A 40,794-nucleotide genomic window follows, 5' to 3' on the forward strand; every position below is an offset into this window, starting at 1 on the left:
CCGACGGCCAGCAGCCGGTGTCCGAGCAGGGCCGCCTCCAGCTGAGCGGCGGCGCCCGGGAGGGCGTCTCCCATCTGCTCCTCTCCGTCGGCGGCGAACTCGTGGGCTACGCCCAGCTGGAGGACACCGACCCGGTGGAGGCACCGGCCGCGGAGCTGGTCGTGCACCCGGCCCACCGGGGCCACGGCCACGGGCGCGCGCTGGGCGCCGCCCTGCTGGCCGCGTCCGGCAAGCGGCTGCGGGTGTGGGCGCACGGTGGCCACTCGGCGGCCCGCCACCTCGCGCAGGTCCTCGGCCTCACCCTGTTCCGGGAACTGCGCCAGATGCGCCGCCCGTTGACGGACCTGGACCTGCCGGACCCGAAGCTGCCCGAGGGCGTCACCGTCCGCACCTTCGTCCCCGGCCGGGACGACGCGGCCTGGCTCGCCGTCAACGCCGCCGCCTTCGCCCACCATCCGGAACAGGGCTCGCTCACCCAGCGCGACCTGGACGACCGCATGGCCCAGCCCTGGTTCGACCCGGCCGGCTTCTTCCTCGCGGAGCGCGGCGGCGAACTCCTCGGCTTCCACTGGACGAAGGTCCACGACGCGGAACGCCTCGGCGAGGTCTACGTCCTCGGCGTCTCCCCCGCCGCCCAGGGCGGCGGCCTCGGCAAGTCCCTCACGACCGTCGGGCTGCGGTACCTGTCCGGCCTCGGCCTGCCGACGGCGATGCTGTACGTCGACGCGGACAACACGGCGGCGGTCGCGGTCTACGAGCGACTGGGCTTCGTGACGCACGAGACGGACCTGATGTACCGGACGGAGACCTGAGGGGATCCCGAAGCGGATCCCGAAGCGGATCCCGAAGCGGATCCCGAAGCGGATCTCAAGACCGGACCCTGAGGGTCTCTCACCGGTTCGGCGGCCGCCTGCGGCTGATCAGGTAGGCGGACCTGCCGAGCACGGCGACGGCGACCGCCGCCGCGAGCACCTTGACCAGGGGCCCGGCGCCGCCGGCCAGGGTGGCCGCGGCGAGGAGGAGGACGACGGCGGCCGAGAGCCAGGGCATCGCCTTTTCGGCCGGTCCTCCGTCGCGGAAGGGGTTGTCCACGCCCGTCTCCTCGCCCGCCCCTGCACCTGTCGGCTCCATGATGCCCGGGTCAGCCGGTCAGGCAGTCGTCCGACCCCTTCGGCACCCGCACGCCGAGCAGGCGGGCCGCCTCGGCCGTGGTCGTGTGCGGTGAGACCAGCTGCTGCCAGTGGGCCTTCACCCGGGCCGCCACCGTGTCGTGCGGCTCGCGGAACAGCTCCCGTACGACCTCGGTCTGCTGGGCCGAGACGGACATGCTGCCGCCGTCCGGGGTGAGGACCGACGCCGAGCCCGCGAGGCTGTCGTCGATGCGGAGGTGGCGGAAGGTGTCCTCGGGGGTGGGGTCGGTGGCCAGGGCGAGCCACATCGTGGTGACCGGGCGGGCGTCGCACATCTCGACGGAGGCCCGCTCGTTGCCCGCCACCAGGACCCGGGCGACCCCGACCGCGAACTCGGGGACCCGGTTGCCGCCCCACTGGGTGCCGACGGTGACCGTGCCCGGGGTGGCGCTCGTCGGGAGGGTCGCGTCCGTGGTGAGGTCGGTGATCTCCTGGATGCGCTGGCGGACGGTGAGGCGGGTGCCGGCCTGCGCGCCGCCCGCCTCGGACTGGACACGGTGGACGACCCCGGCCCAGTCGACCGTCCAGCCCTTCCAGTCCGGGTACGCGCAGTAACGGGAGCCGGCCCGCTCGACGCACGTCTGGAACTTCGCCGGGTGGTCCGCCTGTGCCTTCCGCTCGGCCTGCAGCCCCGTGGAGTCCCCCGGTGCCTGCCCGGCCACACCGGCCACCACCGCCGCCAGGGCCACGGCCGCCGCCGCCTTCAGGAGCCGCGTCCGGCCGCCGGCCACCAGCATCGCCGCGCACACCGACAGCGCCGTGAGCCCCAGCAGGTACAGCGCGTGCCAGCCCGCCGGGCGGCCCAGCAGTTCGCCGGGGACCGGGGTGCCGCCGTTCTGCAGCACCGCCGGCCACAGCCAGTCCACGCCGTGCGTGCCCGAGCCGCCGGGCAGCAGGCTGGTGACGAACCCGATCGCGAGCAGGAAGAGCAGCGGGGCCGCCGGGTGCGGCAGGACCCGGGCCAGCAGCACGCCGACCGCACCGGCGAGCAGGACGGTCAGCGGGGCCACCGCCAGTTCGAAGACCGAGCCGTGCCCGACCGCGCCCGGCCGCAGCGCCGCCCGGGCGAACTGGACGTCGACCACCAGGGCCACGCCGACCGCGAAGGGCACCACGGACAGGGCGTGGGCGAGCGTGCGGCGCGCGGGCGGCATCGCCAGCACCCGGAACTGCTCGTCCAGGCCGCGCCGCCGGTCGAGCAGCGCCGCCCGGTGCACGCACACCAGCAGGGCGACGGCGAACAGCTCCGGGCCGCCCTGGGTGGAGCGGTCCACGTCGTGCAGGACGGGATAGGCGTCCATACCCTCGTGGTGGCCGAACAGGCCGTAGCCGACGTAGGCGAGATACAGCAGGCCGAAGACCAGCAGCGGGATCTGGAGGAGGAGCTGGCGGGCCTCGAACACGGCCAGGGCGAAGACGGACGCGGACGCGGTGTCGCGTTCGTGGTGCCCGTGCCCGGCGGCCGCCGGCCCCGGCTCCTTCACGAGTACGGTCGTCATGCCGCCGCCACCTCCGGGCCCGCCGTGCCGGCCGGGTTGTCGGCGTCGAGGACCAGCAGGTAGCCGTCCTCCAGGGTCGGTTCGAGCAGCTCGGCGCCGGTGGGCGGGTCGCCGACGTTGCGGAAGGTGCCGGTGCCGGTGCGCCAGCCCGCCCGTGCGCCGGGGGCGCGTTCCGTGCTGCTCCACACGCGTCCGGCCGCGCGGGCCGTCAGTCCGGCCGGCGTGCCGTCGAAGCGGACCCGGCCCTCGGCGAGCACGATCACCCGGTTGCAGAGCATCGCCACGTCCTCGGTCTGGTGGGTGGACAGCAGCACCGTGCGGTCCTCGCCGGCCTCCGCGATCAGCTCCCGGAACCGCATGCGCTGTTCGGGGTCGAGTCCGACCGTCGGCTCGTCCAGGACCAGGAACCGGGGGTCGCCGACGAGCGCGGCGGCCAGCGCGACCCGCTGCCGCATGCCGCCGGAGAGCCGCTTGATCCGCCTGCCGCGCACGTCGGCCAGGCCGACCTGGTCCAGGACGCGCCGAACCTCGCGATGGCGGCCGCCGCGGTCGGTGAGCTCCTTGAGGATGGCGACGTAGTCGACGAACTCGAAGGCCGTGAAGTCCGGGTGGAAGCCGGGGGTCTGCGGGAGGTAGCCGAGCGTGCGGCGGACCGCGAGCCGGCCGGCCGGGGTGGCCGGGTCCTCGCCGTGCACCGTGAAGGCGCCGCCGTCCGGCGGTACCGCGGTGGCGAGGACCTTCAACAGGGTCGTCTTCCCGGCGCCGTTGGGGCCGAGCAGGCCCGTGACGCCGTCCGCCAGGGACAGGGTGACGCCGTCGAGCGCCGGGGTGCCGCCGTAGCGCACGGTGAGGCCGGCGGCGGAGACAGTGGTGTTCACGTAGGGCTCCAGCGATGAGTTCAGTGGGGCTCAGTAGGGCTTGGCGTCGAAGCGGTCCCGCACCTGGTGCAGCAGGAGCGTCGCCAGGGCGGCGAGCGCGGCGGCCACCGACTGCCCGGCCGCGGTGAAGACGGCCGGCGTGTGCGCCGGGTGCATCGCCGCCACCGCCATCAGGGTGGTCCACGCCCCGCCGACCAGTCCGGGCCCCAGCAGCGGACCCAGCCGGGCGGAGAGGGCGAGGCCGGCCGCGGTGAGCGCGAGGGCGGGCAGCAGCCAGCCGAAGGCGAGCAGGCCGTAGCCGGGCAGGGCGAGCGCGGCCAGGCAGTTGAGGCCGAGCGAGGCGGTCAGCGCGGCCACGGTGCGGATCATCAGCAGCCGGAAGCCGTGCGTCGGGGCGACCGCGGCGATCTCGTACGTCGGGTCGAGGACCGGCCCGTACGACAGGGCCACCGCGGCGAGCGGGAGCAGCGGGGCGAGGGCCAGGAACAGGGCCGGGGCGTCCACCGCCTGGACCACCAGGACCGTCGCCGCCAGCACGAACGCCACCGAGACCAGCCAGGAGCGGCGCAGCACCGGGGTCGCGGTGAGCAGTTGCGCGGTGTGGTCGGCGACCCCGAGGCGGACCAGGAGCCGGTGGCCCGGCCCGGGGCTCGGCGCGTCCAGTTCGGCGTCCAGGCGCTCCCAGCCGGCGTCCAGCGCGACCGGGTCCGACACCGACGCCAGTACCGCCCGGCACTCGGCGCAGGAGCCGACGTGGGTGTCGGCCGACCACAGCAGCGGCGGCGCCAACTCGCCGTGCGCGTAAGCCCGTAGATCCTCTTGAGACACGTGCCAGGTCATGCCAGCTCCTCCCGCAGCTGCTTGCGCGCCCGCATGGCGCGGGTCTTGACCGTCCCCGGCGGGATGCCGAGCAGGACCGCGGCCTCCCGGGTGGTCAGTCCGTCGATCACCGTCGCCTGGAGCACCGCCCGCAGTTCGGGCGAGAGCCGGACCAGGGCCCCGGCGAGGTCCCCGTGCTCCACCCCCGCGAGCACGCGTTCCTCCGCCGAGGCCTCGTCCCGGTGCCGCAGCCGGGCCAGTGCCTGCCGCAGCCGGCCCCGGGCCCCGTCGCCGCGCAGCGCGTCGACCAGCCGCCGCGACCCGATCCGCCACAACCACCCGGCGGCGTCACCTTCTTCGTGGTAGCGAGCGGTCCCCCGCCACACCGCGAGGAACGTCTCCTGCACGACGTCCTCGACGACCGCCGGATCCGCGCACCGGCCGCGCAGCCGCGCGGTCAGCCACGGCGCGTACCGCCGGTACAGCTCCTCGAAGGCGCGCCGGTCCGAGTCCGCGGCTATGGCCCGCAGCAGCTCACCGTCGCTTCTCGTTCCGCTCACGTCTCCTCATCGCACGAGCCCCGCCGATCGGTTCACCGATCCCGGGTTGACTTTCGGGCGGCACTTCCATCACCCTTTCACTACTCAATTAGTGAAAGGGTGATTGTACGGGTGGTCGAGTACCGCATCGACCGGCGCTCCGGCGTCGCCACCTACGTCCAGATCGTCCAGCAGACCAAGCAGGCCCTGCGCCTCGGGCACCTCCAGCCGGGAGACAGGCTGCCCACCGCCCGCGAGGTGGTCGAGGCCACCGCCATCAACCCCAACACCGTCCTGAAGGCCTACCGGGAGCTGGAGCGCGAGGGCCTGGTCGAGGCCCAGCGCGGCCTCGGCACCTTCGTGAAGCGCTCGCTCGGCACCGCACCGGCCGCCGAGTCCCCCCTGCACGGGGAGCTGGCGGACTGGGCGGCCCGGGCCCGCGCGGCCGGCCTGGACCGCGACGACGTGGCCGCGCTCTTCACCGCCGTACTCGAATCGCACTTCGAGAGCGGCGACTTCGGGAGCGGCGACATCGAGAAGCACCCCGAGAAGCACTCCAGGAAACACACCGAGAAGCACCTCCAAGGAGAGAGTTCATGACCGACACCGCGATAGCGGCGTCCGCGCTCGGCAAACGGTTCGGGCGGCGCGGGGGCTGGGCGCTGCGCGACTGCGCCTTCCGGCTCCCCGCCGGGCGGGTCTGCGCCGTCGTCGGCCCCAACGGGGCGGGCAAGTCCACGCTCCTCGCCCTCGCCGCCGGTCTGCTCGGCGCCACCGAGGGCGAGTTGACCGTCCTCGGCACCACCCCGGCCGAGGCCCGCGGCCGGGTCGGTTACGTCGCCCAGGACAAGCCGCTGTATCCGCAGCTCACGATCGCCGAGACGCTCCGGATGGGCGCCGACCTCAACCCGGAGCGCTGGGACGCGGCCGCCGCCGAACACGTCGTGGCCGGCGGCGACCTGGACCCGAAGTCCCGGGTCCGCGCCCTCTCCGGCGGCCAGCGCACCCGGGTCGCGCTCGCCCTCGCCCTCGGCAAGCGGCCCGAACTGCTCCTCCTCGACGAGCCGATGGCCGACCTCGACCCACTGGCCCGGCACGAGCTGATGGGCCTGCTCATGGTGGAGGCCGCCCGGCACGGCACCACCATCGCGATGTCCTCGCACGTGGTCGCCGAACTGGAGGACTCCTGCGACCACCTGCTGCTGATCGGCGGCGGCCGGGTCCGGCTGGCCGGCGAGATCGACGACCTGCTGGCCGCCCACGCCCGGGTCGCTGCCCCCGCCGGCACCGACCTCGCCCCGCACACCGTCGTGGACTGCCGGACCACCGGCCGGCAGCTCAGCGCCCTGGTCCGCCCGGCGGGCCCGCTGCCCGCCGACTGGCGCACCGACGCCCCCTCCCTTGAAGAGCTGGTCCTCGCCCACCTCCGCAACCCCGAGGCCCCGGCCCTGACCGCGGTGGAGGCCACCGTATGACCACCCTGACCGCGCCCGTGCCCGCGCCGGCCGCCCGCCGGGCCCACCTCACCCGCTGGCTGCTGCGCCTGCACCGCCCCGCGCTCTACGTCTGGGCGGGCCTGCTCCTCGCCCTCACCGCCCTGCTGCTCGTCCTGCACGGCCCGCTGACCGACGCCGCGGCCGACGCCTGGCGCCAGTACGACGCCTGCACGGACTGGGAACGGTGCAAGTACAACCAGAACGCGATCCTGCGCTACAAGGACTGGTACAACTACGCGACCCTGGCCGTGGCCGCGGTGCCCTTCCTGGTGGCCGCCTGGGCGGGCGGCGTGTTCGGCAAGGAGCTGGAGTCCGGCACCGCCCGGCTGGCCTGGACCCAGTCCGTCACCCCCGTGCGCTGGCTGACCGCCCGGCTCGCGGTGCCGGCCGCGGCCGTCGCCGCCGGGACCGCGCTGCTGGTCTGGCTGCACCACCTGGCCTGGGCCGCGGGCAACGGCCGTATCGACACCGCCAAGCAGTGGTACGACGTCTGGACCCTCCACACCAACGGCCCCACCCTCGTCGCCCTGGCCCTGTGCGGCCTGGCCGCGGGCGCGCTGACCGGGCTGCTGTCCCGCCGCACCCTGCCCGCCCTGGGTCTCGGCCTGCTCCTCACCGGCGCGGTCTGGACCGGCCTCCAGCTGCTGCTGCCCCGCCTGTGGCCGACCCGGACCAGTTCCGGCGACTCCTTCTTCGCCCTCCCCAACAGCTCCTGGGTATGGCGGTCGGGCAAGAACGCCGACGACGTCCAGTACGGCGACTACCACCCCGCCTCGCACAACTGGCCGCTCCAGCTGACCGGCACCGCCGTGCTCCTCGCCGTGACGGCCCTGCTGACCCTGGGCTGCTTCCTGGCGCTGCGCCGCCTGACCGGAAGGACGACCGCGTGACGACCGCCCCGCCGACCGCCCCCGGCTCCGCCTCCGCGGCCGCCTACCGCTCGTTGCGCCGGCTGCACCGCCCCGCGCTGCTCGTCTGGGCCGCGTTCGCGCTGCTCGTGACCGGCTGGCTGCTCTGGCTGCACCTCTCAAAGGTGCCCGCCGAACGGGACTGCCGGGGCTTCTTCCGCTACTCCCCCATGGCCGCCGACTCCCTCCCCGGCTGCGGTTACTCGGCCTTCACGGACGCCAACAACGTCTTCAACTTCCTCGGCGAGGCGATCAGTTACTCCTGTGTCGCCGTCGCCGCCTGGGCGGGCGGGGCGCTGATCGGCCGTGAGCTGGAGTCCGGCACCGCCCGGCTCGCCTGGACCCAGTCCGTGTCGCCGGCCCGCTGGCTGGCCGGCCGGCTGACCGCGGCCGCCCTGCCGCTGGTCGCCGGGGGCGGGCTGCTCGCGCTGGTCTTCGGCTGGGCCTGGAGCTCCGACCAGGACTGGCTGGTCAGCAACTGGACCTACGACCGGGTCTTCGTCGCGCGCGGCCCGCTGCTGCCGGCCCTGCTCCTGCTCGGCCTCGCCGTCGGCGCCCTCGCCGGGATCGCGCTGCGCCGCACCCTCCCCGCGCTCGGCGCGGCCGCCGCCGTGACCCTGCTGACAAGGCTGTATCTGCGCGAGGCGTGGCTGCCGCTGCACGGCCCGCTGCACGGCTTCTGGGCCGTGCAGCTCAGCGCCACCGCGATGGTGCTCGTACTGGCCGCCGCGGCCGCGTTCGGCGCATTCTGGGTCTTGCGCCGCCGGACCCGCTGAGGGACCGTCGGTCCCGCGCGTACCCCGGACGGGGGAAGGGCGTGCGGGACCGGTGGGAAGGTCGTACGGGATCGTCACTTTCGTGATCCCCAAGACCTCCTCAGGCTGATCACAGACGTCCGCGAGCCTCCCTCCGCTATCCCATACGCCATGTCTTCGTAACCATTGGTTCAGACGGACTTGCGACGCTCAGCCAATGAAGCCCGCCGTGCCAGAGCCTTCGCCACCCCCCGAGGGGTTCGCGGGAAACGGGGTCGTCCAGCTCCCACCCGCGCGTTCCGACGCGCCCGTCACGGCCCGGGCGCGGAAGAATGGGGTCATGAGTCAGCAGAACGCCCAGGCAGCCGAGGTTCAGCACACCCAGCCCTCCGTGGGCTCCATAGCCGCACACCGCCCGCACACCGTGGCCGCCGTGGTCTCCGACCTGGAGCCCGACCTCGACGCAGACCTCGACACGTACGAGGAGTCGCAGGTCGACGGGGTGCAGCTGCCCCAGGGACGCTTCCTCGACCGGGAGCGCAGCTGGCTCGCGTTCAACGAGCGGGTTCTCGAACTGGCCGAGGACCCGAACACGCCGCTGCTGGAGCGGGCGAACTTCCTGGCGATCTTCGCGAGCAACCTGGACGAGTTCTTCATGGTCCGGGTGGCAGGCCTGAAGCGCCGGATCGCCACCGGCGTGGCCACCCGCTCCGCCTCCGGGCTGCAGCCCCGCGAGGTGCTGGAGATGATCTGGGCCCGCTCCCGCGAGCTGATGGCCCGGCACTCCGCCTGCTACCACGAGGACGTCGCCCCCGCGCTCGCGGAGGAGGGCATCCACCTGGTCCGCTGGGCCGAGCTGACCGAGAAGGAGCAGGCGCGGCTCTTCACGCTCTTCCGGCACCAGATCTTCCCGGTCCTGACCCCGCTGGCGGTCGACCCGGCGCACCCGTTCCCGTACATCTCCGGCCTGTCCATGAACCTGGCCGTGGTCGTCCGCAACCCGGTCAGCGGCCACAAGCACTTCGCCCGCGTGAAGGTGCCGCAGTCGCTGTCCCGCTTCCTGGAGAGCTCCCCGGGCCGGTACGTCCCCATCGAGGACGTCATCGCCGCCCACCTGGAGGAGCTGTTCCCGGGCATGGAGGTCGTGGAGCACCACGCCTTCCGGCTCACCCGGAACGAGGACCTGGAGGTCGAGGAGGACGACGCCGAGAACCTGCTCCAGGCCCTGGAGAAGGAGCTCATGCGGCGCCGCTTCGGGCCGCCGGTGCGCCTGGAGGTCGAGGAGTCCATCGACCGCGAGGTCCTCGACCTGCTGGTGCGCGAGCTGAAGATCTCCGAGGCGGAGGTCTACCCGCTGCCCGGCCCGCTGGACCTGACCGGCCTCTTCCGCATCTCCGGCATCGACCGGCCGGAGCTGAAGTACCGCAAGTTCATCGCGGGCACCCACCGCGACCTCGCCGAGGTCGAGTCGGCGTCCGCGCCCGACATCTTCGCCGCCCTGCGCGAGCGGGACGTGCTGCTGCACCACCCGTACGACAGCTTCTCCACCTCCGTCCAGGCCTTCGTCGAGCAGGCCGCCGAGGACCCGGACGTCCTGGCGATCAAGCAGACCCTGTACCGGACCTCCGGCGACTCCCCGATCGTCAACGCGCTCATCGACGCCGCCGAGGCCGGCAAGCAGGTCCTCGTCCTGGTCGAGATCAAGGCCCGCTTCGACGAGCACGCCAACATCAAGTGGGCCAAGCGCCTGGAAGAGGCCGGCTGCCATGTGGTGTACGGCCTGGTCGGCCTGAAGACCCACTGCAAGCTGTCCCTGGTGGTCCGCCAGGAGGGCGAGACGCTCCGCCGCTACAGCCATGTGGGCACCGGCAACTACCACCCGAAGACCGCGCGCCTGTACGAGGACCTCGGCCTGCTCACCGCCGACCCGCAGGTCGGCGCGGACCTGTCCGACCTGTTCAACCGGCTCTCCGGCTACTCCCGCCGGGAGACCTACCGCCGCCTGCTGGTGGCCCCCAAGTCGCTGCGCGACGGACTGATCGCGCGCATCGAGAAGGAAATACAGCACCACCGGGCCGGCCGCCCCGCGTTCATCCGCATCAAGGTCAACTCGATGGTGGACGAGGCGATCATCGACGCCCTGTACCGCGCGTCCATGGCGGGCGTGCCGGTCGACATCTGGGTGCGCGGCATCTGCGCGATCCGCCCGGGTGTCGCGGGCCTGTCGGAGACCGTCCGGGTCCGCTCGATCCTCGGCCGCTTCCTGGAGCACTCCCGGGTCTTCGCCTTCGGCAACGGCGGCGAGCCCGAGGTGTGGATAGGCAGCGCCGACATGATGCACCGCAACCTCGACCGCCGGATAGAGGCGCTGGTCCGGGTCACCGACCCGGCTCACCGGGCCGCGCTCAACCGGTTCCTCGAATCCGGCATGTCCGAATCCACCTCCTCCTGGCACCTGGGCCCGGACGGCGAGTGGACCCGGCACGCGACCGACGCGGACGGCCAGCCCCTGCGCAACATCCAGGAGATGCTCATAGACGCCCGGAGGCGCCGGCGTGGCACAGCAACACCTTGAACCGACGGACCCGACGGCCCGGGTGACGACCGGGGACGCCCTCGCGGGCTACCTGCGCGCCCAGGCCACGGAGTTCCTCCGCGCGCTGCGCCTGCACCGGGAGACCGGGACGGTGAGCGCGACGGAGGAGTCCGTCGACGCGGCCCGCGCCCTGCGCCGCTCGGCCCGGCGCATCAGCGGCAGCCTGCACACCTTCCGACCGCTCCTGGAGACCGACTGGTCCGAGGAGATCCGTCCCGAACTCGCCTGGCTGTCGGGCACGTTGGGCCTTGAGCACGCCTACGAGGCCCGGCTGGAGCGCCTGTTGCTGGCGCTGCACCGCCTCTCCGGCTCGACGAGCCTGCCGGGCCAGGCCACTTCGGAGGCGGCGACCGAGCGCGGCAACCTCACGGTGGGCGCGGCCAAGGCGGGCGCCCTCCTCGACCGCCAGCTCACCCTCGCCCGCACCCGGGCCCACTCCACGGCCCTCCAGGCGCTCGGCTCCTCCCGCTTCCACGCGGTCGCCGACAAGGTCGCGGTGCTGGCCAGCGAGGTCCCGCTGACGGCCGCGGCGCCCTCGACCGACCTGCGCCCGCTGGCGTCGGCGGCGGAGGAGCGCCTCACCGACGCCATCGCGGCCCTGCCCCTGGTCACCGCGGGCCACCCCTACAACGCGGAGGCCCTGGTCCACGGCCTGTCCCCGGACCCGGCCCCGCACCCCCAGGACGGCCCCTGGCACCAGGTCCGCCTCCTGCTGCGCCTGCACCGCTACGCCCGCGAGGTGCTGCTGCGCGGCGTGGAGGCGCCCGTGGACGTACGGCTGCTCGCGGCCGGCCAGGCCCTGAACCGGCACCGGGACGCCTCGGAAGCCGCGGCCGCGGCCGCCTCGGCGGCCCGCACCCCGCGCATCGCCCCCGCGACGGCCTACGCCCTCGGTGTCCTCCACGCCGACCAGCGGCACGAGGTGGAGGCGGCCAGGTTCGCGTTCCAGCAGGCGTGGCAGAAGCAGCGGGTGGAGGCCGTGTGACCGACACCCCGGTGCTGGCGGCGGGCTGCGTCCTGTGGCGCCGCTCGCCGGTCGGCGGCGACCTGGAGGTCTGCCTCGTCCACCGCCCCAAGTACGACGACTGGTCGCACCCGAAGGGCAAGCTCAAGCGCGGCGAGGACCCGGTCGCGGGCGCGTTGCGCGAGGTGGCGGAGGAGACCGGCTACACGGCCGCGATCGGCAGCGAGCTCTCCACCGCCCACTACTACGCCAACGGCCGCCGCAAGGAGGTCCGTTACTGGGCCGGTGAGGCGGGCGAGGGTCACTTCACCCCGAACCACGAGGTGGACAGGATCCTGTGGCTCCGCCCGCCGGAGGCCCGGCAGCGCCTGACCCAGCCGCGGGACGCCGAGCTGGTGGACGAACTGCTGGCCTCGCTGCACAACACGCAGTAGGGAAGCTCCCCCACCGGCCCGCAGCCACCGGACGGCCGAACTCACCCTTCGGTCATGTGGCCTTGCGCATCGGTACGCGCAAGGCTTCTCGCTCTCCTTGCCGGTCCCCGCCACCCGCACGTGCACCGGGCGAAGCAGAACCGCCCCTGCTCAACCGTGCTCGCGTTGTGTTCCGTCTCCTGCAGGGCCCGCTCGGAACCGTCCTCCTGCGCCACTCCGACAACGTTACCCACCCTCGGTAAAGCACTGGTATGCGTGACGGCCCCACCCACCCCTCGTTAAGCGGAACGACGCGGGACCCGTGACGGACGTACCGGCTGGGGGTAGGCAGGCAATGGAACGGCGGCAGCACTGGCGCGCTGGGAAGACGGCCGTCACCGTAGGGCTCGTGGTCGGCCTCGGCGCCTGCGCCACCGGCTGCGGCGGCGCCACGGCCGAGGGCGCCGGCGGCTCCCCCGGCGACAGCCCGGTCACCCTCCTGAAGCGCGCGGCGGACACCCTGCGCGCCACCCGCACCTCCCGGGCGACGACCTCCATGGAGATGGCCACCGGCGGCACCCGGGTCACCATCCGCGGCAAGGGCGTCTACGACTACGACCGGCAGCTCGGCAGGCTCACGGTCGTCCTCCCGCAGGACCCCGCCGGCGCCTCCGAGCACCGCCCGATCACCGAACTCCTCGCCCCGGGCGCGCTGTTCATGAAGAACCGGGGCGCCGGGGTACCCGCCGACAAATGGGTCCGGGTGGAGACCGCGACCCTCTCCGACGGCAACCTGGTCACCGGCGGCGCGACCGACCCGTTCGCGGCGGCCGAGCTGCTGCGCGGCACCCGCACGGCGACGTACGTGGGAAAAACCGAGCTCGCCGGGACCGAGGTCCGGCACTACCGGGGCACCGCCGACCTCGCGGCCGCCGCCCGCTCGGCGTCCGCCGGCGTCAAGGCCGCCCTGGCGGCCGCGGCGAAAGGGTTCGCCACCCCCGAGGTCCCGTTCGACGTGTACCTCGACGACCAGGGCCGGATCCGGAAACTGCGGCAGCGGTTCAGCTTCGTCAACGACAGCGGCAAGGGTACGGTGGCGGTCGCCTCGACGACCCTGTTGTACGGTTTCGGCACTCCGGTGGACGTGAAGCTGCCACGCTCCGAGGACATCTACGCGGGCCGGATCGCCGAAAACCAGCCGACGCACTAGTCAGGGAACGGCTCTGTACAACCTGTGAACTAGCCCGTCCGTGCCATGCGCGTTGTGTAGACCGCTGCCTACTCTAGAGAGTCGGTGACGGCAGAGAAGAGGTGATGCACGTGGCTCCGGTCGGCGGTACGGCAGTTCAGGACCACGTGGCCCTCGCCGAGATCGAACTGTGCGGAGAGCTGATCATCGCGGCGTCGGCCGCCGAGGACCGGCTCAGCCTGGAGAGCATCGACGAGGTGCTGCGCGTGGCCGAGGAGCGCGAGGCCTACTGATTCAGGCCAGGAGCCGGTCGGGACGATCCCGCCGCCCGGTCCGCCCGCGTCCTCCCGGTCCGCGCAGCTCCGCCCAGGTCCGCCCAGGTCCGCTCAGGTCCGCAGCAGGCGGGCGATGGCCTGGGTGGCCTCCTCCACCTTCGCGTCGATCTCCGACCCGCCCTTGACGGCCGCGTCGGCGACGCAGTGCCGCAGGTGCTCCTCCAGCAGCTGCAGGGCGAACGACTGGAGCGCCTTGGTCGAGGCGGAGACCTGGGTGAGTATGTCGATGCAGTAGGTGTCCTCGTCGACCATCCGCTGCAGGCCCCGGATCTGGCCCTCGATCCGGCGCAGCCGTTTGAGATGCTCGTCCTTCTGCTTGTGGTAGCCGTGCGTGGTCGCCGGGGCTCCGCTTCCGGAGGGCGTCGTGGCGCCGGCCTCGGTGGTCGTCATCGCGTCCTCCGCATCGTCGATTCATATACCCCTGGTGGGTATATGGTAACGAACTTTGCTGGGTATAGGGCCCTCGGGACGCCCCCGTCATGATCACCAAGCCCCATGGGCGAAACTGGAGGGCGGCCCATTAGCCGTGGCCGGATGATGCGCTTAGCATCAGCCTGACCGAAACCCATGCATACCGAGGACCCCAAGTGCGCTTTCGTCTGACCCCCAGGGAGACGAGCTTCTACGACATGTTCGCCGCGTCCGCGGACAACATCGTCACGGGCTCGAAACTCCTGATGGAACTGCTCGGGGCGGACGCGTCTGCCCGGGCCGAGATCGCAGAGCGTATGCGGGCAGCGGAACACGCAGGTGACGACGCCACGCACGCGATCTTCCACCAGCTGAACTCCTCGTTCATCACGCCCTTCGACCGCGAGGACATCTACTCCCTCGCGTCGTCCCTCGACGACATCATGGACTTCATGGAGGAGGCCGTCGACCTGGTCGTCCTCTACAACATCGAGGAACTGCCCAAGGGCGTCGAGCAGCAGATCGAGGTGCTGGCCCGCGCCGCCGACCTGACGGCCGAGGCCATGCCCCACCTGCGCACGCTGGAGAACCTCACCGAGTACTGGATCGAGGTGAACCGCCTGGAGAACCAGGCGGACCAGATCCACCGCAAGCTCCTCGCCCACCTCTTCAACGGCAAGTACGACGCGATCGAGGTGCTGAAGCTCAAGCAGATCGTGGACGTCCTGGAAGAGGCGGCGGACGCGTTCGAGCACGTGGCGAACACGGTGGAGACCATCGCCGTCAAGGAGTCCTGAGCCGTCGATGGACACCCTCGCGCTCATCGTGACCATCCTGGTCGCGCTCTTCTTCACGTACACGAACGGTTTCCACGACTCGGCGAACGCGATCGCGACCTCGGTCTCCACGCGGGCGCTGACGCCGCGCGCGGCTCTCGCGATGGCGGCCGTGATGAACCTCGCGGGCGCCTTCCTGGGCTCCGGGGTCGCCAAGACGGTCAGCGAGGGCCTGATCGAGACGCCCAAGGGCTCCACGGGCATGGGCATCCTCTTCGCGGCGCTGGTCGGCGCGATCGTCTGGAACCTGGTCACCTGGTACTTCGGCCTGCCCTCGTCCTCCTCGCACGCGCTCTTCGGCGGCCTGGTGGGCGCGGCACTGGCCGGCGGCACGACCGTCCTCTGGAACGGCGTCGTGGACAAGGTCATCATCCCGATGTTCCTGTCCCCGCTCGTCGGCCTGCTCCTCGGCTACCTGGTCATGACGGCCATCATGTGGCTGTTCCGCCGCTCGAACCCGCACAAGGCGAAGCGGGGCTTCCGGATAGCGCAGACCGTCTCCGCGGCCGGCATGGCCCTCGGCCACGGCCTCCAGGACGCCCAGAAGACGATGGGCGTCGTCGTCATGGCACTGGTGATTTCCGGCCACGAGACGTCCGGCGACCCGATCCCGGTCTGGGTCAAGATCGTCTGTGCCGTGATGCTGTCCCTCGGCACCTACGCGGGCGGCTGGCGCATCATGCGCACCCTCGGCCGCAAGATCATCGAACTCGACCCCCCGCAGGGTTTCGCGGCCGAGGCGACCGGTGCGTCGATCATGTTCACCACCGCGTACCTCTTCAAGGCACCCATCTCCACGACCCATGTCATCACCTCGGCCATCATGGGCGTCGGCGCGACGAAGCGCGTGAACGCGGTCCGCTGGGGCGTCGCCAAGAACATCGTCCTGGGCTGGTTCATCACGATGCCGGCCGCGGCCCTGGTGGCAGCGGCGGCCTTCGGCGTGGTGGACCTGACGTTCCTGTAACCCCTCTGGCCCACCCGCCCACCCGACTCGCTTCGTAGAGAGGCGAGGTCGAACGGCTCCGCGAGGGTGCAGGACGGCACCTGCCGCACGGCTGACAAGCCCCGCAAGGACCGCCGGGGACACCGGCAAGGACCACGCGACCAGCCACAACGCGCCCACAACGACCGCGCCCCCTACGGCCGCCCAGCCGCCCCGCCAGGACACGCAGAGACCCACCACCACTACCCGCGGCCGCCGGACGACAGCGGCCACCCCACCCCCTCGGCTACCCCCACCCCGCCACCCGCCCAGGCACGCGGAGAACCCCACCACTACCCGCAGCCGCCGGACGACAGCCCCACCCACCACTCCCCACCACTGCCGGCAGCCGCCGGACGGCAGCCCCACCCGCCCCAGACCTCGCCTCCCGGCGAACCGAGTCGGGTGGGCGGGTGGGGAAAAAGCAGGTAGCAAAAAAGGCGGGCCCGCCCCCGGGAGCCAGGGGCGGGCCCTTTTGCGTCCTCGCGGTGGCACCGCCATGCAGCACCGCGAGGGGTCAGGTACGGCTCAGCCGAAGCGCCCGGAGATGTAGTCCTCCGTGGCCTGGACCGACGGGTTGGAGAAGATGCGCTCCGTGTCGTCGATCTCGATCAGCTTGCCGGGCTGGCCGACAGCGGCCAGGTTGAAGAACGCCGTACGGTCGGAGACCCGCGCCGCCTGCTGCATGTTGTGCGTCACGATGACGATCGTGAAGCGCTCCTTCAGCTCACCGATCAGGTCCTCGATGGCGAGGGTGGAGATCGGGTCGAGGGCGGAGCAGGGCTCGTCCATGAGCAGCACCTTCGGCTCGACCGCGATCGCGCGGGCGATGCACAGACGCTGCTGCTGACCACCGGAGAGACCGGAGCCCGGCTTGTTCAGCCGGTCCTTGACCTCGTTCCAGAGGTTCGCGCCCTTGAGCGACTTCTCGACGACGTCGGAGAGCTCGCTCTTCTTGAAGTTGCCGTTCAGCCGCAGCCCCGCCGCCACGTTGTCGAAGATCGACATCGTGGGGAAGGGGTTGGGCCGCTGGAACACCATGCCGACCTCGCGGCGCACCGCCACCGGGTCGATGCTGGCGCCGTACAGGTTCTCGTCGTCGAGGAGGACCTTGCCCTCGACGCGGCCGCCGGGGGTGACCTCGTGCATGCGGTTGAGCGTGCGCAGGAACGTCGACTTGCCGCAGCCGGAGGGGCCGATGAACGCCGTGACGGTGCGCGGCTCGATGTTCATCGAGATGTCTTCGATGGCCTTGTGGGAGCCGTAGTAGGCGGTGAGCCCGCTTACGTCGATTCGCTTGGACATTACTTCTTCACTTCCAGGGAGTCGGTCGCTGCAGGCCGGTCAGCGACCGGTCTTGGGGGCCTTCCAGCGGGCGATGCCGCGGGCCACCAGGTTCAGGATCATCACGAAGGCGATCAGCGTGAGCGAGGCCGCCCAGGCGCGGTCGTAGCCCGCGTCGGAACCGGCGCTGTTCGCGTACTGCTGGTAGATGAACAGCGGCAGCGACGCCTGCGCACCCTCGAAGGGGTTGTTGTTGATGAACGGGTTGCCGAACACCAGCAGCAGCACCGGCGCGGTCTCACCCGCGATACGGGCGATGGCCAGCATGACACCGGTCGTGATGCCGCCGATGGAGGTCGGCAGGACCACCTTCAGGATGGTGCGCCACTTGGGCACGCCGAGCGCCAGGGACGCCTCGCGCAGCTCGTTCGGGACGAGCTTGAGCATCTCCTCGGTGGAGCGCACGACCACCGGCATCATCAGGATGGCCAGGGCCAGCGATCCGGCGAAGCCGAAGGGCTGCATGTCGAAGATCAGCATGAGGCTGAGGATGAACAGACCCGCGACGATCGACGGGATACCGGTCATCACGTCCACGAAGAAGGTGACGGCCTTCGCGAGGCGGCCGCGCCCGTACTCCACGAGGTAGACCGCGGTGAGGATGCCGATCGGGGCACCGATCAGGGTGGCGAGGCCGACCTGCTCCAGCGAGCCGATGATGGCCGCGTAGGCGCCACCGCCCGGCTGGGAGTCGCCGACGACGCCCATGGAGTGGGAGAGGAAGTAGGGGTCCAGGACCTTCACGCCGCGGGAGATGGTCACCCAGATCAGGGAGACCAGCGGGACCACGGCGACGACGAAGGCGACCCAGACCAGGGAGGTCGCGACCCGGTCCTTGGCCTGTCGGCGGCCCTCGACGCGGGCGGCGATGACATAGGTGCCGAGGACGTAGAGGAGGCCGGCGATCAGGCCCCACTGGACCTTGCTGTCCAGGCCGCCGACGAGGCCGATGAGCACACCGAGGACGATGGACCCGCCGATGATGGCGTAGGGGGACCACTTGGGGAGGCTGGCACCGCGCAGGGTGCTCGCGCGCCTGTCGACTGCTGCGGTGCTCATGCGTTGGCCCCCGAGTACTCTGCGCGGCGCTGGATGATGATGCGGGCCGCGCCGTTGACCAGCAGGGTGATGACGAAGAGGACCAGACCGGAGGCGATGAGCGCGTCACGGCCGTCCGAGGTGGCCTCGCCGAACTTGCTGGCGATGTTCTGGGCGAAGGTGCCGCCGCCCGGGTTGAGCAGGCTGGCGTGGATGTCGAAGTCCGGGGAGAGCACGGTGGCGACGGCCATCGTCTCGCCGAGCGCGCGGCCGAGGCCGAGCATCGAGGCGGAGATCACGCCGGAGCGCCCGAAGGGCAGCACCGACATGCGGATGACCTCCCAGCGGGTGGCACCGAGGGCCAGCGCGGCCTCTTCGTGCATCTGCGGGACCTGACGGAAGACCTCACGGCTCACGTTGGTGATGATCGGCAGGATCATGATCGCGAGCAGGATCGAGACGGTCAGGATCGAGCGCGGGGCACCGCCGTCCCAGGAGAAGATCCCGGTCCAGCCGAAGTAGTTGTTCAGCCAGCCGAACAGACCGGTCATGTGCGGTACGAGGATCAGCGCGCCCCACAGGCCGTACACGATGGACGGCACGGCGGCGAGCAGGTCGATCACGTAGGCGACCGGGCCGGCCAGGCGGCGCGGCGCGTAGTGCGTGATGAACAGCGCGATCGCGACCGCGACCGGGACCGCGATGGCCATGGCGATGATCGAGGAGACGACCGTGCCGAAGGCGAGCACCGCGATGCCGAAGGTCGGCGGGATGAGGTTGGTGTTCCACTCGAAGGTGGTGAGGAAGTTGCTGTGGTCGCGGTTGATCGCGAGGGCGGCCCGGTAGGTGAGGAAGACCGCGATCGCGGCCATGATCACCAGGAGCAGGACGCCGGAACCGCGGGAGAGACCGAGGAAGACTCGGTCACCGACCCGGGTGGCGCCGCGCGCGTTGCGCTTCTGCCGGGCGGCGGAGTGCTGTGGGGGCGTCGGGGGAGATGCGTCTGCTGTCTGCGTGGATATGTCCATCGGGTTCTCCGGTCTGCGGAGTCGCCTGGGGGGCGGCTCGGAGGAGCCGTACGTCCCACGGGTAGGGGCGTACGGCTCCGGGCGGCGGTGCACCGGACGGTGCGGCCGGGTTCCTTCCGGAACTCGGCCGCACTCTCGGATCTTTAGCTCAGGCCCGCGATGGTGGTGCGGACCTTGGCGATGATGTCGTCGGGGACGGGGGCGTAGTCGATCGTGGAGAGCAGCTTCTGGCCGTCCTCGGAGGCGATGTAGTTCAGGAACGCCTTGGTCGCCGGGAGGGTGTCGGCCTTGTTGCCCTTGTCGCAGACGATCTCGTAGGTCACCAGGGTCATCGGGTACGCACCCTCGGCCTTGGTGTTGTAGTCGAGCTGCAGCGCCAGGTCCTTGCCGGTGCCGACGATCTTGGCAGCCGCGATGTCGGCGGTGGCGGACTCGGTGGACGGGGCGACCGGCGCGCTGGCACCCGTGTCGATCGAGACGGCCTTGACGCCGTCCGAGACGTAGGAGAGCTCGAAGTAGCCGATGGCGCCGGAGGTCTGCTTGACCTGCTGGGCCACACCCGCGGACTGCGGAGCGGACTGGCCGCCCTTGGCCTGCCAGGCCTTGCCGCCGGAGTACTTCCAGTTGGACGGGGTGGCGGCGATCAGGTACTTGGTGAAGTTGTCCGTCGTGCCCGACTCGTCAGAGCGGTGGAACGCCTGGATCTTCAGGTCCGGGAGCTTGGCGGACGGGTTCAGCTTCTTGATCGCCGCGTCGTTCCACTTGGTGATCTTGCTGTCGAAGATCTTGGCGATCGTCGGCGCGTCCAGAACCAGGTTGTCGACACCCGGGACGTTGTAGCCGAGGGCGATCGGGCCGCCGACCATCGGGAGGTCGATGCCCTGGCCGCCGGAGCAGACCTTCTTGGAGGCGGTGACCTCTTCCGGCTTGAGCGCGGAGTCGGAACCGGCGAAGGCGACCTGGCCCTGCGTGAAGGCGGTCACACCGGCGCCGGAGCCGGAGCCCTTGTAGTTGATCTGAACACCACAGGCCTGGGAGAAGTTCTTCACCCAGGCGTCGATCGCGTTCTTCTGCGCGGAGGAGCCGTCAGCGAGGAGCTGACCCTTGGCGTCGTCGCACTTGATGGAGCTGGCGTTCGCGGAGGCCGAGGAGGTGCTCGAACCGCTGCCGCCACCGTTGTCGTCCGAGCCGCACGCCGTCAGGGCCAGGGCGCCGGAGACAGCGACAGCACCGAGAGACAGGGCGCGCAGCCGGTTCTTGCGCTGAAGCTTCACTTTCGGGAGTTCCTTCCAGAGGCGCCACCTTCGGCGGCGTGCGAAGTAGGTGGTGGGTGAGGGCCTCCTGACTGGGCATTTACGACCGCTCACCGCACCCGGTAAGGCCGAAATTAGGCAGAACAGGTGAAGCGGCCGATGGCCATAGGTAAACGGAGGGTGAACCCCTGCCGTCGACCCGGTTAGGTCACGGAACGCTTACGGTGAGGGCACATGCCGGTTCCAACGGGCGGGTTACACGAACATTTCTTCGCTGTTCGCCATCGCAGTCGTTACGACGTCACAGCGTTCGTTACACCACACGGGAACCCGTGTGCGACCGACGCCGTCTCGTCCCACGAAAGCCGACGCGAAAGGCACGGGCATGGAACGGCGTACCTTCATATCTGGCGGGGCGGCCGCCCTCGCGGCGACCGCACTTACGGGGTGCAGCTCCGGCGGCACTACCGCGTCCCACGCGACCGGTACGCCACTCGCGACCACATCCTCTCGTACGGCGCTGAAGACCACCAGCGCAGCGGCCGCGGCCAACTGGACGGCCCTCGCGCACGCCCTGGACGGCACTCTGGTCCGCCCCGGCGAGGCCTCCTGGGCCACCGCCCACCAGCTCTACAACACCCGCTTCGACGGCCTGAAGCCGGCGGCGGTCGCCTACGTGGCCCACGCCGACGACATCCGCACCACGCTGTCGTACGCCCAGGCCCATGCCCTGAAGGTCTCGATCCGCAACGGCGGCCACTCCTACGCGGGCTACTCCTCCGGCGACGGCCGCCTGATACTCGACGTCTCCAAGCTGAACCGCATCCGCGTCAGCGGCGGTACGGCGGTCGTCGGCGCCGGCTCCAAGCTGATCGACGTGTACCGGGCCCTCGCGGCCAAGGGCGTGACCATACCGGCGGGCTCCTGCCCCACGGTCGGCGTCTCCGGCCTGGTCCTCGGCGGCGGTCACGGGGTCGCGTCCCGCGCGTACGGCCTGACCTGCGACAGCCTCACCCAGGCGACGCTGATCACGGCGGACGGCACGCAGGTCGTGGCCAACGCGACGACGAACAAGGACCTCTTCTGGGCGCTGCGCGGCGCCGGCAACGGCAACTTCGGCGTCGTCACGGAACTGCAGTTCCGGACCCACCCGACCCCGCAGGGCGTGACGGCGTACCTGACCTGGCCCTGGGCGAAGGCCGCGCAGGTCTTCAAGGCCTGGCAGGAGTGGGGCCCGTCCCAGCCGGACGAGATCTGGTCCTCCCTGCACCTGGAGAACTCGGGCAGCGGCCCGCGCGTCTCCGTCGCCTGCTTCTCGATGGGCACCTACGGCGAACTCCAGAACGCGGTGGACGCCCTCGCCCACAAGGCCGGCGCCAACGCCTCCTCCGTCTCCCTGCGCCGCCACGGCTACGAGGAGGCGATGGAGATCTACGCCGGCTGCTCCTCCTTCTCCACCGAGCCGCAGTGCCACCTGCCCGGCTCCACCCCCGGCCGCTCCCCCCAGGGCAGGCTCGGCCGCGAGACGTACACGGCCCGCTCCGACTTCTTCGACCGCTCCCTGTCGGCGGCCGGCATCCAGACCGCCCTGCGGCAGATCTCCGCCGTCCGGGGCGGCGCGGGCAGCATCGCGTTCACCGCGCTCGGCGGAGCGGTGAACCGGGTCTCGCCGACGGCGACGGCGTTCGTGCACCGCCGGTCGCGGATGCTGGCGCAGTACATCGTGTCGTGGGGCGCGGGGGCCTCCGGCAGCACGGGCCAGTCCTGGCTGAACGCGGCGCACACGGCCATGAAGCCGTACGCCTCCGGCGCGGCCTACCAGAACTACACGGACCCGACGCTCACCGGCTGGAAGAAGGCGTACTACGGCGACGCCGTCACGAAGCTGGGGACGGTGAAGAAGCAGTACGACCCGAACCGGTTCTTCTCTTCGCCGCAGGGGTTGTAAGGAGGGGTGGCTCGGCAGGTTGCGTACCTGCGGGCGCGTGGGGGCTGATCGCGCAGTTCCCCGCGCCCCTGAAGGGGCGCTGCGGTCACGCCAGCCACATAGCCGCGGACAGCAACAGCTACTCAGCTGCGGGCAGGCGTGCCGCAGGGCGGCACGGGTGGGCGCAGCCGCACCCTGCAAGCGCCGGTAAGCGACACCCCCCGCCCCGGCCCCGGCTACGCCGCCAGGTCACGCTCCTCCGACTCCACCGCCGTACGCCCCCCCGGCACCACACCCACCGTCGCCGACCGGCCCCGCACGATCCACCCCACCCGCGCCGACCCCTCGACCGCCTTCATCACCGGCGTCAGCAGCGCGGTCGCCAGCGGGGACAGGAGAAGCACGACGGCCGTGCCCAGCGCGAACCCCCCGACGACGTCCGTCGGGTAGTGCACCCCCATGTACACCCTGCAGAACCCCTCCACCAGCGCCAGCCCTATCCCCGCCACCCCGAACCTCCGGTTGGCGACGAACAGGCCGACCCCCAGCGCCATGGTGATGGTCGCGTGGTCGCTCACGAAGGAGTAGTCGGTCTTCCCGGAGACGAGGACGTCGATCCCCTGGTGGGTGAGGAACGGCCGGGGCCGCTCGACGAAGCCGCGGATGGGAACGTTCACGAGGACGGCGATCGCGGCGGCGAGCGGCGCCCACACCAGCGCGGCCATGGTGGACGGCACGTCCTCGTCCCCCCGGCGCCGCACGGACCACCAGCACCACACCACCAGCAGCACCATCGCGACCAGCAGCCCGTACTCCCCGACGAACTCCATGGCCCGGTCGAACCAGTGCGGCGCGTCCTTGGCCAGGCCGTTGATGTCGTAGAGCAGGTCGACGTCAGGGTTCGACCCGGATTCGGCGATTACAGCCATCGCGCTGCGGCCCCTTCGTCGTCGTTCCGGGACGCACCTGGTGTGCGTCGCTCGCTGCCACCCCCGTGGTCGGCTACGTCAACAGGAACGCACGGCCCACACCACTACGTTCCAGGTTCCACCGAATGATCACGCAGACGTTATCGAAGAGAAACACAAACCCCCAGCTCAGGGGGTGGGTTATACGCTCCGTTCACACCGTGGTGGGGAGTGCTTTCGCGCCGTCCTCGGTGACCCGGGTGGCCCCGAAGTAGTCGGCCGAGTCGATGGGGTCGAACCGGATCACGGCTCCGGTGTAGGGCGCGTCGATCATGTATCCGCCGCCGACGTAGATCCCCACGTGGTGGATGGCGCGGGAGTTCGAGAGGTCGGTGGAGAAGAAGACGAGGTCCCCGGGGAGCAGCTCGTTCCGGGAGGGATGCGGGCCCGCGTTGTACTGGTCGTTGGCGACCCGCGGCAGCGTGATCCCGACACTGGCGTACGCCGCCTTGGTCAGCCCGGAGCAGTCGAAGCGGCCGTTGTCCGCGGCGGTGCCGTTGCCGCCCCAGAGGTAGGGGGTGCCGAGCCGCTTCTGGGCGTACCCGATGGCCCCGGCGGCCTGCTTGGTCGGCGAGAGCCGGCTGACCGGCGCGGCGAAGCTCTGCTCCAGGGTGGTGATGGTCTTGACGTAGTTCTGGGTCTCCTTGTACGGCGGCACACCCTTGTACTTGATGACCGCGTACGCCCCCGCGTTGTAGGCGGCGAGCATGTTGTCGGAGATGTTGCCGGGCACGTCCTTCACGTAGGACGCCAGCTGGCAGTCGTAGGAGGCGGCCGACGGGATCGCGTCGTTCGGGTCCCAGACGTCGCGGTCGCCGTCGCCGTCGCCGTCGATGCCGTGGGTGGCCCAGGTGCCCGGGATGAACTGAGCTATCCCCTGCGCGGCCGCCGCGCTCTGCGCGTGCGGGTTGAACCCGCTCTCCTGGTAGAGCTGCGCGGCGAGCAGGGCGGGGTTGATGGCGGAGCAGAGGTTGCCCCACTTCTGCACGAGGGTGGAGTACGCGGCCGGCACGGCTCCCTTGGCCAGGGTCTTGGAGGCACCGCCGACCCCGTTGAGAAGGTTCCCGGCGACGACGTACACACCGATGACGAGCAGCATGACGAAGCTCACGCCGAGCGCCGTCACCGCGCCACCGATCACCCATACTTTCCGCACGCCCCAACCCTCCCCCATGTCAGGGCTGTTCAACGCCATTTCGGCCGAGAGTGGCGCTATTTCACAGGAAGACGGCGCACATGACGCCTTCTCAGCCGGCCGGCTCAGTCACCCGTGGCGTCCTTGTACAGCTCGGCGGCCTCCCGGCCGAGCACCACGCTGTACGAGACGTCGGCGGTCGACCCGCCCTGCTCGTGCCCGCCGAGGACCCCGACCACCTCGTGGTCCCCGTTCACCCACGGGCTCCCGCTGGTGCCGCCCGTGAACTCGGGGCAGTCGATGCGCTGTTGGGTGGCGCTGTGCGGGACGGGCTTGTTGGTGCAGCTGACGGGCACCTCGCGGGAGTCGGGGTATCCGGTGACGGTGACGGCGGTGGCGCCGGTGGCCACCCCGGCGGCGAACCGGTTGCTCCCGGTCACGTCCTCGACCCGCTTCCCGCCCACCTCCTCCACGACGGCGAAGGCGACGTCGCTGTCCTCGCTCTGGCCGTGGGCCCACCCGTCGGGCAGGTACCGCTTCCCGATCTTCCACACCCCGTACGGCGCCTGCCCGTCCCGGTACCCGGGCACGAACACCAGCCCGGTGGCATCGCCCTCCCCGTCGACGCAGTGCGCGGCGGTGACGATGAGGTCCCGCTGCGGGCTGTGCACGACGGAGGCGGTGCAGAAGTGGTTGCCGGACAGGCTCCCGGCCTTGTCGCCGCCGAACAGCGCCCCGACTCTCGCGCTGTCCGCGGTGGCCCCGGCCACCGCCGTCACTCCGAACGGCCCCGCCGCCTCGTCGGCGGCCGCGACGGAGGCCGAGGTGGCGGCCAGCACGACGACGGCGCAGAGCGCGACGCGGCGCGAGGTGGCAGAGATGCGTGAGGTGCGCTTCATCAGCGCCCACTGTCTCCCACGAAGGTGAGAAACGGTTCCCGACTTCACTGAGTTTTTTCTGTGAACCGCCCTTGCGGCCGACCGTGCCGGGGCCGGCTAGTCCCGGATCCCCAGGTCCGCCCTCATCAGGGTCCGCATCGCCACCAGCCGGGGCTCCGCCCGCTTGACCTCGACGAGCAGGTGCTCGACGCTCTTCCCGTCGCGCGAAAGGCCGCGGTCGACGCGCTTGGCCGCCGCGTCCACCCCCGCGAGGACCTTGTTGAGTTCCCGCGACGCCTCCATGATCCGCAGCGGGACGATCATCTGGGCGGCCGCGTAGTGGTCGCGATAGTCCCTGCGGGAGTTTTCGAGACCGGTGCGGTCCTCCTCGGTGTAGACGCCGTCGCGCATGCGGTGCAGGGCGTCCTTGAGGAGCGTGTGGAACTGCTCGGAGGCCCGGTTCATCGCCGTGTACGCCTCCCGGCGCTCCTCGAACGACCGTCTGCGGTCGGCGAGTTCGGCCTCCGCGGCGCGTTCGCGGGCGTTGAGGCGCTGCGGGAGCACCGCGCCGAGGAGGGCCCCGCCGAGGCCCGCGGCCGCGGTGATCGCAGTCGCTATCGCGTCCGACATGCGCGGACCCTATCGTGATCCGCACGGCTCACCACCAGCGCGCGGCGCCCCGCCCCGCGCTCAGAACGTCGTCGTCATCCCGCCGTCCACCGCGATCGTCTGCCCCGTGATGAAGGACGCCGCGTCGCTCGCCAGGAAGACGACGATGCCCGCGATCTCGGCCGGGCGGCCCCATCGCCCCAGTGCCGTCCGGGTCCGCAGCCACCTGCCCCACTCCGGGTCCTCGGCCAGCTCCGCGTTGACGTCCGTGGCGAAGGTGCCCGGGGCCACCGAGTTGACCGTGGTGCCGCTGGGGCCCAGGTCGGCCGCCAGTGCCCGGGTGAGGCCGTCGAGGCCCGCCTTCGCCGTGGCGTAGGCGACGTCGCCGATGCGGCCGAGCTGGCCGACGACGGACGAGACGTTGATGATGCGGCCCGGGGTGTCCCGGGCGGCGAGCCCCCGGGCGACCGTCTGGCTCAGTGCGTACGCCGACGTGAGGTGGACGTCGAGCAGCGCGGACAGCTCCTCCGGCGCCATCTCCTCGACGCCCCTGCGGTCCCGTTGGCCCACGTTGTTGACAAGGATGTCGAGCGCGCCGAGGGCGGTCACCGCCTCCTCGGCCGCCTCGCGGTCGGTGACGTCGAAGGCGGCGGCCGTGACGTCCAGGCCGTCGTCCTCGCGCAGGGCCGCCGCCACCTCCTCAAGCGTGGCCGCGTCCCGGCCGTTGAGGACCACGCGCGCGCCGGCGCCCGCCAGCCCCCGCGCCATCTCCAGGCCCAGGCCCCGCACGGAGCCGGTCACCAGGGCCGTCCGCCCGTCGAGCGTGAAGTCCACGGCGCCGCCGCTCACCCGGCCACCTCCCGGAGAACCGTCCTACCCGTTGTACCCGTCGTGTCCGCTCACCGTATCCGGGTACCGCGACGGGCCCGCCGGGCGTCCAGAAACTGGGCGGTCACCCGGTCACCCGGTCACCTGGTCACCCGGTCACCTGGTCACCCGGTCGGTCCGGCGGTCCGGCGGTCAGGCGGTCCGGCGGTCAGGCGGCCTCGACGCCGAGCGGCCACCGCGCCCCCGTCAGCTCCTCCGACAGCGTCCACAGCCTGCGGGCCGCCGCCGGGTCGCTCGCCGCCGCGCTGCGGCCGACCAGGGCCGGCGCTCCCCGCATCTCGCCGAGGCCGTCCGGGCCGACATAGCTCGCGCCCGGCAGGTCCTGGGTCGCCGCGTACAGCGTGGGGAGGGTGCCCGCGCGGTCGTCCTGGGCGAAGAGGCGGTTGCCGAGCCGCATGCCCAGGCGGGCCAGCGGGTTGGCGGTGTGGCTCTGCAGGTTGGTGGCCGCGTAGCCGGGGTGGGCGGCGAGGGCGCGGACGCGGGAGCCGGCCTCCGCGAGCCGGCGCTGGAGTTCCAGCACGAACAGCAGGTTCGCCAGCTTGGACTGGGCGTAGGCGCGGGTCGGGCTGTAGGCGCCCCTCAGGTTCACGTCCTCGAAGTGGATCACTCCGTCGCCGCCCCGGTGCAGGCCCGAGGAGACCGTGACCACCCGGTCCGTGATGTACGGGAGCAGCAGGTTCGTCAGCGCGAAGTGGCCCAGATGGTTCGTGCCGAACTGCATCTCGAAGCCGTCCTTGGTGCGCAGCTCCGGGAGCATCATCACGCCCGCGTTGTTGATCAGGAGGTCCAGCGGCCGGTCCCAGCCCGCGGCGAACTCGCGTACCGAGGACAGGTCGGCCAGGTCCAGGCGGCGGACCTCGGTGCTGCCGTTCACCCGCGCCGCGGCCGCCCGCCCGCGCTCCGGGTCCCGTACCGCCAGCACCACATGCGCACCCGCCCGGGCCAGCGCGTCGGCGGCCGTGAGGCCGAGGCCGCTGTTGGCGCCGGTGACCACGGCCGTACGGCCGGAGAGCCCGGGGAGGTCGGAAGCGTTCCATTTGCGATTCTTCTCAGCCATGGCCGTCAATGTAGGCGTCGACAACAATGATGTCAATGACAACAAAGATGGCATCGACAACAAAGCTGACGCCGACTACAAAGCTGGCAGCGACTACATCGGGTTACGATGGCCCCCATGCCGCAAAGCCGCCCCTACCACCACGGAGACCTGCGCGCCGTCCTGCTCACGAGCGCCGAGCGCACCCTGCGCGAGAAGGGCACCGCCGCGCTGTCCCTGCGCGAACTGGCCCGCGACATCGGGGTGAGCCACGCCGCCCCCGGCCGGCACTTCAAGGACAAGCAGGCCCTGCTGGACGCGCTCGCGCTCAGCGGGTTCGAGCGGCTGAACCAGGCCCTGGACTCGGCGGACCTCCCGGACGCCGCCCTCGAACCGCGCATCACCGCACTCGCCCGCGCCTACGTCACCTTCACCGTCGGCAACCCCGAGCTGCTGGAGCTGATGTACTCCCGCAAGCACGACCCGGACGTCGACACCGAACTGGCCGCCGCCGCGGAACACTCGCTGGGCTGCTTCGTCCAGCTGGTCGCCGACGCCCAGCGGCGCGGGGAGATCGTCCAGGGCGACCCGGAGGCCGTCACGCTCGCGGCCGCCGCCGCCATCCACGGCCTGGCCGCACTGGCCTCCAACGGCACCCTCCGGCCGGAGGTGGTACTGGCCGGTCTGGACCAGCACGTCCACCTCCTCCTGTACGGCCTCAAGCCCCGCTGATCCAGGCCCGGTTCAGGCCGCGCGACGGCTCGGTACGCCCCGATCAACGCGCATTGAGCCCCGCCCGCACCGCACTTCAGGTCAACCGGACCCCAACTTCCGGCCATCCGGGTCCCAATGATCAGTAAGCCCTTCCCGCCCTTCAGTAACGCGGAAGTCAGGATTCCGAAACCCACCTTGTTGTCGCGTACTCAACAAGGAGATGGTTCGTCGCGGGCCGCCGCCCCCACCGGCCACCACACCGGTGGTCCCCCACCCGCAGGCCTCTGTCCCGACCTCTTCCAGGAGGCTGTACGTTGCGTACGACCACCCCCAACTCCCCCCACATACGCGGAAGATGGCGCCAGCTCGGCTCCGCGGCCGCCGCCACCGCCGCGCTCCTCGTGGCCGGCTTCGGCACCGCGGCCCACGCCAGCGCGGCCACCGCGACCCACAAGGTCAGCGCCAAGGCCATCGCCGCCCAGGTCGCCAAGGCCCACGTCCAGTACGAGAAGGCCGGCTGCGGCGCCACCCCGAAGGCGGGGTACGCCGCCTGCAACGCCCTGCGGGTCACCGGCGGCACCACCGCCTTCATGGAGAAGCAGGCCGCCCTCAGGGGCGCCACGCCGAAGACCGTCAAGCCGCACGCCGCCTCCGACTCCCCCACCGGATACGGCCCGAGCGACATCCAGTCCGCCTACGGCCTGACGGACGCGGCCGCCTCCGACGGCTCGGGCGAGACCGTCGCCATCGTCGACGCCTACGACGACCCGAACGCCGAGGAAGACCTCGCGACCTACCGGTCGTACTACGGCCTGTCGGACTGCACGACCGACAACGGCTGCTTCAAGAAGGTCTCCCAGACCGGCTCCACCACCTCGCTCCCCTCCGCCGACAGCGGCTGGGCCGGCGAGGAGTCGCTCGACCTCGACATGGTCAGCGCCACCTGCCCGAACTGCAACATCCTGCTCGTCGAGGCGAAGTCGGCCTCCGACGCCAACCTGGGCACCGCGGTGAACGAGGCCGTCAAGCTGGGCGCCAAGTTCGTGTCGAACAGCTACGGCGGCTCCGAGTCGTCCTCGGACACGTCGTACGACACCTCGTACTACAAGCACGCGGGCGTGGCCATCACCGCGAGCGCCGGTGACGAGGGCTACGGCGCCGAGTACCCGGCCGCCTCCCGGTACGTGACCGCCGTCGGCGGCACCGCCCTGAAGACCTCCTCCAACAGCCGCGGCTGGACCGAGTCGGTCTGGAAGACGTCGAGCACCGAGGGCACCGGCTCCGGCTGCTCCGCCTACGACGCCAAGCCCTCCTGGCAGACCGACGCGAGCTGCTCGAAGCGCATGATCGCCGACGTCTCCGCGGTCGCCGACCCGGCCACCGGCGTCTCCGTCTACGACAGCTACGGCTCCGACGGCACCGGCTGGAACACCTACGGCGGCACCAGCGCCTCCTCGCCGCTCATCGCCTCGGTCTACGCCCTGGCCGGCACCCCGGGCAGCAGCGACTACCCGGCCGAGTACCCCTACGCCGCGGCCGGCACCTCCGCCCTCAACGACGTGACGAGCGGCAACAACGGCACCTGCTCCACCTCGTACTACTGCACCGCCAAGTCGGGCTACGACGGCCCGACCGGCTGGGGCACCCCCGAGGGGCTCGACGCCTTCACCGGCTGAGCCCGTCACCGATTGACCTCCCCGTCGGGTCACGGGGAGCCGCCACCGTGAGGGGGACGTGGGGTCCCCTCGGCGGCAGGGAAAGAGAGACGGGCCACGGCATCCGGCCGTGGCCCGTTTTTCATGTCCCCGACGACTACGGTTCCGTCTCCCCGCCGGATCCGTTTCATGTCCTTTGCAACTCCGGTGGAATTCCTGTGAGTTGAGTCAAACACCCGCCACCCGCAATCCAACGGGCCGCCATCGAACGGTCACGCGAAGGCCTCGTTCGGCAATGCGGAAGTCAGGATTCCAGCAGCCTCTTGTTGTCGCGTACTCAACAAAGGATTCTCTTCGCGGGCCGCCGCCCTGCCGCCGGGGAACCCGTACCGACGGCAAAAGCACCAGATCGCACCCGCACCGCCCCTGTTCCCACCCCAGTTCCGGAACTCAGGAGGCTGCACGCATGCGTTCCACTCCCCCCAACAGACCGTCCGCACGCGGAGGCTGGCGCCGCGTCGGCGCCGCCGCAGTGGCCACGGCCGCGCTGGTCTTCACCGGCCTCGGCACCGCCGTCCAGGCCGACGCGGCCGCCACCGCGTCCACCAAGGTGACCTACGTCTCGACCCCCTGTGCCACCCCCAAGCACACGGGCGACCTCACCTGCAAGTCCTACCGCGTCACCGGCGGTCTCACCGCCTTCCAGAAGATGCAGGCCGCGAAGACCGGCATCACCCCGAAGGCGGCCGACGCGTCGACCCCCTCCGGCTACAGCCCGACCAACCTCCGGTCGGCCTACGGCCTGACCTCGGCCGCCGCCTCCAACGGCTCGGGCGAGACCATCGCGATCGTCGACGCGTACAACGACCCGAACGCCGAGGCGGACCTCGCCACCTACCGCTCGTACTACGGCCTCTCGGCCTGCACGACGGCCAACGGCTGCTTCAAGAAGGTCAGCCAGACCGGCTCGACGACCTCGCTGCCCTCCTCCGACGCCGGCTGGTCCGAGGAGATCTCCCTCGACCTCGACATGGCCTCCGCGATCTGCCCGCTGTGCAACATCACCCTCGTCGAGGCCACCAGCGCCAGCTACGCCAACCTCGGCACCGCGGAGAACGAGGCCGTCGCCCTCGGCGCCAAGTTCGTCTCCAACAGCTACGGCGGCTCCGAGTCCTCCTCGCAGACGTCGTACGACACCTCGTACTACAACCACGCGGGCGTGGCCATCACCGTCTCCTCCGGTGACAGCGCCTACGGCGCCGAGTACCCGGCGACCTCCCGGTACGTCACCGCCGTCGGCGGCACCAAGCTCTCCACCTCCTCCACCACCCGCGGCTGGACCGAGACCGTCTGGAAGACGTCCAGCACCGAGGGCACCGGCTCCGGCTGCTCCTCCTACGACGCCAAGCCCAGCTGGCAGACCGACACCGGCTGCACCAAGCGCATGGAGTCCGACGTCTCCGCGGTCGCCGACCCGGCCACCGGCGTCTCCGTCTACGACTCCTACGGCGTCACCGCCGGCTGGTACACCTTCGGCGGCACCAGCGTCTCCGCGCCGATCATCGCCGGTGTCTACGCCCTCGCCGGCACCCCGGCCAGCGGCACCTACCCCGCCCAGTACCCGTACGACTACGCGGGCACCTCGTCCCTCAACGACGTGACGAGCGGCAACAACGGCTCCTGCTCCACCTCGTACTTCTGCACCGCGGGCACCGGCTACGACGGCCCGACCGGCTGGGGCACCCCCGAGGGCATCACCGCCTTCGCCAACTAGCACCGGCCACCCACCCCGACGGGTCGCGGCAACCAGCCGCGGCCCGTTCGTCATGAGAACATCGGGACGGTGCCGTTCACCCGACTGGCCGTCAAAAACCCCGCCAGGTCGTAAAAGGGGTCAACGACGGAACTACACCACAGGTTCCGCCCAGGCCTCATTGCCCGGCGTGACCTGCCGTGATACACAGAGTGACCGTACGATCCCTTCGTACGAAACCCGCCAATCAATGACGTCAAGTCGACATACTCCGGCGACGTTGTCGGCGAGAATGATGCGTGACCTCTGCACCGGGCAGGGGCGGACAGAACTACCCACCAGGGGCGGTGACTTACATGTTCCTTGCAGCCGACAAGGGTGACATCAACACCATCATCGGCGGAATCGCTCCGGACTGGGGCCCCTTCGGCAGCCTGGGCAACGAAGCGAAGACGATGATCCAGGTGGTCATGGCCGTCGCCATCCTGCTCTGCCTCGGCATCGCCGTCTGGGGTGCCGCCAAACAGCGCATCGGCGCCACGGCCCTCCGCGACACCTTCAGTGCCGAACAGGGCAAGGGCCTCATCATCGCCGGACTGACCGGAGTCTTCATCATCGGCTCACTCGGCACCCTGTTCACCATCGTGTACGGCATGGCCGTCTAGCTGCCTGGACCTCACCCCTCCCCGCTCCGAGGTTGCGTCTCCCTGATGTCGAGTCACCACACCGCGCCCGCGCGGGAACCAGCACGGCTACCGTCGTACTGCTACGCGTTCCGGTACGACGTGGAGGGGGAGTACCCGGCATGAGCCTCGGAGACGAGCCCGGCTACCCGGAGACCGGCCACACCCGCACCCGCCTGCCCGAGGGCGACCCGTACGGCGGCGCCTCCCGCCGCGGCGGCCGGTCCTCCTCCCGGAGCCTGGTCACGGTCGTCGGCGTGGTCGTCCTCCTCATCGCGGCGATCGCCTTCGCGAACAGAGGCGGGAACGACAACTCCTCGGACAGCAGCGGCACCGGCAGCACCGGCAACGGCAGCCGGCCCGAGACCTCGTCGACGGCGGCCAGCGGGACCAAGCCGGTCGAGACGAAGAGCGACGGGATCCCGACCGGATACGCGCACACCCAGCAGGGCGCGCAGAGCGCGGCGGCCAACTACTCGACGGCACTGGGCTCCGACGGCATGTTCATCACGGCCACCCGGCACTCGATCGTGCAGACCGTCGCCGACCCCGGCGTCATGAACAGCATGCAGTCCGGCTTCGACGCCGACTACTCGGCCGACTTCCTGAAGAAGGCCGGCCTCAACGCCGACGGCACGGCCCCCCAGGGCAGCACCTTCGTCAACCGCACGCTGCCCGCCGGCACCAAGGTCACGTCGTACAGCGACACCGCCGCCACCGTCGAGGTCTGGTGCAACGGTTTGTTCGGCATGGCCGGTGAGAAGTCCACCACCCCCGTCACCAGCAACTGGTTCACCATCACCATGAAGCTGAGCTGGAACGGCGGCGACTGGAAGGTCCTGGAGTCCGGTCAGACGACCGGCCCCACCCCGGTCACCGGAGACAACTCCGTCTCCGGGACCGACGAGATCAGCAAGGCGGTCCAGGAATTCGGAGGGTTCACCTATGCCCGCTAGCCAGCACCGCGTGCTCAAGCTGACCGGCCTGGTGGCCTCCGTACAGGCCTCCGCCGTCCTCCTGGCCGCCCGCGCCTTCGCGGCCCCGACGCCGACGCCGACCGGCACCCCTTCCGTGACCCCCTCGGCCACGCCGAGCAACGGCAACTGCACCGGACTCACCGGTCCGTCCCTGAATCTCTGCGACACCAGCTCCGGCGGCAGCAGCGGCTCCACCACCGACCCCCTCAGCTCCACCCTCGACCCCCTCACCTCCCTCGCCCAGGGCTGCGCCAAGGCCGCCTCCTGGACCGTCGACAAGCTCAGCGGCGCCGTCAAGGAGACCGCCAACGTCGACTTCACCAACGAGAAGTTCCTCCAGCAGTACGCCGTCGTCTTCGCCGCGTCGACGATCCTCACCCTGCTCCTGTGGCTGCTGGCCGTGGCCAAGCGCGCGGTACGAGGCGTCCCCCTCTCCACCGCCATCTCCGAAGCCATCGGCTTCCTCTGGCTCACCGTGCTGGCCTCCGCCTTCACCCCCCTGATCCTCTACACGGTCGTCTCGGCCACCGACGGCGTCACCGACGTCCTCGCCAAGACCACCGGCGACCAGACCGACACGTTCTTCGGCACCTTCTCCGGCGCCCTCAACAAGGGCACCGACATAGGGGGCGGCCCGATCATGCTGATCGTCGTCTCCCTCGTCAGCATCCTCGCCGCCGGCGTGCTCTGGCTGGAGCTCGTCATCAGGGCCGCCCTGCTCTACGTCGGCGCCCTGCTCGGCACCGTCGTCTACGCCGGACTCGTCGACAAGAACCTCTGGGGCCACGTCCGCCGCTGGGCCGGCATCATGATCGCGGTCATCCTCGTCAAGCCGGTCATCGTCATAGTGCTCGGCCTCGCCGGCGCCCTGTCCTCCGACGGCGGCCCCGACTCCTTCTCCGCCGTCGTCTCCGGCCTCGCCATCATCCTGCTCGCCATCTTCGCCAGCGCGATGATCTACCGCTTCGTGCCCGGCTTCGGCGACGAGATCGCGGCCGGCCGCAGCAACCGCATCATGTCGGGCGCCGAGGGCAAGGCCGCCGCCGTCATCAGCAGCCCCGCCAACCTGGTCGCCCAGGGCATCAGAACGCACAGCGCCCGAGCCGACAACAACGGCGGCGGGGGCGGCGGTTCCGGCGCCTCCGGTGCCCGCCCGGCCAACCCCGTCTCGGGCGGCGTCGCCGCGCACAGCACACGCACCCCGAACGGTGGTGGCGGCGGAACTGTCCCCTCCGCCGCACCCGCACCCCGGGCGCCCAGCCCGGCGAACACCCCGCACGCCAGCAACACCCGCAACAACAGCTCGGGAGGTGAAGGGCGTTGACGACAGAGTCCCACCTGTCCCATCCGATCACGCCCCGCCGTACGTATCTCATCGGCCGGGCCCGGCCGAACGCGATCATCGGCAGGAACCGTGAGTCCGGCGAGATCGTGCTCATCATCGCGGGCGCGTTCCTCGGCATGATGTGCGGGCTCCTCGTCCCGGTGCTCTCCCTGCGGATCGTGCTCCTGATGGGCTTCCCGCTGATCGCGCTGGCCGCGGTCTACGTGCCGTACAAGCGCCGCACCTTCTACAAGTGGTTCGAGATCAACCGCAGTTACAAGCGCAGCCTGCGCCAGGGCACGGCCTACCGCTCCACCGCCGCCGAGGCCGGCACCCGCCTCGACGGCCGCGAGGTCGAGATCGGCCCGCCGCCCGGCATCGGCCGCCTCACCTGGCTCGCCGCACCCTTCGGCCCCGACGAGATCGCCGTACTCCTGCACGCGGACCGCAAGACGGTCACCGCCGCCATCGAGATCGAGGGCCCCGGCGTCGGCCTGCGCGACTCCGAGGACCAGGAAGCCCTCGTCGACCGCTTCGGCACCCTCCTCAAGCACGTGGCCAACGGCGACGGCTTCGTCACCCGCCTCCAGATGCTCGCCCGCACCCTCCCCGCCGACCCCGACGCGCACGCCAAGGACGTCGCCCAGCGCGGCGACGACAAGGCCCCGGACTGGCTGTCCCGCTCCTACGACCAGCTCCAGTCCATGGTCTCCACCAGCAGCGAGCAGCACCGCGCGTACCTCGTCGCCTGCATGCACTACTCCCGCGAACTGGCCGCCGAGGCCCAGGCGATGGCCCGCGCGGCCCGCCCCCAGGCCGGCCGCAAGCTGGACCGCGACGCCGGTCTCGCGGTCGTCATGGCCCGCGAGCTCACCGACATCTGCTCCCGCCTCCAGGAGGCGGACATCCGCGTCCGCCAGCCCCTCGGCCAGGGCCGCCTCGCCTCGCTCATCCACTCCATGTACGACCCGGACCACCCCATCGACCACATCCAGGCGATGACCCAGCGCAACGCCTGGCCGGCCGAACTCGACGCCATGGAGCCCACGTTCCTCCAGGCGAAGACCCGCGAGTCGTCCACCCGCGAACCCTGGTGCCACGCCACGGCCTGGGTGAAGGAGTGGCCGATGACCCCGGTCGGCGTCAACTTCCTGGCCCCGCTCCTGGTCCACACCCCGGACGTCATCCGCACGGTCGCCGTCACCATGGACCTCGAACCCACCGAGGTCGCCATCGAGCGCATGCTCACCGAGAAGACCAACGACGAGGCGGAGGCGTCCCGCGCCGCCAAGATGAACCGGACCGTCGACCCCCGCGACATCGCCGCCCACAACCGCCTCGACCAGCGCGGCGAGGACCTGGCCAGCGGCGCGGCCGGCGTCAACCTGGTCGGCTACATCACCGTCTCCTCCCGCACCCCGGAGGCCCTCAACCGGGACAAGCGCACGATAAGGGCGTCCGCCGGAAAGTCGTACCTGAAGCTGGAGTGGTGCGACCGCGAGCACCACCGCGCCTTCGTGAACACACTGCCCTTCGCCACCGGAATCCGAAGGTAGAGGCTGATGCGCTGATGAGGGACCCGCTGTCCGTCCTCACCGAAGCCTTCACGTCCTTCCTCTTCGGGAAGGTCGAGACGACCCGCTCCCCGGTCCGCACCTCCACCGGCCAGGCCCAGGCGGTCTACCTCCCCACGGCCGCGCCCGGCCTCGGCGACTCGGGCGTCATCATCGGCCGCGAGGTGTACTCCGGCAAGGGCTACATCTACGACCCCTTCCAGCTCTACGGCCAGCAGCTCCCCGCCCCGCACTGGCTGGTCCTCGGCGAGTCCGGCAACGGCAAGTCGGCCCTGGAGAAGACCTACGTCCTGCGCCAGCTCCGCTTCCGCGACCGCCAGGTCGTCGTCCTGGACGCCCAGGGCGAGGACGGCGTCGGCGAGTGGAACCTCATCGCGGAAGAGCTGGGGATAACACCCATCCGGCTCGACCCGATGGCGGCCCTGGACCACGGCATCCGCCTCAACCCGCTGGACCCCTCCATCACGACGACGGGCCAGCTGGCACTGCTGCGGACCATCATCGAAGTCGCGATGGGCCACGGCCTCGACGAACGCTCCGGCTTCGCCCTCAAGGTAGCCCACTCCTACGTCAACGAGACGATCCTCGACCGCCAACCCGTCCTGACGGACATCGTCGAGCAGCTACGGCACCCCGAACCCGAGTCCGCCGAGTCTATGAACGTCGCCATAGACGACGTACGGGCCTGGGGCCTGGACGTCGCCCTGGTCCTGGACCGCCTGGTCGACGGCGACCTGCGCGGCATGTTCGACGGCCCGACCACGGTCGGCATCGACCTGGACGCCCCGCTGATCGTCTTCGACCTCTCCCACATCGACCGCAACTCCATCGCCATGCCCATCCTGATGGCGATCGTCGGCGTGTGGCTGGAGCACACCTGGATCCGCCCCGACCGCAAGAAGCGCATCTTCCTGGTCGAGGAGGCCTGGCACATCATCGCCAGCCCGTTCGTGGCCCAGCTGTTCCAGCGCCTGCTGAAGTTCGGCCGACGGCTGGGTCTCTCCTTCGTCGCGGTGGTCCACCACCTCTCCGACGTCGTGGACGGCGCGGCGGCCAAGGAAGCGGCGGCGATCCTGAAGATGGCGTCGACGAGGACGGTCTACGCCCAGAAGGCCGACGAGGCACGCGCGACCGGCCGCGTCCTCGGTCTCCCCCGCTGGGCGGTCGAGATCATCCCGACCCTGACCCCCGGCATCGCCGTCTGGGACGTCAACGGCAACGTCCAGGTGGTCAAACACCTGGTCACCGAGACGGAACGCCCGCTCGTCTTCACCGACCGCGCGATGACCGAGTCGTCCAGCGACCTCATGGCCGAGGACGACGCCCTCATCGCCGCCGAACTGGAAGCGGAACAGCGGGCGGCGGCCTTCGTGGAGCAGCACCTCGGCGACTCCGAGTCGACGGTGGCGTAGGGAGGCCGTTCGTGAGACCGGACCCTCGGCAGGAACGCGACCAGCAGGGCGGCGGGATTCCCGACGGCCTGCTGATCGGCATACTCGGGTTCCTGCTCGGCATCACGGTCATGGTGTGGACGGCGACAGGCCTGGCGGCCTGGTTCGCCCACGGCAGCTGGCCGTCCACGGTCAACCTCTCCCACACCCCGCTCGCGATGCGCCACCTCATCGGCTCCCCGCACGACATCACGGGCGCCTGGCCGGACACACCGGCGGCCCAGCTGGCAGGCTGGGGGCTGTTCTGGGGCCTGTTCATCGGCCAGCTGATGGTCCTGATCGTCCTCACCGTGTTCGTCCTGGGCACGTTCGCCCGGTGGCGGGCCGGCCGGAGAAGACGCGCGGCAACGGCGAAGAGCAGACCCGCGACCGCGGTTCCGGAGCCCCGCGCCGAGCCGGAACAGGTCCAGGAGGCCCACCGGCCGGCCTTCCAGGAGCCGCCGGTCCCCACGCCCCCCACGGCACCAGAACGCCCCCTGGAGGACGTCCGCCCGTCCCCCGCCGTCGGTGACCGGCCGGACACCTGGACCAGAATCCACGTAGCACCGCGGGAAAGCCGGCAGACGACCGCGACCCAGGCGATCCAGGACGCCCCCGGCCCCGCCCTCGTCGTCACCTCGAACCCCGCCCTCTGGTCGGAGACGAAGGACGCCAGAGCCAAACTCGGCCCCGTCCTCCTCTACGACCCGAACCACCTCTGCGACACCCCCGCCCGCTTCCACTGGTCCCCCACGGCCCACTGCGAGGACAAGCCCACCGCGATCCAGCGCGCCCAGGCCCTCCTCGCCCCGGTCAAGCCGACCGCGAAGATCGACCAGACCGTCACGGACACCGCCGAGACCCTGCTGCGCAGCTACCTGCACGCCGCCGCTCTGGAGAACCGCACGGTCCGCCACGTCCACCGCTGGGCACAGGGCACCGGCGTCCAGGACGCCGTACGCACCCTCCGCACCCACCCGAAGGCCGCCCCCGGCGCCGCCGGCGAGCTGGAGGCCGCCCTCACCTCGCACCCCGAACGCCGGGACATCGCCCAGGAGTTGACGGCCAGGACGCTCGCCGCCCTCTTCACCGTCAACATCCGCGAGGCCTGCACACCGAACCGATCCGATGCCCTCGCCCTGGATTCCTTCGTCGCCGAAGGGGGCACGCTTTATGTGGTCGGTGAATCCATCGAGGACCCCAGGACCAACCCCGGCGCGATGCCCCTCCTGACGGCCCTCGTCTCCAGCGTGGTCGAGCACGGCCGGCGCATGGCCGAACGGTCATCCTCCGGTCGGCTCGACCCACCACTGACCCTGGTCCTGGACGACGTGGCGGCCGTGGCCCCGCTCCCCCAGCTCCCCGACCTCCTGGCCGGCGGATCCGACCAGGGCCTGCCGTCCCTCGCCCTGCTCCGCTCCCACGAACAGGCCCGTTCCCGGTGGCCGCACCGGGAGCTGCCGGTCTAGGCCGGCCACTCCAGAACGAACTCGAACTCCCGCTTGCCGGCGTCCGCCGCAAGCTCCACGGTCACTCCGCTGGGCACGAACCCGACCTTCCGGTAGGCCCCCTGGGCCCGGGGGTTGTCCTCGTGCACCAGCAGCCGCACCCGCTCCGCCCCGCGCTCCCGAGCCCATGCCACACCGGTGTCGAACAACGCCTTGATCAGCCCGCTCCCCCGGTGCTCCGGCCGGACGAACACCCCCACCACGTGCCCCTGCCGCCGCTCCACCGGGAACCCGGCCCAGTCCGTCGCCCCGGCCTCCTCGATCAGCACGGTCACGGTCCCGGCCCACTCCCCGTCCGCCGCCACCGCGATGAACTGCCGCGCGCCACTGAGCTCCTCGGCCGAACGCGCCGCCCGCTCCTGGTAGAAGGAGTCCGGCCGCCCCAGGGCGACGTCATGGGTCTCGAGAAACGCGATGTCCGCGACCGGATCCCGCAACGCGAGGAGACGCAGCCGCTTGACGGCCTCCCACTCGTCGGCCCGTATCGCACGAATCACGTAATCACCGCTGGCCGTAGCACTCATGCGGCCACGCTAGCGCCCACGGTCCACGGCACTCACCTGGTTTGTCGGTCGGTCTGTCAGTGCCGCGGTCTACGGTGGGCGCCATGACGACTCTCCCGAACCGCCCGAACACCGCCCTGCTGATCGTGGACGTGCAGAACGGGGTGGTGGACAGCTCCCACAACCGCGACGAGGTCATCGCCAACATCAACGCCCTGCTCGCCAAGGCCCGTTCCGAGGCGGTCCCCGTCGTCTGGATCCAGCACTCCAGCGACGAGCTGAAGCCGGACAGCGCCCCCTGGCAGTACGTCCCGGAACTCGTCCGCGAAGCCACCGAGCCCCTCGTCCACAAGCGCTACGGAGACTCCTTCGAGGACACCGACCTGGAGTCCGTGCTGGCCGAGCACGGCGTGGGCCGCGTGGTCGTCACCGGCGCCCAGACCGACGCCTGCATCCGCTCCACCCTGCATGGCGCGATGGTCCGCGGTTACGACGCGACGCTGGTCGCCGACGCCCACACCACGGAGGACCTCACGGCGTACGGTGCGCCGGCCCCGGAGCAGGTCATCTCGCACACGAACCTCTACTGGAACTGGCAGGAGGCCCCGGGCCGAAAGGGCGGCACGGTCGAGACGACGGACGTCACTTTCTGAAAAAAGCACCCGTAAACGCAGAAAGGCCCACGCCATGACGGCGTGGGCCTTTCCCAATATTTGTTCGGCGGTGTCCTACTCTCCCACAGGGTCCCCCCTGCAG

40 protein-coding genes (1 of these 40 cut by a window edge) are annotated in these 40,794 nt (G+C 71.1%); 23 read left to right on the forward strand and 17 right to left on the reverse strand.

Annotated features, from left to right (window positions below; all coding sequences use genetic code 11):
• Positions 1-812, forward strand: the 3' portion of a protein-coding gene (mshD, locus tag ACFZB3_RS19710; protein ID WP_391376888.1) for a mycothiol synthase. Its footprint begins 118 nt before the window's first position; 812 of the gene's 930 nt are visible here — the last part of the coding sequence; its start codon lies off the left edge, out of view; the stop codon is at positions 810-812.
• Positions 813-891: 79 nt separating this feature from the next.
• On the opposite strand, the gene ACFZB3_RS19715 is transcribed toward mshD, so the two are convergent.
• Genes ACFZB3_RS19715 through ACFZB3_RS19735 form a run of 5 tightly spaced genes read right to left on the reverse strand, consistent with a single transcriptional unit; the run spans position 892 to position 4,946 of the window.
• Positions 892-1,092, reverse strand: coding sequence for a hypothetical protein (locus ACFZB3_RS19715; protein ID WP_391376889.1), 201 nt, complete (start codon positions 1,090-1,092; stop codon positions 892-894).
• A gap of 49 nt (positions 1,093-1,141) precedes the next feature.
• Positions 1,142-2,689, reverse strand: a complete 1,548-nt coding sequence (locus ACFZB3_RS19720) for an ABC transporter permease (protein ID WP_391376890.1) — start codon at positions 2,687-2,689, stop codon at positions 1,142-1,144.
• Complete coding sequence (locus tag ACFZB3_RS19725) at positions 2,686-3,567, reverse strand: ATP-binding cassette domain-containing protein (protein ID WP_391376891.1); 882 nt, start codon at positions 3,565-3,567, stop codon at positions 2,686-2,688. Before ACFZB3_RS19725 ends, ACFZB3_RS19720 begins: the two co-directional genes overlap by 4 nt.
• 30 nt (positions 3,568-3,597) lie before the next feature.
• Positions 3,598-4,407, reverse strand: coding sequence for a zf-HC2 domain-containing protein (locus ACFZB3_RS19730; protein ID WP_391376892.1), 810 nt, complete (start codon positions 4,405-4,407; stop codon positions 3,598-3,600).
• Positions 4,404-4,946: an RNA polymerase sigma factor gene (locus ACFZB3_RS19735; protein ID WP_351703476.1), complete on the reverse strand. Its 543-nt coding sequence runs from the start codon at positions 4,944-4,946 to the stop codon at positions 4,404-4,406. Before ACFZB3_RS19735 ends, ACFZB3_RS19730 begins: the two co-directional genes overlap by 4 nt.
• 111 nt (positions 4,947-5,057) lie before the next feature.
• On the opposite strand from ACFZB3_RS19735, the gene ACFZB3_RS19740 reads away from it, so the two are divergent.
• The 9 genes from ACFZB3_RS19740 to ACFZB3_RS19780 all read left to right on the forward strand — a co-directional run bounded on the left by ACFZB3_RS19740 (position 5,058) and on the right by ACFZB3_RS19780 (position 13,539).
• On the forward strand, positions 5,058-5,525 hold the full coding sequence (locus tag ACFZB3_RS19740) for a GntR family transcriptional regulator (protein WP_391376893.1): 468 nt from the start codon (positions 5,058-5,060) through the stop codon (positions 5,523-5,525).
• The gene (locus tag ACFZB3_RS19745; protein WP_391376894.1) at positions 5,522-6,400 is read left to right on the forward strand and encodes an ATP-binding cassette domain-containing protein; all 879 of its coding nucleotides are present in this window, start codon (positions 5,522-5,524) and stop codon (positions 6,398-6,400) included. Before ACFZB3_RS19740 ends, ACFZB3_RS19745 begins: the two co-directional genes overlap by 4 nt.
• Positions 6,397-7,311, forward strand: coding sequence for an ABC transporter permease (locus ACFZB3_RS19750; RefSeq protein WP_391376895.1), 915 nt, complete (start codon positions 6,397-6,399; stop codon positions 7,309-7,311). Before ACFZB3_RS19745 ends, ACFZB3_RS19750 begins: the two co-directional genes overlap by 4 nt.
• Positions 7,308-8,105: a hypothetical protein gene (locus ACFZB3_RS19755; RefSeq protein WP_391376896.1), complete on the forward strand. Its 798-nt coding sequence runs from the start codon at positions 7,308-7,310 to the stop codon at positions 8,103-8,105. Before ACFZB3_RS19750 ends, ACFZB3_RS19755 begins: the two co-directional genes overlap by 4 nt.
• 196 nt (positions 8,106-8,301) lie before the next feature.
• Positions 8,302-10,659, forward strand: a complete 2,358-nt coding sequence (locus tag ACFZB3_RS19760; RefSeq protein WP_391376897.1) for an RNA degradosome polyphosphate kinase — start codon at positions 8,302-8,304, stop codon at positions 10,657-10,659.
• Positions 10,640-11,665, forward strand: a complete 1,026-nt coding sequence (locus tag ACFZB3_RS19765) for a CHAD domain-containing protein (RefSeq protein WP_391376898.1) — start codon at positions 10,640-10,642, stop codon at positions 11,663-11,665. The genes ACFZB3_RS19760 and ACFZB3_RS19765 overlap by 20 nt, the downstream gene beginning before the upstream one ends.
• Positions 11,662-12,078: an NUDIX domain-containing protein gene (locus tag ACFZB3_RS19770; protein ID WP_391376899.1), complete on the forward strand. Its 417-nt coding sequence runs from the start codon at positions 11,662-11,664 to the stop codon at positions 12,076-12,078. The genes ACFZB3_RS19765 and ACFZB3_RS19770 overlap by 4 nt, the downstream gene beginning before the upstream one ends.
• Before the next feature lie 334 nt (positions 12,079-12,412).
• On the forward strand, positions 12,413-13,267 hold the full coding sequence (locus ACFZB3_RS19775) for a hypothetical protein (protein WP_391376900.1): 855 nt from the start codon (positions 12,413-12,415) through the stop codon (positions 13,265-13,267).
• A gap of 104 nt (positions 13,268-13,371) precedes the next feature.
• A complete protein-coding gene (locus ACFZB3_RS19780) occupies positions 13,372-13,539 on the forward strand; it encodes a hypothetical protein (protein WP_294008537.1) in 168 nt (55 codons plus the stop codon).
• A gap of 93 nt (positions 13,540-13,632) precedes the next feature.
• Here ACFZB3_RS19780 and ACFZB3_RS19785 read toward each other — a convergent pair whose 3' ends face one another.
• Positions 13,633-13,971: a metal-sensitive transcriptional regulator gene (locus tag ACFZB3_RS19785; RefSeq protein WP_352089325.1), complete on the reverse strand. Its 339-nt coding sequence runs from the start codon at positions 13,969-13,971 to the stop codon at positions 13,633-13,635.
• A 197-nt stretch (positions 13,972-14,168) separates the two neighbouring features.
• Here ACFZB3_RS19785 and ACFZB3_RS19790 point away from each other — a divergent pair, with 197 nt between their 5' ends.
• Entirely contained in the window at positions 14,169-14,789 is a 621-nt protein-coding gene (locus tag ACFZB3_RS19790) for a DUF47 family protein (RefSeq protein WP_351703506.1), read from the forward strand.
• A gap of 7 nt (positions 14,790-14,796) precedes the next feature.
• Entirely contained in the window at positions 14,797-15,795 is a 999-nt protein-coding gene (locus tag ACFZB3_RS19795; protein WP_391376901.1) for an inorganic phosphate transporter, read from the forward strand.
• Between the two features lie 546 nt (positions 15,796-16,341).
• Here ACFZB3_RS19795 and pstB read toward each other — a convergent pair.
• The 4 genes from pstB to pstS all read right to left on the reverse strand — a co-directional run bounded on the left by pstB (position 16,342) and on the right by pstS (position 20,497).
• On the reverse strand, positions 16,342-17,118 hold the full coding sequence (gene pstB / locus ACFZB3_RS19800; RefSeq protein WP_391376902.1) for a phosphate ABC transporter ATP-binding protein PstB: 777 nt from the start codon (positions 17,116-17,118) through the stop codon (positions 16,342-16,344).
• Between the two features lie 39 nt (positions 17,119-17,157).
• On the reverse strand, positions 17,158-18,216 hold the full coding sequence (gene pstA / locus ACFZB3_RS19805) for a phosphate ABC transporter permease PstA (protein ID WP_391376903.1): 1,059 nt from the start codon (positions 18,214-18,216) through the stop codon (positions 17,158-17,160).
• Positions 18,213-19,223: a phosphate ABC transporter permease subunit PstC gene (gene pstC / locus ACFZB3_RS19810; protein WP_391376904.1), complete on the reverse strand. Its 1,011-nt coding sequence runs from the start codon at positions 19,221-19,223 to the stop codon at positions 18,213-18,215. Before pstC ends, pstA begins: the two co-directional genes overlap by 4 nt.
• A gap of 143 nt (positions 19,224-19,366) precedes the next feature.
• Entirely contained in the window at positions 19,367-20,497 is a 1,131-nt protein-coding gene (gene pstS, locus ACFZB3_RS19815; RefSeq protein ID WP_391376905.1) for a phosphate ABC transporter substrate-binding protein PstS, read from the reverse strand.
• 364 nt (positions 20,498-20,861) lie between these two features.
• Between pstS and ACFZB3_RS19820 the strand changes: the two genes are divergently transcribed.
• Positions 20,862-22,424: an FAD-binding protein gene (locus tag ACFZB3_RS19820; RefSeq protein ID WP_391376906.1), complete on the forward strand. Its 1,563-nt coding sequence runs from the start codon at positions 20,862-20,864 to the stop codon at positions 22,422-22,424.
• A gap of 215 nt (positions 22,425-22,639) precedes the next feature.
• Here the strand turns inward: ACFZB3_RS19820 and ACFZB3_RS19825 are convergent, their stop codons facing one another.
• The 6 genes from ACFZB3_RS19825 to ACFZB3_RS19850 all read right to left on the reverse strand — a co-directional run bounded on the left by ACFZB3_RS19825 (position 22,640) and on the right by ACFZB3_RS19850 (position 27,938).
• On the reverse strand, positions 22,640-23,332 hold the full coding sequence (locus tag ACFZB3_RS19825) for a phosphatase PAP2 family protein (RefSeq protein ID WP_391376907.1): 693 nt from the start codon (positions 23,330-23,332) through the stop codon (positions 22,640-22,642).
• Between the two features lie 193 nt (positions 23,333-23,525).
• Entirely contained in the window at positions 23,526-24,545 is a 1,020-nt protein-coding gene (locus tag ACFZB3_RS19830) for an NlpC/P60 family protein (RefSeq protein ID WP_391376908.1), read from the reverse strand.
• A gap of 86 nt (positions 24,546-24,631) precedes the next feature.
• Positions 24,632-25,405, reverse strand: a complete 774-nt coding sequence (locus ACFZB3_RS19835) for a trypsin-like peptidase domain-containing protein (protein ID WP_391376909.1) — start codon at positions 25,403-25,405, stop codon at positions 24,632-24,634.
• 96 nt (positions 25,406-25,501) lie between these two features.
• Complete coding sequence (locus ACFZB3_RS19840; RefSeq protein WP_391376910.1) at positions 25,502-26,014, reverse strand: hypothetical protein; 513 nt, start codon at positions 26,012-26,014, stop codon at positions 25,502-25,504.
• Between the two features lie 60 nt (positions 26,015-26,074).
• The gene (locus ACFZB3_RS19845; RefSeq protein ID WP_391376911.1) at positions 26,075-26,842 is read right to left on the reverse strand and encodes an SDR family oxidoreductase; all 768 of its coding nucleotides are present in this window, start codon (positions 26,840-26,842) and stop codon (positions 26,075-26,077) included.
• Between the two features lie 187 nt (positions 26,843-27,029).
• Positions 27,030-27,938: an oxidoreductase gene (locus tag ACFZB3_RS19850; protein ID WP_391376912.1), complete on the reverse strand. Its 909-nt coding sequence runs from the start codon at positions 27,936-27,938 to the stop codon at positions 27,030-27,032.
• Positions 27,939-28,046: 108 nt separating this feature from the next.
• On the opposite strand from ACFZB3_RS19850, the gene ACFZB3_RS19855 reads away from it, so the two are divergent.
• From ACFZB3_RS19855 to ACFZB3_RS19895, 9 genes are all read left to right on the forward strand, one after another.
• Positions 28,047-28,649: a WHG domain-containing protein gene (locus ACFZB3_RS19855; RefSeq protein ID WP_391376913.1), complete on the forward strand. Its 603-nt coding sequence runs from the start codon at positions 28,047-28,049 to the stop codon at positions 28,647-28,649.
• 296 nt (positions 28,650-28,945) lie between these two features.
• On the forward strand, positions 28,946-30,307 hold the full coding sequence (locus tag ACFZB3_RS19860) for a peptidase S8 (protein ID WP_391376914.1): 1,362 nt from the start codon (positions 28,946-28,948) through the stop codon (positions 30,305-30,307).
• A gap of 445 nt (positions 30,308-30,752) precedes the next feature.
• Positions 30,753-32,060 carry a peptidase S8 gene (locus ACFZB3_RS19865; protein WP_391376915.1) on the forward strand — a complete coding sequence of 436 codons (1,308 nt, stop codon included), beginning with the start codon at positions 30,753-30,755 and terminating at the stop codon, positions 32,058-32,060.
• A gap of 335 nt (positions 32,061-32,395) precedes the next feature.
• A complete protein-coding gene (locus ACFZB3_RS19870; protein ID WP_089101683.1) occupies positions 32,396-32,704 on the forward strand; it encodes a hypothetical protein in 309 nt (102 codons plus the stop codon).
• A 140-nt stretch (positions 32,705-32,844) separates the two neighbouring features.
• Positions 32,845-33,678 carry a hypothetical protein gene (locus ACFZB3_RS19875; RefSeq protein WP_391376916.1) on the forward strand — a complete coding sequence of 278 codons (834 nt, stop codon included), beginning with the start codon at positions 32,845-32,847 and terminating at the stop codon, positions 33,676-33,678.
• Entirely contained in the window at positions 33,668-35,023 is a 1,356-nt protein-coding gene (locus ACFZB3_RS19880) for a hypothetical protein (protein ID WP_391376917.1), read from the forward strand. Before ACFZB3_RS19875 ends, ACFZB3_RS19880 begins: the two co-directional genes overlap by 11 nt.
• The gene (locus ACFZB3_RS19885) at positions 35,020-36,579 is read left to right on the forward strand and encodes an SCO6880 family protein (protein WP_391376918.1); all 1,560 of its coding nucleotides are present in this window, start codon (positions 35,020-35,022) and stop codon (positions 36,577-36,579) included. The genes ACFZB3_RS19880 and ACFZB3_RS19885 overlap by 4 nt, the downstream gene beginning before the upstream one ends.
• Before the next feature lie 14 nt (positions 36,580-36,593).
• Positions 36,594-38,009 (forward strand): ATP-binding protein, encoded by a 1,416-nt coding sequence (locus ACFZB3_RS19890; RefSeq protein WP_391376919.1) that lies wholly within the window; start codon positions 36,594-36,596, stop codon positions 38,007-38,009.
• 11 nt (positions 38,010-38,020) lie between these two features.
• On the forward strand, positions 38,021-39,496 hold the full coding sequence (locus ACFZB3_RS19895; protein ID WP_391376920.1) for a type VI secretion protein: 1,476 nt from the start codon (positions 38,021-38,023) through the stop codon (positions 39,494-39,496).
• Here ACFZB3_RS19895 and ACFZB3_RS19900 read toward each other — a convergent pair.
• The gene (locus ACFZB3_RS19900; RefSeq protein ID WP_391376921.1) at positions 39,493-40,059 is read right to left on the reverse strand and encodes a GNAT family N-acetyltransferase; all 567 of its coding nucleotides are present in this window, start codon (positions 40,057-40,059) and stop codon (positions 39,493-39,495) included. The two genes, ACFZB3_RS19895 and ACFZB3_RS19900, sit on opposite strands and share 4 nt — an antisense overlap.
• Before the next feature lie 83 nt (positions 40,060-40,142).
• Between ACFZB3_RS19900 and ACFZB3_RS19905 the strand changes: the two genes are divergently transcribed.
• Positions 40,143-40,691: an isochorismatase family protein gene (locus ACFZB3_RS19905; RefSeq protein WP_391376922.1), complete on the forward strand. Its 549-nt coding sequence runs from the start codon at positions 40,143-40,145 to the stop codon at positions 40,689-40,691.
• Positions 40,692-40,794: the final 103 nt, after the last annotated feature.

Origin of the sequence: Streptomyces sp. NPDC008092 (genome assembly GCF_042957285.1) — a bacterium.
GTDB lineage: Bacteria > Actinomycetota > Actinomycetes > Streptomycetales > Streptomycetaceae > Streptomyces.

Bases quoted from the DNA above. Each gene is read 5' to 3' on its own strand.
- ACFZB3_RS19720 (WP_391376890.1), bottom strand. From the start codon at position 2,689: ATGACGACCGTACTCGTGAAGGAGCCGGGGCCGGCGGCCGCCGGGCAC.
- ACFZB3_RS19730 (WP_391376892.1), bottom strand. From the start codon at position 4,407: ATGACCTGGCACGTGTCTCAAGAGGATCTACGGGCTTACGCGCACGGC.
- ACFZB3_RS19745 (WP_391376894.1), top strand. From the start codon at position 5,522: ATGACCGACACCGCGATAGCGGCGTCCGCGCTCGGCAAACGGTTCGGG.
- ACFZB3_RS19750 (WP_391376895.1), top strand. From the start codon at position 6,397: ATGACCACCCTGACCGCGCCCGTGCCCGCGCCGGCCGCCCGCCGGGCC.
- ACFZB3_RS19760 (WP_391376897.1), top strand. From the start codon at position 8,302: ATGAAGCCCGCCGTGCCAGAGCCTTCGCCACCCCCCGAGGGGTTCGCG.
- ACFZB3_RS19775 (WP_391376900.1), top strand. From the start codon at position 12,413: ATGGAACGGCGGCAGCACTGGCGCGCTGGGAAGACGGCCGTCACCGTA.
- ACFZB3_RS19780 (WP_294008537.1), top strand. From the start codon at position 13,372: ATGCACGTGGCTCCGGTCGGCGGTACGGCAGTTCAGGACCACGTGGCC.
- ACFZB3_RS19785 (WP_352089325.1), bottom strand. From the start codon at position 13,971: ATGACGACCACCGAGGCCGGCGCCACGACGCCCTCCGGAAGCGGAGCC.
- ACFZB3_RS19795 (WP_391376901.1), top strand. From the start codon at position 14,797: ATGGACACCCTCGCGCTCATCGTGACCATCCTGGTCGCGCTCTTCTTC.
- pstB (WP_391376902.1), bottom strand. From the start codon at position 17,118: ATGTCCAAGCGAATCGACGTAAGCGGGCTCACCGCCTACTACGGCTCC.
- pstA (WP_391376903.1), bottom strand. From the start codon at position 18,216: ATGAGCACCGCAGCAGTCGACAGGCGCGCGAGCACCCTGCGCGGTGCC.
- pstC (WP_391376904.1), bottom strand. From the start codon at position 19,223: ATGGACATATCCACGCAGACAGCAGACGCATCTCCCCCGACGCCCCCA.
- ACFZB3_RS19820 (WP_391376906.1), top strand. From the start codon at position 20,862: ATGGAACGGCGTACCTTCATATCTGGCGGGGCGGCCGCCCTCGCGGCG.
- ACFZB3_RS19825 (WP_391376907.1), bottom strand. From the start codon at position 23,332: ATGGCTGTAATCGCCGAATCCGGGTCGAACCCTGACGTCGACCTGCTC.
- ACFZB3_RS19830 (WP_391376908.1), bottom strand. From the start codon at position 24,545: ATGGGGGAGGGTTGGGGCGTGCGGAAAGTATGGGTGATCGGTGGCGCG.
- ACFZB3_RS19835 (WP_391376909.1), bottom strand. From the start codon at position 25,405: ATGAAGCGCACCTCACGCATCTCTGCCACCTCGCGCCGCGTCGCGCTC.
- ACFZB3_RS19840 (WP_391376910.1), bottom strand. From the start codon at position 26,014: ATGTCGGACGCGATAGCGACTGCGATCACCGCGGCCGCGGGCCTCGGC.
- ACFZB3_RS19850 (WP_391376912.1), bottom strand. From the start codon at position 27,938: ATGGCTGAGAAGAATCGCAAATGGAACGCTTCCGACCTCCCCGGGCTC.
- ACFZB3_RS19855 (WP_391376913.1), top strand. From the start codon at position 28,047: ATGGCCCCCATGCCGCAAAGCCGCCCCTACCACCACGGAGACCTGCGC.
- ACFZB3_RS19865 (WP_391376915.1), top strand. From the start codon at position 30,753: ATGCGTTCCACTCCCCCCAACAGACCGTCCGCACGCGGAGGCTGGCGC.
- ACFZB3_RS19870 (WP_089101683.1), top strand. From the start codon at position 32,396: ATGTTCCTTGCAGCCGACAAGGGTGACATCAACACCATCATCGGCGGA.
- ACFZB3_RS19875 (WP_391376916.1), top strand. From the start codon at position 32,845: ATGAGCCTCGGAGACGAGCCCGGCTACCCGGAGACCGGCCACACCCGC.
- ACFZB3_RS19880 (WP_391376917.1), top strand. From the start codon at position 33,668: ATGCCCGCTAGCCAGCACCGCGTGCTCAAGCTGACCGGCCTGGTGGCC.
- ACFZB3_RS19890 (WP_391376919.1), top strand. From the start codon at position 36,594: ATGAGGGACCCGCTGTCCGTCCTCACCGAAGCCTTCACGTCCTTCCTC.
- ACFZB3_RS19900 (WP_391376921.1), bottom strand. From the start codon at position 40,059: ATGAGTGCTACGGCCAGCGGTGATTACGTGATTCGTGCGATACGGGCC.
- ACFZB3_RS19905 (WP_391376922.1), top strand. From the start codon at position 40,143: ATGACGACTCTCCCGAACCGCCCGAACACCGCCCTGCTGATCGTGGAC.